The sequence below is a fragment of the Microvirga sp. HS2 genome (assembly GCF_055792805.1).
This window is the reverse complement of the sequence record NZ_JBVVAJ010000013.1, coordinates 1-57,671: the sequence shown is the minus strand read 5'-3', so window position 1 is coordinate 57,671 and position 57,671 is coordinate 1. Positions and strand designations below refer to the sequence as shown.

At 60.8% G+C, this 57,671-nt stretch carries 44 protein-coding genes (1 of these 44 running past the window's edge); 33 read left to right on the top strand and 11 right to left on the bottom strand.

The genetic code is table 11. The features are described from left to right. The 8 genes from ACS5Q0_RS13440 to ACS5Q0_RS13405 form a co-directional block, all read left to right on the top strand. Positions 1 to 1,480, top strand: partial view of an ATP-binding protein gene (locus ACS5Q0_RS13440; protein ID WP_473127147.1) — the 3' portion only. The gene continues 527 nt to the left of window position 1, outside the view; the window shows 1,480 of its 2,007 coding nt (coding positions 528-2,007); its start codon lies off the left edge, out of view; it ends in the stop codon at positions 1,478 to 1,480. Between the two features lie 99 nt (positions 1,481 to 1,579). Further along, positions 1,580 to 2,461 (top strand): hypothetical protein, encoded by an 882-nt coding sequence (locus ACS5Q0_RS13435; protein ID WP_473127146.1) that lies wholly within the window; start codon positions 1,580 to 1,582, stop codon positions 2,459 to 2,461. After that, on the top strand, positions 2,451 to 3,482 hold the full coding sequence (locus ACS5Q0_RS13430; protein WP_473127145.1) for an AbiJ-related protein: 1,032 nt from the start codon (positions 2,451 to 2,453) through the stop codon (positions 3,480 to 3,482). Before ACS5Q0_RS13435 ends, ACS5Q0_RS13430 begins: the two co-directional genes overlap by 11 nt. Continuing rightward, positions 3,479 to 3,772, top strand: coding sequence for a hypothetical protein (locus ACS5Q0_RS13425; protein ID WP_473127144.1), 294 nt, complete (start codon positions 3,479 to 3,481; stop codon positions 3,770 to 3,772). The genes ACS5Q0_RS13430 and ACS5Q0_RS13425 overlap by 4 nt, the downstream gene beginning before the upstream one ends. 50 nt (positions 3,773 to 3,822) lie before the next feature. Further along, entirely contained in the window at positions 3,823 to 5,133 is a 1,311-nt protein-coding gene (locus tag ACS5Q0_RS13420) for a hypothetical protein (RefSeq protein ID WP_473127143.1), read from the top strand. 56 nt (positions 5,134 to 5,189) lie between these two features. After that, the gene (locus ACS5Q0_RS13415) at positions 5,190 to 8,003 is read left to right on the top strand and encodes an SEC-C metal-binding domain-containing protein (RefSeq protein WP_473127217.1); all 2,814 of its coding nucleotides are present in this window, start codon (positions 5,190 to 5,192) and stop codon (positions 8,001 to 8,003) included. Positions 8,004 to 8,149: 146 nt separating this feature from the next. After that, complete coding sequence (locus ACS5Q0_RS13410; protein WP_473127142.1) at positions 8,150 to 8,341, top strand: hypothetical protein; 192 nt, start codon at positions 8,150 to 8,152, stop codon at positions 8,339 to 8,341. Further along, positions 8,329 to 8,643 (top strand): hypothetical protein, encoded by a 315-nt coding sequence (locus tag ACS5Q0_RS13405; RefSeq protein WP_473127141.1) that lies wholly within the window; start codon positions 8,329 to 8,331, stop codon positions 8,641 to 8,643. The genes ACS5Q0_RS13410 and ACS5Q0_RS13405 overlap by 13 nt, the downstream gene beginning before the upstream one ends. Positions 8,644 to 8,976: 333 nt before the next feature. Here the strand turns inward: ACS5Q0_RS13405 and ACS5Q0_RS13400 are convergent, their stop codons facing one another. Together ACS5Q0_RS13400 and ACS5Q0_RS13395 are read right to left on the bottom strand one after the other, a co-directional pair. Further along, complete coding sequence (locus ACS5Q0_RS13400) at positions 8,977 to 10,080, bottom strand: DUF3800 domain-containing protein (protein ID WP_473127216.1); 1,104 nt, start codon at positions 10,078 to 10,080, stop codon at positions 8,977 to 8,979. 106 nt (positions 10,081 to 10,186) lie between these two features. Further along, positions 10,187 to 11,746 (bottom strand): amidohydrolase family protein, encoded by a 1,560-nt coding sequence (locus tag ACS5Q0_RS13395; protein WP_473127140.1) that lies wholly within the window; start codon positions 11,744 to 11,746, stop codon positions 10,187 to 10,189. Between the two features lie 187 nt (positions 11,747 to 11,933). Between ACS5Q0_RS13395 and ACS5Q0_RS13390 the strand changes: the two genes are divergently transcribed. Further along, positions 11,934 to 12,404 carry a hypothetical protein gene (locus ACS5Q0_RS13390; protein WP_473127139.1) on the top strand — a complete coding sequence of 157 codons (471 nt, stop codon included), beginning with the start codon at positions 11,934 to 11,936 and terminating at the stop codon, positions 12,402 to 12,404. 433 nt (positions 12,405 to 12,837) lie between these two features. On the opposite strand, the gene ACS5Q0_RS13385 is transcribed toward ACS5Q0_RS13390, so the two are convergent. The 3 genes from ACS5Q0_RS13385 to ACS5Q0_RS13375 form a co-directional block, all read right to left on the bottom strand. Further along, positions 12,838 to 13,218: a plasmid fertility inhibition factor family protein gene (locus tag ACS5Q0_RS13385; RefSeq protein ID WP_473127138.1), complete on the bottom strand. Its 381-nt coding sequence runs from the start codon at positions 13,216 to 13,218 to the stop codon at positions 12,838 to 12,840. Between the two features lie 292 nt (positions 13,219 to 13,510). Then, a complete protein-coding gene (locus tag ACS5Q0_RS13380; protein WP_473127137.1) occupies positions 13,511 to 13,762 on the bottom strand; it encodes a hypothetical protein in 252 nt (83 codons plus the stop codon). Positions 13,763 to 13,813: 51 nt separating this feature from the next. After that, a complete protein-coding gene (locus ACS5Q0_RS13375; RefSeq protein WP_473127215.1) occupies positions 13,814 to 14,065 on the bottom strand; it encodes a TatD family hydrolase in 252 nt (83 codons plus the stop codon). 193 nt (positions 14,066 to 14,258) lie between these two features. Here ACS5Q0_RS13375 and ACS5Q0_RS13370 point away from each other — a divergent pair, with 193 nt between their 5' ends. The 15 genes from ACS5Q0_RS13370 (at position 14,259) to ACS5Q0_RS13300 (ending at position 41,091) form a co-directional block, all read left to right on the top strand. Beyond that, positions 14,259 to 14,852 (top strand): DUF6088 family protein, encoded by a 594-nt coding sequence (locus ACS5Q0_RS13370; protein ID WP_473127136.1) that lies wholly within the window; start codon positions 14,259 to 14,261, stop codon positions 14,850 to 14,852. Positions 14,853 to 14,947: 95 nt separating this feature from the next. Further along, entirely contained in the window at positions 14,948 to 16,177 is a 1,230-nt protein-coding gene (locus ACS5Q0_RS13365; RefSeq protein ID WP_473127135.1) for a DUF6361 family protein, read from the top strand. Beyond that, complete coding sequence (locus tag ACS5Q0_RS13360; protein WP_473127134.1) at positions 16,174 to 18,018, top strand: phospholipase D family protein; 1,845 nt, start codon at positions 16,174 to 16,176, stop codon at positions 18,016 to 18,018. The genes ACS5Q0_RS13365 and ACS5Q0_RS13360 overlap by 4 nt, the downstream gene beginning before the upstream one ends. Continuing rightward, on the top strand, positions 18,015 to 21,101 hold the full coding sequence (locus ACS5Q0_RS13355) for a C-terminal helicase domain-containing protein (RefSeq protein ID WP_473127133.1): 3,087 nt from the start codon (positions 18,015 to 18,017) through the stop codon (positions 21,099 to 21,101). Before ACS5Q0_RS13360 ends, ACS5Q0_RS13355 begins: the two co-directional genes overlap by 4 nt. 45 nt (positions 21,102 to 21,146) lie before the next feature. Beyond that, entirely contained in the window at positions 21,147 to 21,764 is a 618-nt protein-coding gene (locus ACS5Q0_RS13350) for a type IV toxin-antitoxin system AbiEi family antitoxin domain-containing protein (RefSeq protein ID WP_473127132.1), read from the top strand. Beyond that, on the top strand, positions 21,757 to 22,641 hold the full coding sequence (locus ACS5Q0_RS13345) for a nucleotidyl transferase AbiEii/AbiGii toxin family protein (protein ID WP_473127131.1): 885 nt from the start codon (positions 21,757 to 21,759) through the stop codon (positions 22,639 to 22,641). Before ACS5Q0_RS13350 ends, ACS5Q0_RS13345 begins: the two co-directional genes overlap by 8 nt. A gap of 39 nt (positions 22,642 to 22,680) precedes the next feature. Beyond that, positions 22,681 to 27,831, top strand: a complete 5,151-nt coding sequence (locus tag ACS5Q0_RS13340; protein WP_473127130.1) for a DEAD/DEAH box helicase — start codon at positions 22,681 to 22,683, stop codon at positions 27,829 to 27,831. A 293-nt stretch (positions 27,832 to 28,124) separates the two neighbouring features. Next, positions 28,125 to 30,617: a helicase-related protein gene (locus ACS5Q0_RS13335; RefSeq protein ID WP_473127129.1), complete on the top strand. Its 2,493-nt coding sequence runs from the start codon at positions 28,125 to 28,127 to the stop codon at positions 30,615 to 30,617. Further along, complete coding sequence (locus tag ACS5Q0_RS13330) at positions 30,617 to 35,434, top strand: Eco57I restriction-modification methylase domain-containing protein (RefSeq protein WP_473127128.1); 4,818 nt, start codon at positions 30,617 to 30,619, stop codon at positions 35,432 to 35,434. Before ACS5Q0_RS13335 ends, ACS5Q0_RS13330 begins: the two co-directional genes overlap by 1 nt. Then, entirely contained in the window at positions 35,418 to 37,400 is a 1,983-nt protein-coding gene (locus ACS5Q0_RS13325; protein ID WP_473127127.1) for a chromosome segregation protein SMC, read from the top strand. Before ACS5Q0_RS13330 ends, ACS5Q0_RS13325 begins: the two co-directional genes overlap by 17 nt. Further along, positions 37,397 to 38,173: an HNH endonuclease gene (locus ACS5Q0_RS13320; RefSeq protein WP_473127126.1), complete on the top strand. Its 777-nt coding sequence runs from the start codon at positions 37,397 to 37,399 to the stop codon at positions 38,171 to 38,173. The genes ACS5Q0_RS13325 and ACS5Q0_RS13320 overlap by 4 nt, the downstream gene beginning before the upstream one ends. Before the next feature lie 38 nt (positions 38,174 to 38,211). Continuing rightward, entirely contained in the window at positions 38,212 to 38,424 is a 213-nt protein-coding gene (locus ACS5Q0_RS13315) for a hypothetical protein (RefSeq protein ID WP_473127125.1), read from the top strand. Beyond that, positions 38,421 to 39,746 (top strand): hypothetical protein, encoded by a 1,326-nt coding sequence (locus tag ACS5Q0_RS13310; protein WP_473127124.1) that lies wholly within the window; start codon positions 38,421 to 38,423, stop codon positions 39,744 to 39,746. Before ACS5Q0_RS13315 ends, ACS5Q0_RS13310 begins: the two co-directional genes overlap by 4 nt. Continuing rightward, positions 39,733 to 40,089 carry a hypothetical protein gene (locus ACS5Q0_RS13305; protein ID WP_473127123.1) on the top strand — a complete coding sequence of 119 codons (357 nt, stop codon included), beginning with the start codon at positions 39,733 to 39,735 and terminating at the stop codon, positions 40,087 to 40,089. The genes ACS5Q0_RS13310 and ACS5Q0_RS13305 overlap by 14 nt, the downstream gene beginning before the upstream one ends. Before the next feature lie 456 nt (positions 40,090 to 40,545). Then, positions 40,546 to 41,091, top strand: a complete 546-nt coding sequence (locus tag ACS5Q0_RS13300; protein ID WP_473127122.1) for a hypothetical protein — start codon at positions 40,546 to 40,548, stop codon at positions 41,089 to 41,091. A 111-nt stretch (positions 41,092 to 41,202) separates the two neighbouring features. Here ACS5Q0_RS13300 and ACS5Q0_RS13295 read toward each other — a convergent pair whose 3' ends face one another. Continuing rightward, on the bottom strand, positions 41,203 to 42,624 hold the full coding sequence (locus ACS5Q0_RS13295; protein WP_473127121.1) for a hypothetical protein: 1,422 nt from the start codon (positions 42,622 to 42,624) through the stop codon (positions 41,203 to 41,205). Between the two features lie 220 nt (positions 42,625 to 42,844). On the opposite strand from ACS5Q0_RS13295, the gene ACS5Q0_RS13290 reads away from it, so the two are divergent. Together ACS5Q0_RS13290 and ACS5Q0_RS13285 are read left to right on the top strand one after the other, a co-directional pair. After that, entirely contained in the window at positions 42,845 to 44,389 is a 1,545-nt protein-coding gene (locus ACS5Q0_RS13290) for a hypothetical protein (protein ID WP_473127120.1), read from the top strand. Next, on the top strand, positions 44,386 to 45,087 hold the full coding sequence (locus ACS5Q0_RS13285; protein WP_473127119.1) for a hypothetical protein: 702 nt from the start codon (positions 44,386 to 44,388) through the stop codon (positions 45,085 to 45,087). Before ACS5Q0_RS13290 ends, ACS5Q0_RS13285 begins: the two co-directional genes overlap by 4 nt. Here the strand turns inward: ACS5Q0_RS13285 and ACS5Q0_RS13280 are convergent. Beyond that, positions 45,068 to 46,228 (bottom strand): hypothetical protein, encoded by a 1,161-nt coding sequence (locus ACS5Q0_RS13280; RefSeq protein WP_473127118.1) that lies wholly within the window; start codon positions 46,226 to 46,228, stop codon positions 45,068 to 45,070. The genes ACS5Q0_RS13285 and ACS5Q0_RS13280 overlap by 20 nt on opposite strands. A 73-nt stretch (positions 46,229 to 46,301) precedes the next feature. On the opposite strand from ACS5Q0_RS13280, the gene ACS5Q0_RS13275 reads away from it, so the two are divergent. The 3 genes from ACS5Q0_RS13275 (at position 46,302) to ACS5Q0_RS13265 (ending at position 48,855) form a co-directional block, all read left to right on the top strand. After that, positions 46,302 to 47,042, top strand: a complete 741-nt coding sequence (locus ACS5Q0_RS13275) for an AbiV family abortive infection protein (protein WP_473127117.1) — start codon at positions 46,302 to 46,304, stop codon at positions 47,040 to 47,042. A gap of 2 nt (positions 47,043 to 47,044) precedes the next feature. Continuing rightward, positions 47,045 to 47,788, top strand: coding sequence for a hypothetical protein (locus ACS5Q0_RS13270; protein WP_473127116.1), 744 nt, complete (start codon positions 47,045 to 47,047; stop codon positions 47,786 to 47,788). A gap of 707 nt (positions 47,789 to 48,495) precedes the next feature. Further along, on the top strand, positions 48,496 to 48,855 hold the full coding sequence (locus ACS5Q0_RS13265; RefSeq protein WP_473127115.1) for an ArsC family reductase: 360 nt from the start codon (positions 48,496 to 48,498) through the stop codon (positions 48,853 to 48,855). A 216-nt stretch (positions 48,856 to 49,071) separates the two neighbouring features. Here the strand turns inward: ACS5Q0_RS13265 and ACS5Q0_RS13260 are convergent, their stop codons facing one another. Both ACS5Q0_RS13260 and ACS5Q0_RS13255 read right to left on the bottom strand, forming a co-directional pair. Beyond that, positions 49,072 to 50,958, bottom strand: a complete 1,887-nt coding sequence (locus ACS5Q0_RS13260) for a TRAP transporter large permease (RefSeq protein WP_473127114.1) — start codon at positions 50,956 to 50,958, stop codon at positions 49,072 to 49,074. Between the two features lie 34 nt (positions 50,959 to 50,992). Further along, on the bottom strand, positions 50,993 to 51,607 hold the full coding sequence (locus ACS5Q0_RS13255) for a TRAP transporter small permease subunit (protein WP_473127113.1): 615 nt from the start codon (positions 51,605 to 51,607) through the stop codon (positions 50,993 to 50,995). 307 nt (positions 51,608 to 51,914) lie between these two features. Between ACS5Q0_RS13255 and ACS5Q0_RS13250 the strand changes: the two genes are divergently transcribed. The 4 genes from ACS5Q0_RS13250 (at position 51,915) to ACS5Q0_RS13235 (ending at position 55,943) form a co-directional block, all read left to right on the top strand. After that, complete coding sequence (locus ACS5Q0_RS13250) at positions 51,915 to 52,505, top strand: NnrU family protein (RefSeq protein WP_473127112.1); 591 nt, start codon at positions 51,915 to 51,917, stop codon at positions 52,503 to 52,505. An 80-nt stretch (positions 52,506 to 52,585) separates the two neighbouring features. After that, on the top strand, positions 52,586 to 53,263 hold the full coding sequence (locus tag ACS5Q0_RS13245; protein ID WP_473127214.1) for a tetratricopeptide repeat protein: 678 nt from the start codon (positions 52,586 to 52,588) through the stop codon (positions 53,261 to 53,263). Between the two features lie 18 nt (positions 53,264 to 53,281). Further along, entirely contained in the window at positions 53,282 to 54,625 is a 1,344-nt protein-coding gene (der, locus tag ACS5Q0_RS13240; protein ID WP_473127111.1) for a ribosome biogenesis GTPase Der, read from the top strand. 133 nt (positions 54,626 to 54,758) lie between these two features. Further along, on the top strand, positions 54,759 to 55,943 hold the full coding sequence (locus ACS5Q0_RS13235) for a helix-turn-helix transcriptional regulator (RefSeq protein WP_473127110.1): 1,185 nt from the start codon (positions 54,759 to 54,761) through the stop codon (positions 55,941 to 55,943). On the opposite strand, the gene ACS5Q0_RS13230 is transcribed toward ACS5Q0_RS13235, so the two are convergent. Both ACS5Q0_RS13230 and ACS5Q0_RS13225 read right to left on the bottom strand, forming a co-directional pair. Next, a complete protein-coding gene (locus ACS5Q0_RS13230; RefSeq protein ID WP_473127109.1) occupies positions 55,940 to 56,560 on the bottom strand; it encodes a LysE family translocator in 621 nt (206 codons plus the stop codon). The genes ACS5Q0_RS13235 and ACS5Q0_RS13230 overlap by 4 nt on opposite strands. A 150-nt stretch (positions 56,561 to 56,710) precedes the next feature. Beyond that, positions 56,711 to 57,481, bottom strand: coding sequence for an ATP-binding cassette domain-containing protein (locus ACS5Q0_RS13225; RefSeq protein WP_473127213.1), 771 nt, complete (start codon positions 57,479 to 57,481; stop codon positions 56,711 to 56,713). Between the last annotated feature and the right edge of the window lie 190 nt (positions 57,482 to 57,671).

The following is a 57,671-nucleotide window of genomic DNA, read 5'->3' as shown; positions in this document are numbered from 1 at the left end:
CGTCGAACGGCTGTTACCATATTTCGTAGACAAGGATCGGGCGTGTCCGCGTATCGTGATCAGGGAAGCGAAGGAGCCTTCCGGTGGCGTCTCTCTCAACGATTATCTGGGCAAGGAGAATAGCCAGATTGTCGAGATGCGGGTTGAACAGGGCACGTTCACACTCACAGCGAACGAAGAGGCCAAGGACTTTCAGGTTCGTGTCTTCAAATTCTATGCGCCGAGGTCGGCCAAGAGCAAAGTCAGTCTCGTCGCGCATCGGCGCGAGGTGACCGACAACCCACTTCAGGTCTACATACCTGAATTCGCCGAGGAGTTTTATGAGGCTGGTCCCGACCAGGATCTGTCCAAGGGGCGCAATTTCGTCGTCAAAGCCTATGTTTTCGGTGACTACCTCAATGACAACGTGTCGCTCGAAAGAGGCGAATTCCGCTTCCAGACCGACAACGACCTGCTTAACGGCATCTCCCAAAGCGAGATCGAGCAGAAAGCCGCCGAAATCGCGCAGTCGGCGGTGGGCTCGGAAATTACCGAGCGGAAGAGACGCAAGCAGGCGCGCATTGCCGACTATGTGTCGGCCGATGCGCCCTGGCACCGGACGCTCGCAAATGAGGTCGATTTCGACGCCCTGCCCATGCGACCGTCCAACCAGGATATCGAGCTTCATCTTCAAAAGAAGAAGTATGAAAAGGAAATCCAGACGCGATCACAGGTGGCCGCGCTGCTGAAATCAGAAAACCCCGATGAGTTGGGTGAGAAAATCACTCAGCTCATGGACAGCATTTCCGACACCAGTAAGAATGATCTCATCCACTACGTTTCCATGAGAAAGTGCGTTCTCGACCTATTTTCCAAATCTCTAGAAATCGATTCCGATGGAAAGCATAAATCGGAAGGTGATGTGCATGATATCATCATGCGACGTAAGAAGGATTCAGAAGGCCTTGATTACGAATCGCACAATCTCTGGATGCTCGACGAGCGGCTGAACTTTTCCTCCTACGTTTCATCCGATAAGCCGCTGAATAAGCCAAACGGAGACCGGACGGATATTACGATCTACAACCGGTGCGTTGCCTTTCGCGGTGAGAACGAGGCGAGCAATCCCATCACTATCTTCGAGTTCAAAAAGCCACAACGAGACAATTTCGCCGATCCTTCATCGAAGGAAGACCCGGTTCAGCAGATCGTCCGCTACGTCAATCAGATCAGAGAAGGCAAGTTCAAAACGCCCACTGGTCGCGACATTATCGTCAACGGCACGACGCCATTTTACGGGTATGTGGTTTGCGACTTGACGGCAAAGGTAAGAAAGTGGCTCGAATTTGAGAAGGAATTCACACCCATGCCCGATGGGCTTGGGTGGTTCCGATGGTTTGGCAACAACAGTCTCTACATGGAAGTCTTGAGTTGGACCAAACTGCTTCGGGACGCCGAAATGCGAAACAAGATATTCTTCAATAAACTCGGAATCGATTGACATCCATTGCGGCGCGGAACCCTTCGAGGCGCTGATCGAGCGATGCGCAGAAATCTCCTGGAGGGCAACCGTGTTGCGAAGTGATGATGGGGGGAAAGGGTGTCGACCTATTTTACGGATCGCGAATACGGGGCCCGTCCCGCAATAATCGATGTCATTAATGAGCGCCTGTGGGCCGGCCTTTTCAGCTTGATCCAGACGAGGATTGGCGATGGCTCGTTTGGCCTTCGCTTTCCGGAACAGTGTCCCGACGGGAACGGTCCGTGCGGTTGTGACGTACAGGCCTTCAGCCGGGTGCTGGGCGCCGAGGTGCCGTGGATCGAATGGCCGCTCTCGGCGAACGAAGTGCCCGATACGCCGGTGATCCTCGATCTGCTGGAATTCTGCGCTGGCGCAGTGGGCGAGCCGATTCAGGGCTCATATCATTCCTACTATCGTCACCACCACTTGAGTTGGGATCGAGACGCCGGTCTTGCGCGATTTGTGGCGGACGTGAACCTCCTGTTTCGCCGCAACGCGGTTGCTTATGAACTCACATCGACCGGGCAGGCCCGTCGGCTTCTTCCACAGCCGATCGCCGATGCTCTCGGTTGGGCGATGTTTCAGACTGGTGACGCGGAGACGGATCGGCTGCTCGAAGCCGCGCGCCAACGGTTTCTCTCGCCAAAGCCTGAAGATCGGCAGGACGCGCTGGAGAAGCTGTGGGACGCTTTTGAACGGCTGAAGACGCTGGAGCCCGGCGCCAATAAGCGCGCGCAGGCCGATGCGCTGCTGGACCGCGTTGCCGCGCCGGGCTCTGGATTTCGGGAAGCGCTTGGGCGGGAGGCCGCTGAGCTGACCTCCATAGGGAACAGCTTTCGAATTCGTCATTCCGAGACGACGCAGGAAGCGCTGACCTCTCTGGATCAGATCGACTATCTGTTTACGCGGATGTTTGCATTCGTGCGCGTGATCCTGAAAGGGACCGGGCGTGGCGGATGACCTTTACGCGCTTATCTCCGGAATTCTGCACGGGATGAGCCACGCCCAAATGAGCCAGGAGCCAGAGCAGGTCGCTGGGCTGGTCGTGCCTGCACCAGAGGGCTCCTCGAAACGGCAGCGTATCGAACTTGCGCTCAAAAACCTCACGCAGGAGGACTTGGCTCGACTGGCGCTCAAATTCGCTGCTGCTCGCATCGACATCCCGCTTGATGAGGCAGGCCGCAAGGTGCTTGAGGCTGATGATCCGCCGCTGACGCAGATCACACGACGAGACGTCGCGCGGATCCTCGGCGACAATCTCGCCGGTGGGCGCAGCACCCTGGAAGTAGTCGAAGGCTACTTTCCACTTTCCTCGCCATTCGAAGACTTTTTCGGCAGCAGGGGCCAGAGCTTGCGCGATCAGGTCGCCCGGCACATGGATCACAATCGGGGCGATTGGTCGGTCGAACAACTGTTCGGAGAAATCGGGGCCTTCGAATGTTCCAGGGCCAGGTTCGGCGCCTTGCTCGAACAAGCTGTTCACCCCCTTTCCCGATCCGGCGATGAGCAGACGAAGACGGTCGCAGCGCTGAACAGGGTACTCGCGCGGGATGGATATGAGCTTGCGCAGGACGGCGAGATTTCCGGCCACCCGCTCTTCAGTTTCCGCTCCCTGGTGCGGGGGGCTAGAGGCCGGCCGAAAAACCTGATCTTTGCGTCGCGAGGGCCAAAGCCGGAGATCGGCTTCGCCGATGCGATCAACAACGATATCGTCATTCTGTCTGGCGAAGAGAGTTGCCTGGTCTACGACCAGCCGATCGGCGCGAGCGGCCTTCTGTGGTCGGAACTCGTTTCCTGGTGGGGCGAGGTTACGCCGGGGGCTGATGCCGCAAAACTCGGAGCTCGCCTCCAGGAATCCCTGGCCTCGAACGCAGAACGCAAGTTTTTCGCGACCTATTTCAAGGCCATCGGTCCGCCCTCGGCGAAGCGCTGCCAGCGCTCCTACCGCAGGTCTACCTTCACTATGATCCTGCGGTCGTGAAAACCCTGCGCCACAGGCTTCCGCTACCGCGTCAGCGTATGGACTTCCTGATGCTGCTTCCCAGCCGTCAGCGCATCGTGATCGAGGTCGACGGCAAGCACCACTTCTCGGAAAACGACCTTCCATCATTGAAGGTCTATGCCGACATGGTGTCGGCTGACCGCGAACTGCGCCTTGCTGGATATGAGGTCTATCGGTTCGGTTCGAATGAATTGGTCGGTGTCGGCGCCGAGGCGATGATCACGGATTTCTTCGACAAGCTTTTTCGACTGCATCGCATTCGGCCATAAAAGTGTTCACCGATGCACCACAACGCGTGGCGATCTGTAGGGGGTAACAATTGACGACGACGATATTCTGGTCTTGGCAAAGTGATCGCGACCCGAAGCTGCACCACTATTTTGTGCGCGACGCGCTGAAGGATGCCTGCAAGCTCATTGCCATCGACCCTGACTATGAGGAGGCGGTGCGACCCGAGGTCGATCACGATACCAAGAATGTCGCAGGAACCCCTGACATCACGAAGACGATCCTGGACAAGATAGGCAGGGCCAATGTGTTCGTCGCCGACATGACCCCGGTCGGGGTAACCGATCCTGCAGCGCTTCAGCCGAACACAGCCGCAGACAAGCGTTCAGAGCCGAAGCATCTGCAAAACCCGAACGTAATGTCCGAGCTTGGCTATGCGGAACATGCGCTCTCGCAGGGCCGCATCATTCTGGTGGCGAACGGCGCGCACTATCCCGGTCCTGTGGCGCTCCCCTTTGACTGGCGTCACCGTAGCGGTGCGAAAGTCTATCACCTGAAGGACGGCGCCACGAAGGAAGAGATCAAGGCGGAGAGGAAGCGTTTCGCCGAGGTTCTGAAGAGCTGCATTGTGCCCATCCTGGCCGAGCAAGCGCCGGCAAAGACGCCCCCGCCGCCCATCTCATGGCAGGCACCGAGCGATAGCGATCCGGCCATCTGGCCGGCGGCGGCGAAGAAGCTTGAGTTTCGCAACAATGCGATGGAGGAGTCGCAGCGCAGTGTTGAGCTGCGGGACGGGACTCGGATCTTTGCACGCATCGCTCCGCGCGAATGGTCGGTGCCTGCTAGGGTCGAGCTTGAACAGCGGATTTCAGACATAGGGTTGAACATTCGCGGACGAGATGGCGACTGGGGTCTCAATGGCGATGGCGCATTGTCGGTCTCGGGCCTCATCTCAGGCGCGCGCAACGACATGATCGTCACCAACGCGACGCAGTGGTTTCAGTCAAACGGTGAGCTTTGGGCGGTCAACAACAACTGCTTCGCCGAGAACAGCGGCGGCAAGGTTTTCGCATCGGCGCTGCCGTTCACACCGCTCGATGCGTTTCTCGGCAAGAGCGTCGCCGCCATCAGGGCAATGGGTGGCAAGGGCCCGATCGGAATCAAACTGGGCGCCGGTGATCTGGCCGACACTGTCTTGCCTGGAGAATATCGATCGCAACGCTTCCCGGCTGTCAGTGCATGGGTGGACGTGGACGAAGAGCGGGATACCTGGACGCCGGAGGAGCGTCGCGCGCTGCTGTTCCGATTCTGGAACGCTCTGATGGACGCCTACGGTCGGCCGCCTGCGCGCTCCATTACAGAGTTCGAGCAAGCAGCTGCGGTAGCGCCGCTCTCGAAATAGGCGGGGGGATGATGGGCGGGGAGGCAAGGCCAAACGTACTCGATCCACGCCAGTTGGTGCGCATCGAGGCCGTGCATCGTGGCTTCCTGTATCAGCACCTCTATCTGGCGAATTGTCTGCTGCGCGCAGGTTCGGCCGGCGTCGACAAAATCGTCATCGAAGGAGACGAAGACGTAGAACTGCACCGGGCGGCCGACTGCTTCTATGTGCAGGTGAAAACGCGCCAGGGACTCTTGGAAGCTGGCGACATCAAGGGCGCCTTTGAGCGATTTGCTTTGATCCGGGCGGAGCACGCCGCCAGCGCACGAACTGGGACGGCGCGCTTCGTCATTGCATCGAATGCAGCCCCGGCGCCGAAGCTTGCCGAGATGCTCGCATCGGCGGATTGGCCGAAGGATGTGGAGGTTCATTGGCCAGGCGGCCCTGTGATCGCCGACCCCACGCTCCCCCAACCACCTATCGACGTGAATGCCGCTGCGTCGGCATGCAGCGCGTTGGCGGCGAAACTGCCATTTGCAATGTTGCGGCCCGATACGCTGACCTGGAAGCTCGCGGGCGCCGCGATGCTCGCAGCATCGGGCACGCCCCCGCGCCGCGATCATGCGTTCCATCCCGATGAACTGCCGGCTCTATTTGAGCAGTTGATCGTCCAGATGCAGGACTTTCCTGCTCCGCCGGCCGTCTACAGGGCGCAGATCAACGAGCCACCGCTGTCGACCGGAGGACGGGTCAGAGTGCTTTCGGGGCTGTCGGGCGCGGGAAAGACTGCGTGGGTCGCAGAAGCCGCGACGCATCTGGGGACACCGGCCGTCTACCTCAATGTAGGCGAGATGCCCGGGCCGGCGCTGGCATCCGCAGTTGCGCGGGAAGTAGGCGCAAAACTCTTCGGCCGGAGTCACGGTGTCTTGGGCGAAATTCTCCTGCCGGGTGCGTCGGGCATGGAGACGCTCGGCGCGCTGAACATCAAGCTCGGTCAGGACGGGCAGCGTGTCGATGTCGTGATCGACAATGCCCATCGCCTGACGCCGGCGGACCTGAAGCCGATTGTCGATCAGGCGCAGAACATCCGCTTTCTTCTGTTGTGCCAGCCGGGCACCGTGACACAGGAGATCGCCGCACTCCTGGGCGTCGAGCACGAAACGCTGGGTGGTTGGGACGAGGACACCATTGCGGCGGTGGTCGCAGAGGCTGGCTGCGTGGCCGACTATGCGGATTGCGAGCGTCTGTCGCGTCTCACTGGCGGGCTGCCGTACTATGTATTGAATGGGGCGACGGTCGCGAAGCGCGAATACGAAGGACAGATCTCAGCCATCTGCGTGGATGTTGAGGCACAGACGAATCTGGTCGCGACGGCGCAGGAGGTGATCCTCAAGCGAGCCTTCGACACGATGCCTGACCAGATGAAAGAGGTCGTGGCGGCGCTCAGTCTGGCCGACGTTCCCCTCTCGCGGGACGAAGCCAGCGCGTACCTTCAAAAAGCCTGCAAGCTCACGCGCCAGAGTGCTATCAGCTTGCTGCGCCAGCTTCCGGATAGCGGAGCGGTCGAACTTTTCAGCAATGCTGGTATCAAGGTCCACGACGCGATGCGGCTACTCGGCCGCGCATACATCGCCGGCCGCGGCGCGGACCACGAACGCGATAGCCGGAAGCTCCTCTCAGCCACCATCATCGAGTCGATCCAGAAGGACTGGAGCATCGCGAAAGTTGCTCTGCTGGTCAGGCTGTTCGGCCAACTCGGTCAGGCGAAAATCCTGGTCGAGTTCGCGACCGACGAGCTGTTCCACGAAATGGGCGTCTGGCGCGAGATCGAACCCTTTCTGATCGCGATCGCCGAGGATGCGGAGGAGGACGCGGAGACGCGCCTTTGGGCTCTCGACGGGCTGGTGTTCAACGATCTGCGCGAAGGCAATGTCGAACGCGGACTGGAGCGCATCGATGGGATGCGCGCGCTGCTGGACAGCAACAAGCTCGGGTCAGATGAGTGGTTGGCCTGGGCCATGAAGCGCATGCTGGCCGTGTCGAGCAACGACGATGTCCAGGGCGTTATGGACATGCTTGCCGAAGTCGAAGAGCGCCTTCCAAAAAGCGACCAGCACCATCGCATCTTTCGCTACAACCGAGCCTTGGCGATGTTCAAGCTCGGGGCCTACGACCTCACGCTCCAGGAAACGGAGCGGCTCGGGCAAGAGTATTATGACCTCCTTGGCCTATCGCCGGAGCAGGTCATTGGCAGAAATCCACCGGCCATCAGGCCGCTGCTGCCCAAGGGTCGGGACAATAGGGACGACCTGAAGCATCTTGCCGATACGCTGGACCTCCACGCACAGGCGCTACAGCGATCTGGGCGATCATCGCCGTTTGCCCGCATACACGCGATGAAGTTCTACGAGCTTGCCCACGCCCCGCAGTCGGTTATCCGCGTGGGCCAGGATCTGGTGGATGACTTTTGCGTCCACAACGACTTTGAGGGCGCGCGGGATGTCATCGAGAAGACGCTTCTTCCGACCGTCCAGGCGTTGAACCTTGTTTCCTGGGTGGTGCCCGTCCGCAGCCAATACGCGGTCGTCCTTGCCTATTCGGGGCAGTTTGACGCCGCCGACAATGAAATGCGCCGGCTTGGGCCCTATGAGGCCGGCCTTAGTCCCGCCGGCAGGGGCGAGTTGCAGGATCAGCGCCGCCTCATTGCGAGCCTGCGTCGGTCCGGCCCACCCCCGCAGAGAAAGGTCGTCATTCCTTCGGCAGTGAAGGAGCTTCTCGCGGCCCGCAACGGGCAAGCAGCGCCACCCCAGCAGCGTCGGACCAAAATCGGTCGAAATGAGCGGTGCCCGTGTCAGTCAGGCCGGAAATACAAGCATTGTCATGGTCGATGAATTGTTGCCGAAACCAATCATCCAAAAGGTTGCTGGTCGAGCAAAGCCGGGCACCAGGCGTCGCCCTCGCAGGGAAAGCCGCGGCCGCGCTGGAGGCGCAACCTGAGCAATATAGAGGTAACGGCGGCGATCGGCGGACTGCGAAGATGAAATCCGGCAACGCCTTCATCCAGTCTTTACAGTCCGCCAAAGCCACGACGGAGGGCAAGCGTCTGGCCGACATGCGCGGGGCATATGGGATTGTTTTCCGCAAGGAGTTCATTGTCGCACGCGACGGTGGACCGATCCTTTTTATGCCTATCAGGATACGCCGCACGCCAAAGCTATGCGGACGCTGATTGACGATGCAGTGGGGCATCCTGACCATCCGATCTGGCGGGTCGCGCCCTTTGTCGACCAGCCCGGACAATATGGAAGCTCGTCATACTTCTTCGAGTGGGAACGGGAATGGCGGCACGTCGGCAATCTCCACTTCGATGAAACTGACCCTGCTTTTTTGATTATCCCCGAAGTTCTACACGAGGCGGCCAGAGACTTTTTCGACAACGCCGAGCGAGAACAGCTCGGGCCAAATTACAAATGCCCCTTCATCGACCCCTCTTGGGGGCTGGAAAAGATCAAAGGCATTCTGAAGCCGTAAGCTCGGGACGGTGGCGACCATGAGCAAAGAGAAGCCCCGCACTTGGCGGGGCTTCCACGGGGCCTGCCTCAGCCACCGTTGCGACGAGACCAGATGAAGTTGTGACTGCTGCCGTCCTCGGCTTCGACCAAGGTGGCGTGGATCGGGACCGGGAAGCTCGGATCGGGGCGACGAAAACGCAAAAGGAGATCGCGGCCTCGTAATAGGGTTGGAGCACGGTAATGTTGAATACCTCCCGCCCGTGGTTTTTCCGTGCTAGCTCGCTCGTCTGTCGCCGCTTCGCATGATCGAAAGGTCCGAAGGATAATCAACAGTCCGCGGGAGCCGGAGGCGTCACATCGGTGCGTCGAGGAAAAATGCGGCCTTCTCTTGATCTTCAAGTCTGAGAATGAAATGCGCGAAGGCCCTGTTCTCCGCGATGGATCGATCGAGAAGCCTCCTCAGCATGCCGAGCGAGCGCTTCTGCTGCGCGCTGAGGCCCCGCCTTGTGGCGGCGAGCTCCGTGGTGCCGGTCGCGCAGACGAACGAAAAGAATTTGCCAAGCAGCCCCGTGACGACATCCGCGACCTGGATACCTGTTTCGGCGTGAGAAAGTGCAAATCGGAAGTGCTTCAGCTCGCGATCACCGTCGACGAAGCGGGTGCCAGCGAGATGCTGCTTCACGACATCCTCGACATCGAGGATGAGCTCGGAATTCTTGAAGAGACAAATCCTCTGCATGTAGAACGGCGCAAAGCTGTCTATGAGCACATTGGGCACCTCGTCCTCCAGATAGGGAAGGGAGTCGACTCGCTCCGCTATCTCCAGCACGCCTTTCAGCATCATGTAGTTGAAATGGGCGAGCAGGTTGCGACGGTGCTCAAGCAATTCGAGGAGCTCGGCTACAAAGGCTGCCCGTCGCTTTCGCCCGACGTCGGGATACGTGAAGCGCTGGAAGAGGGCGACGCTCCCGTCATAGTCATGCCGAAGAACGGTGTAGAGGTCGTTCTTCAGATGCATGTTCAGCGCGAACAGCCTCGGTTCATCGTACTCCGTGAGGATCGAATCCACGACATCGACGATCGACCAATAGAGCGGGTCGAGCACCGAATAATGGACGAACAGGCCCTGACCGCCGAGCCAGTTGAGGAAGGTCTCGAGCCGTGGCGCGTTGAGCAGGTCGAGGAGCTCCCCAGTCGCGACATGCTTGAGTTTGATTTCCGGCGCGTTCTTCTGAATTCGAAGAGCAAGGCGCAGGTCATCGAGCGGCAGAGCGCGAGGCGCTCCACGATGCGCGACGCCGCCAAGGACGAAGCACTGCGGTTCCCGGACATTGAGGCCATCCGATCGCACATGGAGCCGACGGATGTTGTTGGTCTCGTCGTGGTAGATCGTATAGGCGGCGTCCGCACTGGAGAGGGCGTGGAGCGCGATCTCGCGATCTCGGACATCGTTCACATCGATCAAGGCGTACGCTCGCTCTAATGGGCCTTCGGAGGCTGGATCTGGGCTGCCGGGGGAGGGGCATAGGTAGCCGCAGCTCCTCGGGTCCAAGCCAAGTACATCACAGCGTCTGCTTCAGGTAGACCGGCAGATTGACGTTGGCCTTCAGCGCCGGGATGAAATCCGGATCGTCGATCGCCGTGATCGGCGCCATCGGCATCGGCTTCAGGACAGGCGCATTGGTGCGCATCATGTCCTGCAGCGTCGTGAAGTCGTCCTCCTCTTCCATCTCGAAGTCGATGGTGATCGCGTCGCGCTCGATCGCCTTGAAGCCCATGATGGCGGGCGCCGGTGCGCTAGCGGCCAGCTCCTGCAGATGAGCGAGGCCAAACGTGAGTTTCGCGATGGCCGTGCCGAGCGAAAGCCCGCCCAGCGGGTCATCGCCGGGCTCCGTGAGATCGAGCGAATAGTCCTTGCCGCCGACGACGATGCGTTCCTGACGCTTGGCGTCGAAATCCAGAAAGCCCAGGCGTCCATAACGTGGGCGACCGTCGATCATCACCGCCAGGATGTCGCTCTCGCGCGCGTCGATGAGTTGGACATAGGGATCAGCGGCGTTCCCTTCGAGGATGAGCAGGTCCGCCTTTAGCCCGCGCTCGATCGTACCGAGCTGGCCATGCCAGCCGAGCATCCGGGCGGGCGCGGACGTTACCATCCGCGCCAGCTCCTCCGGCGCAAACATGCTGCCGTGGTGATCGCTGACGATGCGCGCGATCTTGAGCTCACCGAGCAGGTTCTTGCTTCCGCTCGGCGACCAGTCCGACCCGAGAGCGATCGGTATGCCGGCTGCTTTGGCCGCGGCGACATCAGCGGTCTGGCCATAGAGCAGCAGGTTGGATAGCGGCGACCAGACCATGCCTGCGGCCGCCTTCAGGCGCGGGTAGTCGCCCACCTGCAAGCCGGTGCAATGGATCGGGATGAGATCGGGATCGATTGCCCAGGTGTTGGGGACGTATTCGAGATCGAGGAAGCGCTGCCGGGCATCCTGGTCGGTGCCTTCGCTCAGATGGTAGAAGAAGGGCCGATCCTTCTTCAACGCCGGCACGAGCTTGGTTGCGATCTCTGATGGCGCGTAGTCGAGCGTCTGTCCGCTCGCGGCCGGAAAGGCGGGATCACCCGGCGCCTCCACATTGCGGGTCAGTCCCTGATACCATTTCTTGCCGCCGTTGCTGCTTGCGCTCAGTCCTTGCGTCGTCGTCGTTCCCCCGAGTAGCGAACGGCACTCGACGAAGCGCGCGATGCTGCGTGGGTAGTCGATATCGGCATTGGCGCCGATGACCTTCGCTGGCAGCGAGACCGAGATCGGGTAGTCGGGCTCCTTCTCGCGCCATTGGTTCCGGTTCGTGTAAAGCTTCGGCACGCTCCAGAGCGGCAGGAAATTGTAGCTCAGATGGTTGTGCAGCTCGATCAAACCGGGAAAGATCGTCCCGCGCGTTTCAACCGCTGCAATCCCGGTGAAGGCGTCAGGAACATGCGCCGGATTGGCGACAACCGCGGCGATGCGATCGGCTTCGATGCAAATGGCGCCACGCGTGTGGACCGTTCCCTTTGCGTCCATCGTTACAATGCGCCCGATGAGAACATACTTGTCTGCATGAACGGCCGCGACGAAGTTTGCCATGATACTCCCCCCACAACAAACGACTTTAAGAATGCATCGATCATTATACGCATTGCGGTTGCAAGCTTACCAGTGATTGCGCGTCGTATTCTTGGCGGCCAGGCTTGGCAGGATGGCGCGATTGCGTAACGTAGTAACAGTCAGTTTTGGAATTCGGAGCCTGCATGAACGACGAAGGACGAACGCAATGCGAAGTACAAAAGGCAGGAAGCCCGCGCTAAAGCTACCGGAGATCAGGCCGGGCAACTGGCGCGGCGAAATTCTTGGCAGCTGCACGGTCAATTTTGGGCAAGTCGTTCAGCCCGGCCCGCCGCGGCAGTCTGTTGAATTCACCTACATGATTGTACCCGCGGCCTTTACCATGCCGGAGGTCCGATTCACCTGGCCGGGCGTCATCATGATCATGACGCCAGCTCCGATGAAAACCGAATTTCCGGAGGCAGGGTGTTTGTTTAAAGCCGCGCATCTTCCCTCGCTGCACCTATCAATCGAGGTCACGCGCGGGCAGTTTTCGGACATGCTGCCTATGCTGGAGGCAAAGCGTCTCAAGGACTTTCACTTCACCTTGGAGAATGAAGCTGACGGCGCCTGGCCAATCTACAGTTGGGGTATGTCGGCGACCCTTGTCGAAGCACAACCGAGGCCGCCGGCGATATGATGTGGAGCTCGCCCGGGCGCGGCAAGAGCGCTTTGCACAGGGTCTGCAGGGCGGGAAGGTCCAGGATGCGAGCCTTCGGACACATCTATTCCGTATTGAGCTGACGCCCTTCGTGTCGCTATTCAGGTTTTGCGGGATGTTTCTCGAAATCGAAGGTTCTTCCCAGCGAGCGGTGCAATGAACTTGTTAGGGCGAAGCCTCCGTGCCCAGCGATAGGTCACTCATCGAAACCTGTTGTGGTTCCAAACCCTCGGTAATTGTCGTTGAGCTCCGAGGCTTTTTACACGCTGCTGGTGGTGCCGATGTTTAGCGGCGCCAAGTTCCTTGATCTCGGTCGCCCCCGAGTTGGCGGTCGATACGAGCGGCGGCCGCGACCAAGCGAACGACCACTGTCTCTCGATATCGAGAGCCCAAGCGTTTGTCGCCGATCACTTCAGATGGCCTCCATGAATGTCTCTGGTACAAAGGAGGCGGGCGGCGGCATGTGCTCAGACAGCAGCCTAGCCTCTTCTTCGGTTATCTGCACTGGCATAGCTTCAGCACCGAGACTTTCTAATGCGCGTGTCCGGTGCCTCCCGTTTACAAATCCGAGAGAAAAAACATTGGCATGGTGTTCCCATCCATATGAGATTCGTGGCATTGGCAATCGACCTATGTGTGTCCCGTAGATCATCACATTCTGGACAGTGTAAGGGATTCGCGTGTTTTCCATTCCCTTCCGATAGATATCGTATTTGCGCTTATCCAAGGTGTTGGCCGGAGGAAGAACCAATGCGCGCGGACTTTTCTCTAAAGCGCTGATAAGACGAGCCAAATCGACCCATACACTTCCCAGTCACAAAGCCTGTCCTTTTTGAAATAGACGGACGCCAGATTTAATTGAGAGCAGGGAATTCTATAAATCTCTTCCGTATTCGCCATATTGATCAATCTCCCTCGTGTAATAGTTGTCATGTACGGGTTTATCGCTGCAGTTAAACAACTAAGGGCCAAGTAGGCGAAGTTTTTTCCTTGCAATCGTTGCCTCGACAGAAATTATTGATGCTCGCTGAATCGATTGCTCGGGTCGCCGTCGAGGTTTAGGCGGATGGCCTGTCGCCGGTGGATCATGTCCCGCCGATGATGTGCCGCTCTTCCCCGAGCGGCACGATCCAGCAGCCTGCGCGTCCGGGGCGTGCGAAGTCGTCGGGGCGCACCGATTGGGTTAGCCGCGTCCGCACCGCCTGCGGCTCCGCATCGTAGGTCGGACTTGGTGCCGCCATTCCCCAGCGTGTGGCGATGGCGATGCGCTTCACTGTGACGTTGCGGCCTCGGGCGGTGATATCGATCCGTCCGGCTTGCGCCCAGGCGCGACCCAAGGCCCTTCGTCGGGTCGCCGCAATCGGGGCAGCCCTTTGCTTCGGCCACGGTCAAGAATGAAAGGTCTGAGGCGCAGGCGATCCAATCCGGTAGGTCGCCCCGCGAGGGGCGGGTGACTTTGATCCGGCGATCGCGGCTACCGTCGATTTCACGTCAGCGGCCTCGCTGGGACGACCGTCAACCTGAGTGAAGGGGCCGTTAGTCTCCGTGAGTATCTGGTCGATAGGCAAGTCGGAGACGAGGGAGCGGCCGCGATCCGAGCGAGTCATCTCGGCATTCACGGAGAAATAGCAGCCGAGCATCGCCTGTCGGATGTTGTCCAAACTGCTGCTGGATCTGCGATGGAGTGAAGCGTCGATCGCATCCAGGTGGGAGCTTGGATCGCGGTGGATGCGAGCACTTTCTCGATAAAGGCACACCGCTCATCAAGCCGGGAGACGCCCCAAGGTTGAAAAATGTCAGAAAACTGCGCATATTTCTGACGGGGGAATAGACATGCAACGCTTGACCGAACAGGTTCTTGCGCACGCGAAGGGGCTGCCAAAAGGCACGCCGGTCGCGGCCAAGAGCTTGCTGCATCTGGGAAACCGGGCCGCAGTGGATCAGGCTCTGTCGCGCCTGGCCGAGCGGGGCCAACTGCTTCGGGCTGGACGCGGTGTGTACCTGCTGCCCATCACGAGTCGGTTCGGCGTGAGCGCTCCGTCAGTAGAACTAGCAGTGGAGGCGATCGCCGCCCAGCGCGGTGAGGTCATCGTCTCGAGCGGTGTGGCCGCCGCTAACCATCTTGGGCTTACGACGCAGGTGCCGGCCCGGTCGGTCTATCTGACGTCGGGGCGCTCGAGGAAGATGAGACTTGGCAAGCAGATCGTCGAGCTTCGCCACGCGCCACGATGGCAACTCGTGCTGGCTCAGCAGCCGGTGGGTGAGGCGATACGAGCCTTGGCGTGGCTGGGCCCCGACAGAGCCGAGGGCGCCCTGCGGACCTTGAAGCGGAGGCTTCCGCCTTCTGCCTTCAACGAGTTGGTCGCAGCAGCGCCGCAGCTTCCGACATGGCTGGCGCGCAGCGTCGGGAAGGTCGCGTATGGCTGATGGTTTCCAACTCGCAAGGATCGAGCCCGCGGATGTCGCACCTTTCGGCGACAAGTTGACCACGACGTCACTGTCCCTGCTCCGGAGCTGAGGCGTTGCGACAGGCCACGAAACGATCCCGAACAAGACGCGCATCGCCGATCGAGCCCGCCCTTGGCTGGACCTATCTCTCCCGCGAGGCGCTTGCCCGCGCGAAGGCGCAAATGGACGAAGAGTCCATGGGCGTGCGCGACGAGATCGGTTTCCTGACGATCCACCAGCGTTACGCCGACCGCTTCTTTCCCGGCACATCGGTCCTGCATACCCGAGCCCGCTACGCGCTCTTCGTGCCTTGGCTGTTCGAGGATCTTGCGGGCATGGTCGGACCGGCCGCGCAGCGCGCCTTGCGTGAACGCGAGAGACTGCTCGCCGGACGGCTCAGAGACGTGGGCGAAGCCCAGGTGATCGGCGGCCGTGTCTTTCCAAAGCCCTCGAGCCAACCGCCGTCCACCGTCTATTGGAACGCGCTCGCGGTTTGGGGGATCTTGCGCCCGCGACCGGACGGTCGGACGATTTCCCGAGGACAGGCGCATCGTCTGCTGAAGACCGTCGGCTCGCCCACAGACGATGATGGTCAGCCTCTCCTGAGCTTCGAGCCGCCTTTCGTGCGGCTTCCCGATCGTCCGAGCAATTGGCAGAGCGGAGACATTACCCTTCGCCTGAAGAGGACGGAGGCCGGGTTCCTGCGCGAGCGCCTGGCGCAGCTACGCGGCAATGGCGGCCGTGAACTCTCGCTGCTGGCAAGGCTGGTCAGAACCGAGGCGCCGGCTCCGGCCGAGATGTGGGCCGACGAAACATATGCCATCGCCGGCGCCGAAGAGGGCGCGCTTATCCGTGCGCAGCAGGCCGCCAGTCTCGCGAGCATCGGCCGCGCCGTCTACGATGCGCTGCTGGAACGGATCGTCGAGATCGACGACAAGCGAGAAATCTCGGCCCGTCACCGCGAGCATCTCAAGGTTATTCTCGCGGAGCATGGTTCGATCGCGGCCGGGCTCGACATAGCGGCGCTCGAAGCGGACATTGGGAATCTCCCGGCGAAATTGCTTGCCGTGGTGTCGGCAACGCGAGATTGGATCGCGGCGGGAGCGGGCAATCCTGTCGCGCTCGCCCACGTCTATACCGCTGCTGAGGCGCGCAAGGGCCCGCGAGCGCGGCTTGCGCCGACCCCCAATGGTCGGGCTCGGCGACTCGAGTGGTCTAGCGACGAGCATGGCTTGGCCGGGCCCCTGCATTACCGGTGGCAGCAGGTCAGCACGCTTCTCGACGATTTGGCGGATGCCGAATGAGCGGCGCGGTCGATAGTTGGCCAGCTCTTTCGTTTCTGGAAGGCCTGCGTCCCGGTCCCGACGAGAATGTCGAATTGGCATTGCTGGCGTCTTATTCGGCGGACCTTGGATCGATCGGTGCGGCCTTGCTCGCCCTCGCCGGCAAGGACAATGAGGCGGGGCGAGGCAGCCCGTCTGATTTCGCAGACGCCGTTGAGCGCCTGCGCGGCAAGGCGCGGATCATCATTCAGCGGGGCCGGCTTGCGAAGATGTGGCGAACGCCGCGCATCGCTGCGGTGCTAGACCAATTCGTGCGGGAAGTCGACTTCGACGAGGCCAGCCATAGCTGGCATCCCAAGGCGGCATTGGTGCGGACACGGAGCGAAGGCGGCGAGACCGGCTGGCGGCTCTGGATCGGAAGCCGAAATCTCACCGAGTGCGTCAACCGCGACATCGGTCTCCTGCTTGTTTCGGGAGAGAATGGCGGCGGCCCGATCTTAGGGGCGGGCGATCTGGCGCGCGCGCTGGCTGAGCGTGCCGAGCTGAAGGGAGTCCGCCCAGCTTCCCTCGAGGCGGCGGTTGCGAAGATCCCGTGGCGCGCGCCCGCGGGCGTGAGCGTCGAGCGGATTCGCTGGTCCACAGGGTCAGGAGACTTGCAAGCTCCAGTCCCAACGGCGGGGGCCGATGAAATCGTCGTCGTGAGCCCGTTCATCGACAAGAGCTTCCTGGCCGGACAGGTGTCGAACGGGCCGACGCCGGCACGGCGCGTGTTGTTGACGACCATGCGCGAGATCGAGCGGGGCGGCCCGTCGCTCTCCTCGTTCGACGATCTCCTGGCGCTGGATGCGCCGGATTACCCCATTGGCGACCCGGAGCCGGAGCACCCCGTATCGACATCCGAGACCGAAGCCGCGGTTGACGAGGAGGAAGAGATCGGCCGAGGCCTTCATGCCAAATTGCTGTTCGTGCGCGCAGGGCGAAAGCGGACTTTATGGCTCGGAAGCGCCAACGCCACCATGCGGGCGTGGACGGGCCGCAACGTCGAGGTCACCGCCGAACTGCACGTCGCTGAAGCGCTGGAGAAAGGTCTGAAGGCGTTGCTCGGCTTGGCGCGGATCGTCGAGGCGCCGGACACCGAATATCAACCGGACGCGGCTGCGCTGGAAGAAGAAGCGCTCGAGCGAGCCCGGGCGCAGGTCGCGGCGCGATGGGCAGGGATGCTCAGCATCGACGGGGATGAGATCCGTCTTGTGCATGGTTCCGATCTCTATCCCGATGGACCACATCCCGAGGAAACCGACATCCTGCTCGAAGTCGGCGCCCTGTACGGCGAGCTCAAAGTATGGCCACGGCGACAAACGACGGTGTCGCTTGGGCCCACCCTTCCTGCCGAACGAAGCGAGTTCGTGCGCTTGCGTGTCAGCCGTGGTGAGAAGGGACTTTCCTGGCTGCAGCGCGCGCCGGCCGACCCACCTTTCGGAGAAGACCGCGATCGTGCGGCCTTCGTGCGATTTCTGGGGGCGAGGGGTTTTCTTCTCTGGCTGGCGGGACTGCTGGCTGATGACGGCCGCGACGGGGACGATGATTGGACGATTGAGAAGCAACAGGATCGTGTAGCCCCCAGTGCGAATCCAGCGTTTGATCCCGCATTGCCGACGCTGGAGGAGATGCTCGCGGCCTGGTCGCGCAATCCAAGCAAGTTTCGCGAAATCGAACGCCGCGTTTCCGAATACCTGCCGGCCGTGCTGGAGCAGGCCGCCCAGGAAGACCTGCAAACCGCTGCGATGCTGCGGCGCTTCGAGGAGCTGTGGGTCAAGCTCCGGATTGGCCTCGGCGAAGAGCGCAAGGGGAAGCGTCGGTGAGCGCCCCCAAGCCGTTCCAGGAGGCAGCCGTCGATGCCGCGCTCTCGGCCTTTGCCAATCAGGGCGGTCGCCGACGCTTTCTGGTGGCCGATGAAGTCGGCCTGGGAAAGACTGTCGTCGCGAAGGAAGTTGCGCGTCGTATGTCGGAGAACGGCCAACGGCCTCTCGTTATCTATTACATCGCCAATGGCCATGCGGTCTCCCACCAGAACAAGGGGCGCGTCGTCAGCTTCCTAGACGAGCCGGAACGTAAGGCCGCTGTTGCGACGCCGGATCGCCTGTCCCTGATCGCGGTCTCGAAGCGGCCCGACAAGCCGGTTCTGATCTATGCACTGACGCCGGCGACGTCCTTCCCCGGTGCGCGTGCTCGCCTGACCGGCGGAAGAAAAGAAGAGCGGGCATTTCTGAAGGTGCTGCTGGACCGGGCTTACCCAGCGTTCGCCCGCGATCTCCATCCCGCCATATTGCGCCTGAACGTCGGCGATTCCTGGGATTGGCTGGTCGAGGATGCCGAGAGGAAGCTCACCGCGGCGTCACCGCATTTGCTTCGGAGGTTTCGCGAGGCGCTGGGAACCGAATTCGGAGAGCCCGTGCGCGAAAGGCTCGAGCAAGCGCTGCGCGGTGACGAGGCGCAGAAGATAAAGCCGCTCAAGCCGACCACCTTCGTCGGTCATCTTCGTCGCGCCCTGGCGCTGGCGACACTGCGCCATCAGCCGCCCGATTTGATCATTCTGGATGAGTTTCAACGCTACAGGCAGATCTTGGACGAAAAGGATGCGGATCCGCTCCTCAAGGTGCTGTTGGAGCCGCATGGGTCAGTGGCTCGGCCAGCCATCCTGCTGCTCAGCGCGACACCCTACCGGCTGCTCAGTACGCGATGGGAGGAAGCCCAAGGCACTCTGGCGCACGCCGAGTTGCTTGAGTTGATCGAGTTCCTCGCCGGTCGCGATGTCCGTGACCGCGCAAAGACGCTGTTTGCTGATTTCGGGGACAAGTTGCGGGACATCGCGGTGCATGCGGAGACGACCGATCCCAGCCTGGAGATCGCGGAGGCTGCCGGACTCAGAGATGCTCTTCGCGCACTGCTGACACCGGTGATGTCCAGGACAGAGCGGGACAGCGTCGCCTCGGGCGATCCTCTGGCCGGAACGCAGTTCCTCGCGGCGGAGCCGATAACCGAAGACTTTCAAATCTATCGGCATCTCGCGGACAGCTTCCCCGAGGATGTGCGATACGAAGCGCTGCCCTATTGGTCGTCGGTCCCGCTGCCGGCCCAATCCTTGGGGCCTCGTTATGCGGCATGGAAACGCGCGACGATCAAGGCCGCGCCGAAGCTCACGAAGATGACACGGGATCGCCGCAACAGGCTGGATGCGCCAGCGAGGTGGCCTGACGCGAAACTCAGGGCGCTCAGCGCCGTAGCGCCGGCGAAACTTCTATCCCTGCCTTGGGTCGCGCCATCCCTGCCGTGGTGGCCGCTTGCTGGCGGCTGGAAGAGCGTGGCCGCCGACCCGAAGCTGCTGATGTTTAGCCGCTTTCGGGCGACTCCGCCAAGCGTGGCGGCGCTCCTGAGTTTCGGCGTTGAAGCGTCATGCGTTCCCCGACAGCGCGGTGGCTACGAGAGAGCCTATCGGCGGCGGCGCTTCAAACTGGCGGCCGTTCCCGGACCGGTCATGGCCGCCTTTCATCCGTCGCCATGGCTCATCCGGCATACGGATCCGCTGGCGAAGGCGCGAGAGGCGGTCGGTGCTATCCGCAAGCAGGTGAGGCGGCAGATTCTCGCGGCACTTCCCAAGGGGATCATCGAGAAGGACACGTTGAAGGCCCGTCGACGGCACCGATCCATCGGCCGGACCTTAGCCGCGATCGAACGGGCGGCCGGGCTGTCGGAACAGTCTGCCGCCGCCTGGAGCAGCGCCGTCGGTGAGGATCGCGCCGCCCGGTCCGCTGTCCTTAAATGGCGACAGATGCAGGCGATCGAGCGCCTCTCGCCAGCTGAACTCGACGATCTCGTTGACTATGCCATTGGCGCGCCAGGCGTGGCGCTCGGCCGGGCGCTATTGCGGCATGACCCGACGATCCTCGATCCGGCGCGCTACGGTGAACTCGTTCAATTGAGCTGGCAGGGCTTGCGCGCGTATCTCGACAATCCGGTGATCCTGTCGTCCCTCCCAGGCAAGAACGCGGTCGATAAGGTGATGGGCGCCGTCGTCGATGGCGGTTTCGAAAGTGTCCTCGACGAGCATTTCTGGCTTCGCGCGCAGAATCTGCCAGAGGGTGCGGCAGGCCTCGCCAAGGATTTGCAATCTTCGCTCGGCCTGCGGGCGGGCAGCTTCAGCTTTCACAGTGTTGGCGGGCCGGCGCACAAGATACCGGTACGTTGCCATGTCGCTGTTCCGTTCGGCGACGCCGAGGCGGAGCCGGCGGGCAAGGTGGATGGAGCACTCGCGCCATCCGCGCCGGCGCGGCCGGACGAAGTCCGCCGGAGTTTCAACACGCCGTTCTGGCCGCACGTCCTGGCTACGACGTCGGTCGGACAGGAGGGGCTGGATTTCCATCCCTGGTGTTCGCACGTCGTGCATTGGGATTTGTCCTCCAACCCGCTCGACCTTGAGCAGCGCGAAGGTCGCGTTCAGCGCTATGCCGGGCTGGCGGTGAGGCGGCGACTGTCGACAATGTTGCACGAAGAAGCTCTTGGACACGCGGTTGTGTCAGGCGGCTCGCCTTGGCGTCACCTGCAGCGCCAGGCGGAGATGCTGGTCGATGCGAGCGGCCTTCGACCGTGGTGGGTGCTTGAGAATGCCGAGATCAGCCGCCACGTGTTCGAACGCCCATTTGGCCGAGACATGAGCCGCTTCGCCCAGCTTCGCGAGCAGCGAATGATCTACCGATTGGCGTTGGGCCAGCCCAACCAGGAGGACTTCATCGAGATTCTTGCGCGCGGCGGCGAGGCGACTCGCGTATTGCTGAGTCCGCTTGTGCTGGATCTCTCCGCTATGGGGCTACGTCAGGTACCCGAACTGGCCGCCCCAGATTGTCGCGCCGCCTCAAGGTTCCCCCTTGCCTTGGAGCAAATGGGATGATACAAATCCTCGGATAATAGATGCCATACTCCGAGCCTACGTATCGTGCCCGAAACCGCGTCCCAGCGCCATATTGCTCACTCCGTGCTGAGAGCGCGCGGTATCGCGCGTCTTGCCGAACTGCGGGCCGCGGGAGTTACCGCGGCAACTATGAGCCGCATGGAGCGGGATGGCGAGGTGCTCCGACTTGCGCGGGGGCTCTATCAACTCCCTGATGCCCCGCTCGACGCTCACCACAGTCTCGCCGAGGCAGCGAAACGGGTGCCCAAGGGTGTGGTCTGCCTCGTCTCGGCCCTCGCGTTCCATCAACTTACCGATCAACTCCCAAGACAGGTGTGGATCGCCATCGGACAAAAGGATTGGGCTCCCAAGGGTGATGGGGCGCCAGTTCGGCTCGTACGCTTCACAGAACGCCTCCTTACGGAAGGCGTCGAAGCCCACACCGTCGAGGGGGTGCCCGTAAAGGTTTTTGGGGTCGCCAAGACGATCGCCGACTGCTTCCGGTATCGCAACAAGATCGGCCTGTCGGTGGCGATTGAGGGCCTCCAGGAGGCGCTGCGTCAACGCAAGACAACCCCGGGCGAAATCGTCAGGCAAGCCGAGCGAGGAGCCGTCGCAACGGTCATTCGACCCTATCTCGAGGCGCTGACCGCCAATGGCTAAGGAGGTCAAGAATATCGGCGCTTCGGTGCGCGCCCGCCTCCTGCAGCTCGCCAAGGCAAGCGGCCAGAGCTTTGATCTTGTCCTCACGCGCTTTGCGCTCGAACGACTCCTATTCCGGCTCAGCCAATCAGCACATGCGGACCGCTTCGTTCTGAAAGGTGCGATGCTGATGATGAGTTGGTTTGAGGATCCACATCGCGGCACGCGTGACCTCGATCTGTTGGGGTTTGGCGACCCTGAACCCGAGGCGATGCTCGCGACATTTCGGGACATCCTGGCGCTCAACGATGATGATGGTGTGGAATTTGACGTCGACGCTCTTCGCGTCGATCGCATTCGCGAAGAACTCGCATATGGCGGGCTGAGACTACGGACAACCGCCTCGATCAGCGGCGCCAGGATCAATCTGACGATCGATATCGGCTTCGGCGATGCGATGGAACCCGGCGCGGAGATGCTCGACTATCCCTCCATGTTGGCGTTTCCCGCGCCGCGTCTGCGTGCCTACGCGCGCGAAACAGTTATTGCCGAGAAGTTTCAAGCGATGGTCGCGCTCGGACGAGCGAACAGTCGCATGAAGGATTTCTACGACATCTGGATTCTCAGCAAGTCGTTCGATTTCGCCGGCGATAGGCTCGCTCGCGCGATCGCTGCAACGTTCGCCCGGCGTGAGACAGCGATTCCTGTCGATTTGCCCGATGCACTAACGCCGGCTTTCGCCAACGATGAACAAAAACAGCGACAGTGGAACGCCTTTGTCAGGGATGTTTCCGCCAATCCGGGAGGTTTGGAAGATGTCGTAGCCAACTTGGCCGACTTTCTAATGCCGCACGCTATACAAGCGCGCGCTCCAATTAATAATAGTCCAAAGGTGTAAGCCAGATATCTCGTTGGAGATAACTGAAGAGGGGGCGTCGTGGACATATTCGATCTCGATCAAGCGTTGATAGAGCGATACGAATCGTTCGCGCGCTCCTTCTCGGAGATCCGCGCACCGGAAATCCGTGCTCAGGTTGATGCTGCATATAACGAGCAGCGCTTTTGGCCCGAGCCTCTCATTACCATCAACCCACGCTATGAAGAGGCTGATCATTCTATCGATCAACTTATTGCGCAAGATGTACTCGATCCGGCGATTAGTAAGATATTCGCAACCGGCCCGGACCGCACTCCGATCAAACTTCACCGTCACCAAGAACGTGCTGTCGCGAAAGCCCGCAATGGTGAGAGCTTCATCGTAACAACCGGTACAGGGTCCGGAAAATCGCTCTGCTTCTTTGTGCCGATCGTCGATGCAGTCGTGCGCGCGCGTCGCGCAGGCGAGGCGCAGCGGACGCGCGCGATCGTCATCTATCCAATGAACGCGTTGGCCAACAGCCAGCTTGAGGAGCTCGAAAAGTTCATTGGTGGCTCAGGGGTCGAAGAGGAGTTGCGCCCGACCTTCGGTCGCTACACCGGTCAGGAAAGCGATGCGGAGCGACAGGCCATCGCCAAGGCCAAGCCCGACATCTTGCTCACGAACTTCATGATGCTCGAACTGCTCATGACCCGTCAGGACGAGCTCGATCGTGCCGTCATCGCCAATGCAAGCGGCTTGGATTTCCTGGTGCTGGATGAATTGCACACTTATCGCGGCCGCCAGGGAGCGGACGTCGCGATGCTGGTGCGGCGCGTCAAGGACCGCCTCGTCAAGGAGCGCAAGCTACTCTGCATCGGCACCTCGGCGACGATGTCGAGCGCCCTGGATGAGATCGAGCGAGCAAGTGCCGTTGCTCGGGTCGGCAAGCTCATTTTCGGGGAAGAACTGAGTTCGGCCTCGATCATTGACGAAAATCTCGCCCGGGCGACAGATCCGCGCATCAACAGCACAAGCCTCGGACCATCACTCGCGGATGCGGTCCGGACGCCAATCCCAACCGGGCTCAGGGACAAGGAGCTGTACGGCAATCCGCTCGCCTGCTGGATCGAGACTGAGATTGGACTCGCTGAAGGCGAGAAACTTCGGCGTCGCCCGCCCATGACGTTGAGCGATGCGGCTACTAAACTAGCGGCTCAGACGAAGATTCCCTCTGAGGAATGCAGGAGCGCTCTTGCCGGAATGCTGTCTTTGATGGGGCGCCGCGAAGACCTTCGCGGCGGCGTCAGCGACCGGGCATTTCTCGCTTTTAAGCTCCATCGTTTTATTTCCGGCGCTGGGCATGCCTACGCAACGCTAGAGCCTGCCACGGGTCGGCGTGTCGTTCTGGAGGGGCAGGTCTTTCATCCCTCTGATCCGAATGCGCGCTTATATCCGGTCTTCTTTTGCCGTGAATGTGGCCAGGAGCACCATAGCGTACGTATTGAAAATGCGCTCGATGGTATACGCGTTCTCGCGCGGGCCATCGATGAGCCGGCAAGTGAAGACCCAGAACCAGACGGTTCGCGAACCGGCTTCCTAATTCCCGCGGTCAACGCCGATTTCCAGTTCGGGGGCGCCGTCGCTGACTATCCAGACGATTGGCAGGAAACCACGCCGGCCGGACAGGAGCGCCTTAAGGGAGGACATCGCGGCAAGCACGAGGGACAGCTCCTTTTTGTAAAGCCTGATGGGTCGCTCGGCGACGATGGGGTGCCAGCCTGGTTCTTCAGCGGCAAATATCGCTTCTGCCCCCATTGCCGTCATCAGCCGCCTCAACAGGCACGCGACATCAACAAGCTGGCGGGCCTCTCGGCTGAAGGCCGCAGTTCGGCAACGACGCTCATCGTCTCGACCATCCTGGCGTGGATGGAGGCCGACGGCACGCTCGAGGAAAGCACACGCAAGCTTCTGGGCTTCACAGACAATCGACAGGATGCGGCCCTGCAGGCGGGGCATTTCAATGACTTCATTTTCGTCAGCTTGCTCCGTGGCGGCATCTTACGTGCCGTGCGTGACGCAGGCGAGAAGGGCCTCGCGGACGTTCGGTTCGGTGAAGCTGTTCGCAAGGCGCTTGGTTTCGATCTGGAGGAATCTGACCGGCTCTCCGATTGGATGGCCGATCCGCGTGTAAAGGGATTCCACAACCGGCAGGCGGCCGAGGAAGTGTTGACGTCGATCCTCGCACATCGGGTATGGGCGGATCTTCGGAAGGGGTGGCGTTTTACAAACCCGAATCTCGAAGAAGCCGGTCTCGTGGAGGTGCGATTTCCCGGGCTGGGTGAACTGGCGGGCGACGACGAAGAGTTCGCTGGCAATCCGCGGTTGGCGGGCAGCACCCCCCAATTGCGAGCCAGGCTCTTCACGCTGCTATTCGATTATATGCGTCGCGGCCTTGCGATAGCCACCGAAGCGCTGGATCGCCAGCGGGTATTGCAGGTCGCCGAGACGTCCAGAAATCACCTGCGCGAACCCTGGCTGATTGATCAAAACGAAGAACAGGAACTGCGGCAGGCTGGATTCCTGATGATTGATCCGCCGAGCAAGGCCGAGATCAGCGCTGCGGAAGATGTACTAATTGTACGAGCCGGCTGGCGGACGGCTTTGGGTAAGGCCCTCCGCAGTAAGGATCTGTGGGGTGAGCCGCTTCCCGTCAAAGAGTATGACGACGTTATCGCCACACTTCTGCGTGCGGCCGAAAATCACCAGGTCGTCCGGCGGGTGGTTACCGGCGGAGAAGCTCCTGCGTGGCGTCTGTCATCGACTGCCTTACGCCTCTTTCCGGCGACCAAGAGGGCCGACGGCAAACGCGAAAATCCGTTCTTCCGTGCGCTCTATGAAGAGGTTGCGGAGATGCTGGGGCAGGAGGGCAATTTGCCTTTCGCCTTCGAGGCTCGAGAGCATACCGCCCAGGTCGACCAGAAAGTTCGTGCTTGGCGGGAAGATCGGTTCCGGTTCGGGAAGTTGGATATCGAAAGGATCGCCCAGAACCGCGAGGAAATGCGCCAGGAAGGCGAACCCGCGAGTTTCCTTCCGGCGCTGTTCTGCTCTCCGACGATGGAGCTCGGTGTCGATATCAGCGCTCTGAACGCCGTTTTTCTCCGGAATGCACCGCCCACACCGGCAAATTACGTGCAGCGAGCCGGCCGTGCTGGGCGTAGCGGTCAAGCTGCGCTTGTCGTCACCTATTGTGCTGCCCAGTCCCCCCACGACCAATATTACTTCAACAACCGGCAAGGGCTTGTCGCGGGCGTCGTCAAGCCGCCGGCCCTCGATCTTGCCAACCGTGATCTGCTGCGAAGCCATCTTCACGCCGAGTGGCTGGCCGCGGCTGTCGTACCGCTGAAGCCGTCAATTCCTGAAAATCTGAACATGACGACCCCGGAGATGCCCATCTCCGATGAAATCCAGGGCGCGTTTGCCAAGCTCGTCGCAAGCGGGTCCGCAAAGCCCACGATGCGACGCCTTCTTGAGCAAACTGCCAACGCGGTCGAGTTGGCCGATGCCCCTTGGCTGGCTGATATCGATGCCTTTGTCGATGAGACCAACCGGGAAGCAGCGCAGAATTTCGCGGGGAGCTTCAGCCGATGGCGGGAACTCTACAGAAGCGCTCGCCGCGAGCAGGACGAGGCGCATCAAATTCAGCAGAAGACGTCCTTCAAACCAGGCGAACGCAAAGAGGCCGCGCGCCGTCATTTCCGCGCGACCGAAGAGCTCGATATGCTTGAACGAGGCCAAGCCTCGAACGGTTCGGACTTTTACACATATCGCTATTTGGCCACGGAGGGATTTCTACCGGGCTATAATTTCCCACGCCTTCCGCTTTATGCCTTCATTCCTGCCACAAAGCGGGCGGCCGTCCTGCAAAGGCCGCGCTTCCTCGCGATTTCCGAGTTCGGTCCCAACAGTCTGATCTATCATGAGGGGCGGGCCTACCGGGTTGTGCGTGCGAAGCTGCCGGCGCACGGTCGCCTCGACGATGGCAAGCTGGCAACCACCAGCCTTATCCTGTGCACCGAGTGTGGAGCGGCCCACGCCGATGACAAGCTTGAGCGATGCCACGCGTGTGGCGCCTCGCTGGCCGGTGTGGATCGGCTCGACAATGTCTATCGCATCGACAATGTCGAGACCGCACCTTCGTCTCGGATCACGGCGAATGATGAAGACCGGCAAAGGCGCGGCTTTGAGATCCAGACCGTTTTCCAATGGCAATTCGAAAAAGGCGTTCCCGATATCCGCACGCTGACCTTGCGTTCGGGAGGAGAGCCGCTTCTGCTGCTCGATTATGGCGCGCGTGCAAAGCTGTCGCGGATCAATAAGGGACTCCGCCGACGGAAGTCGAAATCCATAAACGGCTTCTGCATCGATCCAACTTCCGGGCGGTGGGTCAAAGATACGCTCAACGGCGGGGACGACGATGACATGGATGTCACGATCCCGAAGTCGCAGCGGATCGTGCCGATCGTGGAGGATCACAAGAATGCGCTCTTGGTGCGCCCGCTGGCACGTTTTGACGAACGGCAGATGGCGACCCTCCAGCACGCCCTTTTGCGGGGCATCCAGATTGTTGCCGAGCTTGAAGAAGGCGAACTCTTGGGAGAGCCATTGCCTGCGCGCGAGGACCGCAAGGCGATCCTGCTTTATGAGGCGACCGAAGGGGGAGCTGGGGTTCTAAACCGCCTCGTCTCGGACCCTCGCCGGACGGCAGAGATCGCGCGTCAGGCGCTTGATCTCATGCACTATGATTTCCCGCCGGCAGGAGGCGAACTTAAGGAGCGATCGGACGCCTGCGTTGCGGGATGCTATCGCTGCTTGCTCTCATACTTCAACCAGCCCGACCATAATCTGATCGACCGTCGCGATGCGGAGGTCACAGCCTTTCTCTGCCAGCTTGCAGAGCCTGAGGACGTGCAGACAGAGCCGGTGGAGGCTTCAAGCAATTGGCTTAGTGCAATAGGCCGGTGGGGATTGCCAGCACCAACCCCGCGCAAGGTCGACGGCACTTTATACGAGCTTTACTGGCCAAGCTTTCAGGTGCTCGCGGTGTCAGGTCGCGTGCCGGATGGGCTTGCCGCGGCATGTGCCGACTTGGGGGTGGATGTCGTTGAGCTTCCCGAGGTGCCTGGCGAATCCGCTCCGAGGGAATTGGTTGAGTTGTTGGGGGCGTCATAGTGGAAGCGGTCAAATTCTCACCCGGTGATCTTGTAGAGGCGCGGGGACGCGAGTGGGTCGTCCTTCCGTCTCCAGACGAAGACATCCTCAATGTGCGGCCCTTGTCAGGCTCAGAAGCTGATGCACAGCGGATTGCTCTTGCGCTTGAAGTCAATCCTGTCAGGCCTGCGCGATTTGCACCACCCACACTCGATCGGCGGGACACCCAGGACGGTGCGCGGTTGCTAGCGGATGCGCTCCGTCTGTCTCTTCGCCGAGGCGCCGGCCCGTTCCGAAGCGCTGCGCATCTCGGCGTGGAGCCGCGCGCCTATCAACTCGTGCCGCTGATGATGGCCTTGAAGCTGCCGGTAGTGCGGTTGCTGATCGCCGACGATGTGGGGATCGGCAAGACGATCGAGGCGGGATTGATCGTCCGCGAGATGCTCGACCGCGGTCTAATCGACCGCTTCTCGGTGCTGTGTCCGCCCCATCTCGTTGAGCAATGGGTGAGTGAGCTTGCAGAGAAGTTCGATATCGACGCCGTGGCGGTGACGTCGGCCAAGGCGCGCAGCCTGGAGCGTGGTCTCCCTGCGGCTCAAAGCCTGTTTGAGGCCTTTCCGCACACCGTCGTGAGCCTTGACTATATCAAGGCCGACAGTCGCCGCGATGAATTTGCCCGGGCCTGCCCATCCCTTGTGATCGTTGATGAAGCACACGCCTGCATCGGCGGAGACCGCGGCAGACATCAGCGTTTCGAGCTTCTCGAACGTCTGGCGTCCGATGAAGAACGTCACATGCTGCTGCTGACGGCAACGCCGCACAGTGGTGATGAAGCGGCGTTTGATCGTCTTCTAGGCCTTATTAGCCCGGACTTCGCGGGAGGTCCCCAAGGCGATGAGAATGCACGCACACGATATGCACGCCGTCTGGCTCAACATTATGTCCAGCGGCGCCGACCCGACATCACGGAATCTGGTTGGCACGAGAAACGGACCTTCCCCGTTCACCAGGTGAAGGATGAGCCCTTCAGTCTCAGCGGCGAATTTGGCGCTTTTCATGATCGCGTCCTGGACTATTGCCTTGCTGTTACGCAACGTGCCGGTGCTGATCAGCGCAGTCGAAGACTTGCTTTTTGGGGAACGCTCGCACTCATGCGATGCGTCGGCTCCTCCCCTGCGGCCGCGATAAATGCGCTGCGCAATCGCTTGTCCGGTGTGGCGGACGAAGAGGCGATGCAGCCCGTTGTTTTCGACGAAGACGAAGGCCTGCTCGACCAAGGCGACGTGGAGCCCGGCACGGCCAGCGCCAGCGCCGAAGAGCGCGGTGAACTCGCCAAGCTGATCGCGATTGCAGAGTCCCTTGATCGCCGTCGTGGCGAGGATCCTAAGGTCGCGCGGCTGCTCAAGGTTCTAAAAGGGCTACTTCAGGAAGGAGCCAAGCCGGTCATCTTCTGCCGGTTTATCGCAACGGCGGAAGCGCTGGGCGAAGAGATCAAGCGTGCTTGGCCAAAGGCTGACGTCGCAGTCGTGACAGGACGGCTCCCGCCTGAAGAACGGCGAACTCGCATCGATCAGCTTGAAGACTCCGAGAGCCGAATTCTCGTCGCGACGGACTGCCTGTCCGAGGGCATCAATTTGCAAGCGCTGTTCGATGCTGTCGTCCATTACGATCTAAGCTGGAATCCGACCCGTCACCAACAACGCGAAGGGCGCGTCGACCGATTTGGTCAGCGTTCGCCTGTCGTCCGCTCAGTGACGATCTTTGGCGACAACAGCGCGATTGATGGCGCGGTCTTGCAGGTCATCCTGCGAAAAGCGGACGCCATTCGGAAGGCGACAGGCATTTCGGTGCCGATGCCCGAAGATAGTGAGGGCGTGACGTCGGCATTGATGCAAGCGCTTATGCTTCGCGCCGGTGGGCATCGGGAGCAGTTGGCCTTCGATTTCGGTCTCTCAAGCGAACGGCTCGACAGCAAATGGCGGGACGCCGAGGAGAATGCGAAAGCAAGCCGTGCGCGCTATGCGCAAGGTGCGTTGAAACCCGATGAAGTGCTGCCGGAGTGGCGGCAGATGCGCGCGCTAAACGGTGGTCCGACCGAAGTTGCGCGCTTCACGGAACGTGCTTTGAAGCGCGCCGGTGCGCCATTGGAGAAGGCTGGGCAACATCATTTAGTGCATCTGGATGCAATGCCCGACGCCATCAAGGAACGCCTGGAGGCGCGTGGTCTGCGAGGGACACGAAGGGTTGGCTTCGAGGATGATCCGGCGCCGGGCGTGACGCATCTCGGGCGCGTCCACCCCCTCGTTGCGAGCTTGGCGGAAATTTTGGCCGAGGGGGCGCTGGATCCGGAAGGGGCAGCATTCCGTCCCCTTGGCCGGTGCGGTGCCTGGCGCACGCGAGCCGTCGCTCAGATGACAACGCTGATGCTGTTGCGCCTTCGTTTCAAGCTCATCACCAGCGGCCGCACGAACCGCCTGCTGCTTGCCGAGGAAGCGACAGGCATCGCGTTCGGCGGAATAGCTCCAGCCCCGATTCTCGAAGGACATTCTGCCCTTGAGCTTCTCGAGGCCGAGGCAGCAGGAAATCTCGATGAACTCGCTGCTACGCGTCAGCTCCAGAGAGCTCATGAACGTTTGGTGAGCTACCAGCCTGCGATAGAGGCCTTCGCAGCGGACCGCGGAGCTGCGCTTTCCGCCGACCATCTTCGGCTGACGGAAGCCGCGCGCGGCGGGGCGACGGTCGAGGTCGTTCCTGTTTTGCCAGCGGACATCATAGGTCTCTATGTCCTCCTTCCGGAGGGCGAGTGATGGCCCGGCATCTCAAGCGTGCGGCCAATATTGGGCTCACCGCCGTCTCGATCGAGGGAGGATTGATCTCTCCCGATCAGGTTGCGGTGATCGCCGCCACTGCACCAGACCAGAAAGCAGCTGCGGAATATGGCTGCCCCAAAGGGACGAACCTGCGCGACGAGATCACCCGCTATTTCAGGATCGGCCAAGCGCATTGGCAGGCTTATGCCAAATTGGCGGCACCCACCGAGAATCAAACGACCGCTTTTGTTAAGAGCCTGCTGGAGGAGGCGTTCGGGTTCGAGGGCCTGCGCGGTCCAAATCTTCACCAGCAGGATGGGCATACCTACCGTATTTCCCTTGAGGCAAAGGGCGGTAGGGTGCCCATCGTCGTCGCCGCGCCTCTATCTGAGGCGGATGCGTTCACCAAAGCGCTTCCGCATCTTGGCGACGAACATGGCGGTACAATTCCGCGACGTTCGCCGAGCGTGTTGCTCCAGGACTGGCTTAACGCGAACGGCGAATTTTTATGGGGTCTGGTCTTTGCCGGCGACCGCCTCCGCCTCATGCGGGACAACGCCAGCTTCACCCGCCCAACCTACATCGAAGCGGATTTGGGGGCGATCTTCCGCGACGAGATGTTCGCGGACTTCACTGCCACGTGGCTGCTGATTCACGCGACACGTTTCGGCGGGGAAAATGCTGCGGCGGCCGATTGCGCCCTGGAGCGCTGGCGTGAGGCTGGATTACGAGCCGGAACGGCGGCACGTGATCGACTTGGAAAGAGCGTCAAGGAAGCACTACTGGCGCTTGGCCAGGGGTTTCTGGATGCGAACCCCGACCTGCGGGTGAAGCTCGATGAAAATCATACCAGCATGCAAGCCTGGTTTGAGCAGCTCCTACGCGTTGTCTATCGGTTGATCTTCTTGGCGGTCGCGGAGGATCGCGAACTTCTACATGGGCCGGATGCATCGGAATCGGCTCGTGATCTCTATGCTTCCGCTTACGGCTTCTGCCATATGCGAGATCGGTCCGCTCGACGTTCCTCACACGATCACCATCACGACGCTTGGGAGGCGGCGAAGATCGTCTTCCGAGGGCTGGAGCACGGCGAGAAGTTACTCGGATTGCCAGCGTTAGGAGGGCTTTTCACGCGCGGCGCGACGCCCGACCTCGATGATGCGAGGCTGCCGAATCGGGCGTTCTTGCACGCCATCTTTCATCTGAGCTGGCTTCTCGAGGATGGACGCCGTGTCCGGGTAAACTGGCGGGACATGGCGACGGAGGAGCTCGGTTCGGTGTACGAGCGATTGCTTGAGCTCGTTCCCGTCCGAGATGAGCATGGGCGCCGCTTCGGCTTTGCCGATGCAGACGAAGCGAGAGGTAATGCGCGAAAGACCTCCGGCAGTTATTATACGCCGGACAGTCTCGTCCAGACGCTCCTCGATTCGACGCTCGATCCGATTCTTATGCGCGCCGAAGCCGAGGGAGGTGCCGAGGCGATCCTCAAGTTGTCGGTAATTGATCCAGCCTGTGGTTCGGGGCATTTCCTACTCGGCGCGGCACGCCGGATGGCTACACGCGTGGCGCAGTTGCGCGAAAGCGAGGCTCCCGACTATCCGGCAGCAATGCGCGATGTCGTGAGTCTCTCGATTCACGGGGTTGATCGCAATCCGATGGCCGTTGAGTTGGCCAAGGTGGCTCTATGGATCGAAGCAGTTGAACCGGGAAAACCGCTTAGTTTTCTCGACTGTAACATCCGATGTGGTGACAGTCTGATCGGCGTGTTCGATATCGAGATGTTGAAGAAGGGAATTCCCGACGAAGCTTATAAGCCACTTACTGGGGACGATAAAGAAGTCGCCAGAGCCTATGGCCGCTATAATAAGCAACAACGTGATGGCAAAGGCGCCACTGGGCTTTTGTCCGAATTAAGGCCTCCTGAAACTCTTTCTCAGGCGGACCGCCGTCTTCACGAGCTTCCTGAAGAAGATTTGGAGCAGGTAGAGGCCAAAGGACGGGATTTTAGCGCGTTGCGGGCCTCCAATGATTGGCAGCGCCTTAAATCGGCGAGTGATCTCTATGTGTCTGCCTATCTTTATACGGCAGCTTACTTCGCGGCTAAACCATCAGTGGTCGGCACCTTTGACGACCTGCCGCTCACCGAACATGTATGGTGGGCAGCCGGGGGGCGTGAAGTCGCGCCGCATTTGATTGCCGGCGCTAGAAAGACATCGGAAGCCGTTCGCGCTTTCCATTGGCATATCGAGTTTCCGCGGATCTTCGGCTTGCCGTCTCCGGATGAGCGCGGATTCGATGTGGTGATCGGCAATCCGCCTTGGGAACGCATCAAGCTACAGGAACAGGAGTTCTTCGCGGCGCGTTCGCCTGAGATTGCAACTGCTAGGAATAAGGCTGAACGCCAGAAGTTGATCCAGGAGTTGGAGAAGGCAGATCCGGCGAGTGCCGATGGTCAACTTTGGGCCGATTTCCAATTTGCCAAACGCACAGCAGAAGCCACCAGCGAGTTTGTTCGGTCATCGGGAAGATATTTCTTAACTGGCAAAGGCGATATCAACACATATGCCTTGTTTGCTGAACTGTTCTTGAAACTAGTCCGGCCTACCGGACGTGCAGGTATGTTGGTTCCAACGGGCATCGCAACTGACAGCACTAATTCGGAGTTTTTCGGCGAACTCGTAAAGAAACAACGACTTTCGTCATTGTATAGCTTTTATGAGATCCGCGGTTGGTTCAAAGGCACCGATGATAGAAAGTCGTTCTGTATTTTGACTATCGGACCCGCCAGCGGAGAGGCGGAGTTTTGTTTCGATATCCGGCAGCTCGAGGAGCTTGAGAATAAGGAGCGGCGCTTCACGCTGAGCGCCGAGCAAATCGCTCATATCAATCCGAATACACGGACGTCGCCGGTCTTTCGATCGCGAGCAGACGCCCGATTGACGGCTCAGCTCTACGCCCGAACTCCGGTGTTGATAGAGGATCAGCCATCGGATGAGCTGAAGGAGCGGAATCCTTGGGGTTTCACATATCAAACTAAAATGTTCGATATGGCGGACGCCAGCCATTTGTTTCTGACGAAGAGGAAGGCGGAACTACAGAACTTGTCCTTTGATGATGGGTCATGGGTACGCAGAGACGAAGGCGGACTCAGCCGCTATTTGCCTCTTTATGAAGCAAAGATGATTCATCATTTCGATCATCGCTGGGCGACTTTTGCTGGGGCGAATGTTGAAGATGAGGACGGTGCGCGCGACTCCCAAACCGTTGAGAAGGAAGATCCTAGCTTCGAGGTGGAGCCCCGCTACTGGGTGCCGGAGTCCGAGGTGAGTTTACGCGCTGCACGCGTTCCGAACAGCTTGAAGCGCGGTGTTCGGGACAGTGATCCTAACCGGATCCTGAAGAGCCTTGTGGAATGGCTTAGTGGCTATCGCGCCCTGGATGGAGGGCGTCTCCGTGAATCCGATCTCGTGCGCACTCTGGGCAATGGCCATGCCTGGCGCGCAGTACTTGGTGAGTCTCCGGATCGGTTCGTGCTCAATCCGAAGGTGCTGGCTACCGGCCGCAACATGCAGCGCGAAACGCCGCTGAGCGCGAGCGACATCGAATTCCTAACGGATGGGCCGCACGATGCAATTGCGCTCGGCTCTGCGTTAATCGACCGCAAGCAACCTCGTTGGCTCATGGGTTGGCGTGATATCGCCCTACGAAGCGTCGAACGAACGGTGATCGCAGGTGTTTTTCCGAGAGTAGGCGTAGGTCATACGATCCGTGTTATGTATCTCGACGTGGGGCCCGGATTGGCTGCAACATTTATTGCTTGTTTGACATCTCTAGTGATGGACTACGTTGGTAGGCAGGTGGTTGGTGGGACGCATTTGACGGTCGAGGCGCTAAAACAGTTTCCGGTAATGCCTCCGTCTGCTTTCCAGGAAGACAAAGATTTCGTTGCGCCCCGCGTCCTTGAACTGACTTACACAAGCAGATCGATGCGAACGTGGGCTGAAGATCTCGGTTACAGCGGCCCGCCGTTCCCTTGGGATGAAGGTCGCCGTGCTCTCCTGCGCGCAGAATTGGATGCCTTTTTTGCGCTGAAATACGGTCTCTCGCGCGACGAACTGCGGTACGTACTCGATCCGGCGGATGCAGGTGGCTCTAATTATCCGTCTGAAACGTTCCGAGTGCTCAAGGCCAACGAGGAACGGCGATTCGGGGAGTACCAGACACGTCGCCTTGTGCTCGAAGCTTACGATCGGCTCCTTGGATCGCGGGTTGCAGCGCGTCCAATCGAGCTTCGTTCCGTTCAGGCAAGACCGGGTGCGGCTGCTCTGCCTGACGATATATGGGCGCGGGCTGGCCAATCGCACCCCGGTGATACTGGCGCCATTCTGGCTGCGATTCTCAAAGCGATGGATGGGCCGAGGCCGATCCACGTTGTTCGTCTTGCCGCCGCCTTCGTCCTTGAACCACGTCTGCTTGCTCCGCTCCTGCCAAGCGCCAAGGCTGTAGAGTGGCGTCGCTTGGTGGGAGTGGAGGCCGATCCTCTTGCCGGCAATGTCGCGACATTCGTCGCGAGGAACAACACAGCGTGGGGTGGCGCTCTGCGAAACCACCGTGGCAACGGGCGATTGGTGGAGGATCTCGATCGTGGGACATGGGCACCTGGTTTCGGCTTGGACACCATAGACACTTCTGGATGGCCAGACGGTCGCGCAGGCTTCGTGTTCGGTGCGCTGGAGGACATCAACCTAGATGCGGCGGTGGATTCGCTGCCCGCTGATATACAGCAGTGGGTGATCAATGCCGCAGCAGCCTGACCTTCTCGACCCGCAGCTTCTGACGGTCACACCCGCCGAAGGGTTGGAGGGGCCGCGGCTTTGGGTTCGACGACTTGTCATATGGAAGGAGCCCGGTGGAGAGAAGGTGCGGGACATCGAGCTTCGTCCGGGTCTGAACATCGTCTGGTCACCCGACGGAGCGGATGATGCCGCTTCTGTAGGTCAAACAAATGCTGTTGGGCATGGTAGCGGCAAAACGCTTTTTTGCCGGCTTATCCGCTATTGCCTTGGTGAGGATCGCTTCGCCACGGAGCCTCAGCGTGATCGGATCGGCACAGCATTCCTGAACGGCATCGTGGGTGCCGAGATCATACTAGATGGAATCTGTTGGGCGATCGTTCGCCCACTTGGCGTGCGTCGGCGACACATGGCTGTACCGGGCGGAAATCTCGATGAGATCGCCGCTGGTGAGGGTGCTTCAACGGGTATGGAGCCGTTCATCCAAGCGGTCGATCAGCAAATCATTACCACGGCGCTTGCCCAATTGGTTCGCCCGCAAGCGAACGGGCCAATTTGGCCGGTCGCGCTCGCCTGGCTCACGCGGGACCAAGAGTGTCGATTTGACGATGTCCTTGACTGGCGGTCGCCGACCTCGGACTCCGATTCACCGATGCCCGCGAGCGGACAGGAGAAGGGACCAAGGCTTGAGGCGCTGCGTTCGTTTCTGATGGCGATCACGCCTGAGGAACAAGCCACGCGTGGTGAAGTGAATAGCCTCAGCGAGGAGCGCCGAGTCCGGGATCAAGAGATTGGCCATCGCCGGTGGGAAATCGAACGCACGCAAACTCGGCTCGTTACGGGTCTCGACCTCGACGGTCCGTCGCTTCCAGAGATGCCATTGCTGATCGACCTCATGCGCAGGTCCGCCAGCGCGCGCTTGGCGTCAGCAAGCAAGGTTCCGACTGGCGGCGACGCTGAACTCGCCGCAGCACGCGAGCAACGAGAGGCCGCGAGAAATGAATGGGCGCGCCTTGAAGGCGAGCGTATCCGGATCGGAGCGCTAATTCCCGCTGAAGAACGCACATTGGCGATGATACGCGGGGAATTGCCTGGACTTTCCTATTCGAAAGTCGAGGCTGAAAGCCCGATCTGCCCGATATGCGAAGTCCCCATCGACCGAGCCTTGGCAGAGGGCTGCAAGCTCTCGCACAGAATTCCTGATGTCGACGCCTGCCGGCAGCGTTGGAATCAACGACAAGCTGATCACGACGCCCAAGCGAAGCGAGTTGAACATCTGCGGCAAGAGCAGACGCAGCTCTTGCCCCAGATTGCTCTGGCCAAGCAGCACTTCGACCGATCCGTCGATCACGTCACGAACATCGAGAAGGCCCGCGATGCCCGAGAGTCCTCTTGGTACGCTGCCCGCAGGCTCCAAGACGATGTTGAGCGCCTTGCCGAACTCTTCGAAATGCAGGAGGCGGATATCAAGCGTCTGCGCGAATTGGGTACAAAACTTGAGACTGAGAGAGAGCGGCTAGGCGCCTTTCGTGACAAACAGGCTCGCGTTTTCGGACGCATGAGCGAGAAGTTCGACCCTATCGTCCGACGGCTGGTCGGCCACGATGCAAAGGGTCGGATCACCCTTAGCGGGAATGGGCTTGACCTGTCGGTAGACATGGGGGGCGACCGCAGGACAGCCGCGATCGACTCTCTCAAGGTTCTGGCCTTCGACCTTGCTGCGATGTGCGTGAGTATCGAAGGCGCGACGCGTGTACCGTCATTTCTGCTTCACGACAGCCCACGTGAGGCCGACCTTGGCTTGTCAATTTACGGGCGGCTCTTTGATATCGTTCAGGACTTGGAGCGTGTCGGCGGAAAGCCGCTGTTTCAGTACATCGTAACGACAACCACGGCGCCTCCAAGCGAGTTCAGGGAACGTCCCTACCTGCAGCTAAAACTGCATGGCGATCCGCCCGCGCAGCGCTTGCTCGGGGTTGACCTATGATCAGCACCGAAGGGCGTCTCGCAGCTTATCCCTTCGTCCTGCTCTCTGAGCTGCGCGACGCCGCGAACGAGCATGGCTACCGCATTGGTCCTGAAGAGGCTGGCGGATGGATCTTTTTCCGGTCGGCTAGTGCGCCAGGGGAGATTGCACTGGCCGCCGCAAGCGGCTCCGGTCCATTCTTTCTATCTCTGATGCTGCCGGGAGTGGCGCGAGCGCTGGACGCTCAACCTGCGGCACCTTGGGCCAAAGGTCACGCAGGGGCCTTCATGTTTGCCACGCGTGATGAGCTGCATGCCGGGGTCCAAGCGGCGTACCGCCTGTCAGTTAGCTTGCCCAACTTTCCCCTTGAGAGATACGAAAGAGCCGTCGCTGGGATCGGCGAGACTGAAGGCGAACGCGCACAAAAATTCAGGATCGGACAGAACATCTTTCGCGATGCCATGATGGAATACTGGAACGGAACCTGCCCGTTGAGTGGAATTTCGAGTCCTGCGCTGCTGAGGGCCTCGCACATGATGCCATGGTCCGATTGCACGACCGACGCGCAGCGACTCGACGTGTATAACGGACTTCTGCTGTCCGCTCTGTGGGACGCTGCATTCGATGCCGGGCTGGTGACATTCGACGACGATGGAATGGTTTTGACTTCTGCTCGTTTGGAAAATGCTGCGCTTGAAGCCCTGTCCTTAGACAAAGCGCCGAGGCTGGCGTTGCGCGATGAGCATCGGCCTTACTTGGTCCATCACCGCAACCACGTTTGGATCCGGAATTGACGGCGGTGGGCGCTGCGAAGCCTGCATTGGGGAGGGGGGTGGACTTCGAAGGTCTCGTGACGGCGCTGGAGCCGCCGTCGGACTGTGTCGACACCGCCGCGACAAACGTGTTCGTGGGCGTGACCAGGCCGCGCGAGTTGCCAGGCATGCAGCTGCGCAAATCCGAAGCAATGGCCCTGTTGGGGCGCGCCACGAACCGAGGATGGAAACTCGTCAACTTGGTTGCGCAGGCTGCGGAGCTGAAGGAATGAGCGGGACCGTGTCGACAGTCGGGCTGGGGGCATCGACCAAGCTGATTGGTTTGACCAAGCATACGAAGCACGGTCACGTGCCAAGCCCGGTCTCTCCGCATTTCGCCGCGCCGCCAGCTCAGCCAGTCTTGTCGTTCAATCCGACTGCCTTGGCGGCCGCGATCGCGAGGACTGCGACGACCTGGGATGATGCACCCATCGCCCTGCTCGACGGATTGCAGCAAAGTGCCCTGATCGAACTTCAGACTTTGCTCCAGGATGGGTCGGCATTTGCGCTCGAACCTCATTTCAAATTCCTCGCGGATACTGCCGGGTCGCACTTTGCGGCCAAGGTCGGTGCTGGCATTGCCCACCTCTACATGGACGCTCTCGGCTACGCATGGCGAGCCAACGCGGCGTGCCTCTCGTCATCGCTCGACCCCCATGCGGATTTCATTTACGAAGGTGGCAACGCATCCGGCCACGGTGTCGTGCTCGCCGAGGCGCACGGTTCGTTCGCCAAAGATGCGAGCGCTGCCAAGATAACGAATGCGGCGAAGAGAAAATACATCAAGCAGGTAAAGCCCTTTGTCGCGAAGCCGTCGCCGTATGGAGAGATCATCCACGGCTATTCAATTGCGTTCGGCTCGAAGCCGATGGCAGCCGGGAGCTTCCTAGCCGTGTCGGAAACACGGATCTCAAAGCCGCGAAAACGAACTCTACCGCCAAGCGTCCCGCAGAGAGGTGCGGTTGCAGAAGGCACGCCGGCGCCAATGGCTCTAGCGACCCATCGCTCGAACTTTCTCTTGATGGGCGCGCCGGAAGTAACAAATTGGATCGACTGGATCCGCTCGCCAGAGTCCCCAGCTCCCGAGCGAAATAACGTCCCGCTCCTTCGATTTGGCTATGCTGGGCGAACCTATTTGGCAGCGCCTCCGTGGCTTGTGCGACCAGGCGGCCCTCCGTGGTGGATCAAAGATTTTTTTGATCATCCAGAGTGGTGGCGGCTTGCTCGGCGCGCACGATTGTTGCCAGCTCGTCACCCTGGTTCTGACTTCGGCTGGTTCGCGATCGAGGAGAAAGCGGGAAACGAATTCTTGAACGCGCTGAGCAATGCGATCCGCGACCGAGGGGTGGGGCTGTCAGCAACGATGAGGCTTCCAATCGTAGAACCGATAGGGTTTGCGCTCTCCGCGGGAGATCGCATTGCTAGGGCCGATGGAGATGAGCCGTACCAGTATGCGCTTTTCCGCGACGGCTTGGCCCTTCTGGGAGAGCCTTTCCGATGGCGGCCACGCGATCTGGTTGTCTGGTCGCCAGATGGAGGGATTGCGCCCGGATGATGAAGTAACAGCGCTGATGGAAGCGCGGCTCAATGCACTGATTGAGGAAGATCCCTTTTGGGGGCAGTTGGTGCTTTGTGTCGCGCGAGGGAAGGAAAGCCTGAGCTTCAACGGCGCATATCTGGAGAAACACCCGGACCTGTCGATCTATCTATCAAATCGGAGCCGCGGATTTCCGCTGATCACCGAAGCAAAAATTATCGACGCCGCCAGCTTGAAGACTGAGGTACTCTATTGTGACAATGGTATTCGTCGATTCGTAGATCGGGAATATGCCTGGGGAAACCGCGAAGCGTTTATGATTGCCTACGTCCGAGATGGGTCGTCAATAGCACGAAACTGACTCCCTTCTTGTCTGGGGCTATATCAGAGAAGCCCCAGGGTATCTCATGGAGAGTTTGCCGACTGCTGTTAGCGTTGCGGCGAATGACTTGGCTCATTCCCGGCACGGCCGCAATTTGATCTATGAAGGCGGTGCGAGTGCGGGCATTGAACTAGGCCCTATCTCGGTGTGGCATCTATGGTTGTCGTAATCTGAGGTAAAGCGATGACGCGTCATGAATTTGCTCCGGCGGTAAAGCGGGAACTCGCAATGAGAGCCGCACACTTCTGCTCCAACCCTCAATGTCTTCGGCTCACCGCGGGGCCGAGATCCGGCAATGAGCGAGGCTTAGGAACAGGACATGCTGCGCATATCTGCGCGGCGGCCCAAGGAGGTCCGCGCTACGATCCCAATCAAAGCGAAGCTCAGCGTCGGTCTGCCGCGAACGGTCTTTGGCTGTGCCGCGAGTGCGGTGATATGGTGGACAAAGACCATGCGGGCTTCACAGCGCAACAACTCCGCGACTGGAAACGCGACCATGAAGCCCTGATCGCCGAGGTGCGTCAGCGGGGGTGGTCAAGCAGCATCGAGCTGCTTCGCTCGGGGCAAATGGCCCCCGGACTAGCCCGTTATATCGTTGCGCTCGTTGAAGACCGTAGAGCATTCTGGGCAAGGTTTGACGCAGAGTTTCCTGATCGCGTGCGAATATCGCTCGATGGCCTGCGCCACGATCTGAGCCGACTGCGACGCGATTGCGCTCCTGGTAGTCCACTCGATACCGTCATCGTTGCCTTGGCAAAGACGATCCGCCACTTCTTTGATCTGGTCGAGCCGTTCGATCTTGCTACGCTGCGGTGCGACGGTGGTGATCCCGACTGGCTGGCTTTCGAGGCCGCGCTGAGGGCATTGCGCAAGTCGATCGGTTATCAGATAGCTGAGTTGGCTACATCGTACTCGATTCCACTCCAAGGAGAGTTCGCCGACCATATGCCCGCCTTGATTGCGGCGGACGGTCAGAATTGAGGTGGTTGCGAGCGGTGTTGGTCCAGGGTTGTAGAGATAACTTCTGCGCTTCTGCCGATAGATGGTAAACTACGGTTCCTACGGAGCGCCCCAAACGGATAAAACCGAATCTTAGCTTTCGCTAGACGAGTCATCCTTAGCACCGCGACTTTCCGCGTCCAGAAGATCTTGCAGCGTGGGTGCCGGCTTGTCTGCGTCTGTAATCGTCGTCTGCGACCACAGAATCGACGCCTCATAAATGGAGCTGCATTGCCACTCGCCATTCTCCTCGAACCAATGCTGCGCCTCGGGCAGCAATTCGAAAGGGACTGGATGACGAGCAAAGGGATTGTGAAAAACCTCCATTTCGGCCGTCCATGGTTCGTAGCCATGTGGCCAAAGGCGGCGATACTCATCGCTTGTGATGTCGAGGCAGAAGGATATGCCTTCCAGCGCGCCGGGCGTCCTGTCGAAAAATTTTCCCATCCTCGTATAGCGGTAGCCCTTGGGTGCTCCGCCACCGGAGATCGCAACGCGGTTGAGTTTGGCGATCGAGCAGGCGTTCGAGAAAATAACAGCCGAAAGCTCGGCATGGCGATCGTTCGCAAAAAGGCCGGCCGGAAATCGAGTGGGGCCAAGCAATGTCTCCGCGAGCATCGGCACGGCTTGAAGCCGGCCATCGACCTCTGCCACGGTTGCGCCCGACCCCTGCAGATAACCGATCAACCCTTCACGGCTCCACATCATTGATCCCGACGCGTGGAAATCGGCAACGGCTAGCATGAACGGTTTTCCGGTGACATGCGGAAGCTGGTCGTATTGCTTCTCTAGCTTATTGCCGATCGTCTTGGCGAAGCGCACGGCGGCCCCGCCGAAGAAAATCTCTTCTCTGTCGGTCGGTATATCCGCAAAGGGCGCATTGACGTGATTATAGGGTGCCGGCGGATTTGCCGTGACCGCCTCAACCCAGGCTACGTGGCCGAGGCGGTTTTCGATGCGGAAATCCGGCGACTCAAATGGCTGCTCTACGAGTAGACCTTGCTCACGGAAAGAGGCGAGAAGTTGTGCCTCCCATAGCCGAGTGTGAAAATTAGTCGTCTGGCAGTCGCTAACCCAGTTTCGGTCAGGTCTCGGCATAGCAAGGTAGAGCTGGTTTAGCGCCCACGCGGCGGGCCGACGCGCTGGTGTTGCAAGCATTCGAAATACGTCGCTTGGCTCTCGACTTCCCAAGTCGAAGAGCGAGGGACGCATAACGATGCCCGATGGCAAAGGTTCGGGTGGAAGGTCGTCCGCTAGATATGGCTTCAGAGCTTCAGCCGCAGCCTTGATCGACGGGAAACCCAATTCCTGCCGTGTCATGGTCCAGACCGAATCCAATCGCCGCCGCAGTACGATGACGCCAAATGTCTCGTCGAGGGAACTGTGGGTGACGATCCCGCACCCTTGGTTGTCCGATCCTGCCCATGCAGCAACCGGCGGCTGTTCGCCGAAGTCGTGACCTCGTGGAAGCGACAAGGCGTAGAAATCAAATTCCCACTGCGGAATTTTGCGCATTCCGTCTCCTCCTCGGGGTCCGCATGGCTGGAAGCGTCAAAGTTACAGTAGACGAAGAGCAGAGAGCTACGACAGTTAGGCCGCCTACGTTAGGTGAAAACGGGCTTTGAAAGGTGGAAAGATGGTTTACTTGAACTGCAGCACATAGTCTTCTCCGTGGTTCTAAGGAGCAAGATCATCGGGTCAAACCGGCTTGTGCGTAACTATCACGGAGGCACTATTGGACGCGAGGAGGGTAATTGCGGGGGATAAGGCTAAGGCTCTGATTGAGAGCGAACTGTCCGCACACGGCAACAGCGTGCTCTCCGTTCTCGCCCAATATCGACGCGATGACGCCGTGGCCGCATGGCATGAGACGATCCGAGCGGTGGAGGAGTTCATCAATCTCCCAAAATTCGGGGTCGCCGACGATCGGCTCCGGGCCTGGTTGTGTGCGATCCGACTTGACGATGCGTTTGTTTCAAACCCGGGGCCGACATGGCTGGCAGTGCGCCAGGCGCTCGCGCCCCATCTCGAGCCGTCCGTCATCTCTCGCTTCACGCGGGTCATGCTCTACGCCGGCGCTATGGGGGCGGCCTTTGCTCAGCACGGCCTCGACGCTTGTAGCGCAAGTATCACGCTCGACACGATCGGCGGCGCCGTCGACTATTTTCAGTCGCGGCGGCGGCACTTCGTTTCGCTGCTCTACACCATGCCCTACGCGTGCTCCGGCTCGCTCGTTCTCCAGCCCTATGACGCGCTGACCGTTCTCATGCCGCAGGTCGAGCATAGCTGCATTGCCATCACCGGCTTCCATCAAAAGCTTGCGCTGCTCGAGGCCCTGCCGGATTTCAGTCTGGAGGTTGACCAAATCGGCACAATGGCTAGCCACAGCTTCGAGACCTTGGATGACTATTTTCTTGAGCCGGAGCGCGCGTCGATCCATGTGATGGCTGAGCTGCGCGGCGATCAGTTCACGATGCCTGCCATGGAGGCGCTGGATCGGCGGAAGATTTTTTCGGCCGCCGAACTGCGCAACGGCGTGAAGCTGATCGGGGCGGCCTACGAGGTCTTCGGCCTGAAGGACTCCGATTTTTCAGCCATGGGCCTGCTCGTGGTCGCCTTTGCTCGCCATTGCCGCGACGACTATTACGTCGAGATCGAGAAGGAAAAGTTCCGTTCAATGCTGCACGCGCAGTCCGAGCTGGACCCGGCCGAGCTTGAGACGCTCCTCGTCAACAAGCCCTCGGACTATGCGACGAACACCAATGCCTATCAGCCGTTCCTGGACCTCGGCGACAGGGTCGTCTCGAACGTCAATCTCCTGTCGCGCTTCCTCTACGCGTTCAAGAATGTTCACCTGGGTAGCCGCCGGCGCTTCCAGATCCATGCAGGCTTCATCTTCGAGGACATGGTGAAGCGCGACCTCGACCGCATGGGCTTCACCGTGACGGACATCAAACGGATCAATCGGAAGGAATTCGATGTCGTAGCCACGCGCGGCGGCGTCATCTTTAATATCCAGTGCAAGAATAACTGGATTGATCTCTCAAAGATTGAGGCTGAGCGCGCGCTGTTCGTCCGATATAACCGGTTACTGACGAATTGCTACGCGCGCGCCCTGAAGAAGGAGCGTGGCCGCGAACATCTGCTAAAACAGGAACTGGGAATGGACAAGGTCGTGCATTACGTGGTCAGCCGATTTCCGGTGATCGGCGCCGACCCGGCGGTGATCAACTACAATCAGATCGATCGGCTCCGTGTCGCCGGCCAAGCGGACTCATGACGAATCCCGCGGATATTCGCGAACTGCTCTTGCGGTTCACAGGCTGCGACCTGACGCAGACGCTTGCGCGGATCGAGAGCGCGGTGCGCGGCATGGAGGCAAAGGATTGCGCAGGCTTTCTCGAAGGCGCTGGCGTGGGCCGGGAGGCGTTGGCCGCGGCCGCCGAGATGAAGCGCCTGGCCGGGCAGATCAATGTGACCATCCATGCGCTCGGCATCCTGCTCTGCCTTCCGCATATCCTCGAACCGGACGAGCGGGTCGAATATGTGTCACTCGGCGCCGGGAACACCGGGCGCGACTTCGACTTGGAGACCAACCTGCGGATCGCCGAGTTCAAATTCATTCGGTGGCGAGGCGGCGCGGAGTCGATCCGCCAGAATTCCGTGTTCAAGGATTATCTGTTGCTCGCTGAGCATCCGACGGCGAAACGAAAATATCTCTACCTTCTCGGCACCGAGCATGCGCTCAAATTCCTGCGGGGCGGTCGCGCCCTGTCGAGTGTGCTTAGCCGGAACTACAAGCTGCAAAACACGTTCGCGGATCGCTTTGGCGAGGCGTTCCGGACGGTCGGGGACTATTATGCGGTCCACGCCGGAGCGGTGCAGATCGAGGATGTCTCGCCGTGGCTTTCGGAGCTGGCGGAAGAGTTAATCGCGGAGCCGGACGCTGGCGCCGATGCTAGGGAGCAGGGCGAGTAACGCGGGGGCGGCGTTCGGTGCGGCCTGAGGGCGGGCGCATCGCAGTCAGGAGCGCTTCCTCCGTGGAATTCTGCGGCCCCATAAAGTCCATGTGACCGGCAATGTAGGCGCCGAACGCGCGCTCGTCTTCGGCCGATGGCATTGGAATCCCGTATGTGAGCGGGAGAAACGCAGTCAACGCGATGCGGTAGAGCGGTGCGGCATATTCGAAGATCGTCCGCTGCGGTGTGGGGAGAAAGAGATTGCTGCGGTTAACGGGATTGCCGTGAAGGAAGTCGTTCCGGCACTCGTAGAGCACCTGGTAGAGCCAGGACGCCAATGTTCGCTTCACCTTGGTCTTGCCGCCTGTGTCGTGGACAAGCTGGCTGCTCTCCGAAACCGCCCAGGGCGTCCGCTCGATCATTTCGAACACCTTATCCCGGTTGGCCTGGCCGCTTCCGCCAGGATGCACGAGAATCTCGAAAGCGCTGACCCAGAGGGAGACTACCCGCCCGACGTCGTAGAACGTGGTGTCTGTCCCGGCTGGCAAAAGGGAGGCGTGATACGCCATGTTGAGCGAGCGCATCAGCGCGACGTCCTCCCAGGGGGGCTCTGCCGCTTCGTAGCGTCGACGCCAGCGCGCCATGAGCGCGGCAAGGAGCGGCTGGTCAATATCGCTTTCGCCAAGCGACGTGCGAAACAGGGCCGGCGACGATTGGCCCTTGAAGCGAGAAAGCTCATGCGTACCGAGGATGGCCGGCGTGCTGCCGATCACATCCTGATAGTGTCGGTCGAGCATCCAAGGGTAGATGGCGAAGGCCTCTCCGAAGAGCACGCGGTGCCCACGCGGATGTCGGAGCTCCAGCGCGCGACCGTGTGTCACTGCCGAGAGCGCGATAAGGTCGCGGAAGCTCGCCAGCGCCGTCACGTCCCGAAAGATCGGCGGCGCTGTCGTATTCAGGATCAGGACCGAGGGCTCAAACTTCTCTCCGAAGTTATCGGCGAAGCGGTTTAGGAAGCGTCTGAACGAGGGATGCGCCCGTTTGAGGGTTGCAACGCGAGGGTCATTTGCGGGGGCGAGCGCCGCGATCGCGCAGCCGATGGCAGCTTCCAGCGGAATATTCGGCAGGACGAATACCGGCGTCCACTCGGCAGCAGTCATGTGCTATTCCTGTCTCGACGGCAAACGCGTGGAGTAGCTAAAGTAATTCTGCTTACAATACGCAGGAACGAGAATGAACTGTATCGAAGAGGAAGGCAGGGGAGAGAAGGCTGCGAAGCGCGAACAGGCACCTTTGGGGGTTCTCGTCCGTGGCGCCGAGAAGACATTTGATAATGCGGAGCGCCTTTTTTGCGAGGCGGAGCTTCTGGCGAAAGCTGGCGCGGTAGCACGTGCCCTTTGCCTCCGCCAGATCTCCCTCGAGGAATGCTCGAAGGTCAACAACCTCGGCGCCTGGGCGGCCAGTCTGGTTCTTGGGTTCGAAGTCGATGAGAAGAAGGTGCTCGCCGCCTTCGGGCGTCATGCTGCCAAGAACAGATCCAATGCGTCCATGCTGAAGAGCTCAGCCGCAGAAACAGATGCGAAAGCCCGTGGTGACTGGGAGGCTGTCATGGAGGCGTTCAGGCAAACCCAGAGCGAATTTCACGATACGTCGAACCGGGCCAAGAACGCCTCGCTTTATGTGGACTGGGTCGACGGGGAATTTCTCGCGCCAAGCGAACGCATCAACAACGAGATGCTGGCTGAGATCGTGGAACGAAACGCCGAGTTTCTCGGCTATGCGCAAAGCGGGCTGGAGATGCTTAGGCGACTAGAGAGCTTCCCGGATGAGATAAAGGGCCTGCTGTCAGGTTTCCTCGAACATACGGAACGGCTCCGCAAAGAGAAGCCGGAGGAGTTCATAGAAGAAATGGAGAAATTTCTGCCGGGGTTTCTGGAAGAGGGTAAGAAGATTCTGAAGGATGGACGTGCCTAACGATGATGATTGATACCCAGATTCTGTCGTATGCGTATAAGGGTCGGGGAATTGCAGTGAGTAGCGCACGCATTTCGTCCGTTGCCGCCCACGAATTTCTGGAAGTTTATGACCCAAATTCGACAACCCGGTTCCGTTACTACATCAAATACCAGGCTGGCCGGCATTTTGGCGCCCCGTCAATCTCGCCTGCGAACTGGAAAGGTGGCGCGGTCCAAAGGCTGGTTCTCGACTTCGGAGCTGATTACCCACAACTCATTGAATTCAATAGCCGAGCCACGGCCGCGATTATCAATGACCGCAATGTACCTGCGTTTGGGCACATTCTGTCGTCTCTGGAAAAGCCGCTGCAGAAGAAGCTGCGGCCGCGTTTCGCATATCTGTGTGAACATATCCGAGAATGCGTCCCGCTGGTCCCGCAAACGGCGGAGATCGGGATTCAGCTTCTGTGGGATTTCGTCCAGCACAACAACGTGAAAGCCAATTTCCGCAATTCCGTAAACGATATGATGATCCTGGCGGCGGCTATCTCCGGACGTGAAAACCTGTTGACTGATGATAGCTTGCTCGCGCGCTTCGCGGCCGCCCGACAGCATGCCCCTCTACGGGAGGTCGGTGACGGGCTGATAGAGATCGACTTTGAGCGCAAAGAAGGGCTGCGGAAACGCCTCTCCAGTGAGAGCAAAGGCTATATAAATCGGGGCTGGCGCATCGCCGTGGATACTCAGCGCCGCGCAATTCCATAGCGACGCTCTGCTGATGGTATTTGTGGGGAAAAGCGGTACGGTTTAATTTTGACACCAAAACCCGAGAGTCGTCCAATTGCTCCCGATAGACGGCGAAATCTCAGAAAAGATTTATTCCGTGGTTTTCCCTTTAGAATCAAAAGGATAGATTTTTGACGGTATCTGCGACGGGATTGTTTGATCTAACGAGAAAATTACATCTATATTTCAATAGCTTATGCGATGAATAGACAATAGAGTGGGAGTAAGAGTCGAGAAAGCCGCGCTCTGCGCGGCTTTTTAGTTCTTGACGGGCGGGAACCCTGCCTTGCGTCCACAGCTCTCCATGAGCCTATCTAAAGAGGCCTTAACCTCGGGGGTGAAATTCGGCGTACTTCCCTGAAAAGCTGCGAGCATCTCAGGCGTCACTCCGTCCGCCGTGCAATTGCAGTATTGCCGGACCGCCTCTGGTGGTTGGTCGCCTGCTGATTTCAGGCACGCTTGGAGGAAGAGCGTGCGGTTCAGCATCTGAGCCTTAACCTCTGTTCCAGCCTGAAGGCCCAGATAGGCCGTTGATGCAAGGACAAGTGCGCAGATGTTCCGACGCTTCCTAAGGTACAGCGACATGCGAGCTCTCTACTTAACGATATATCGTAAATAGCATTCTGTTCCTTTCGCAGCAAGTCGTCGTGCTAGGAAAGCGGCGCAACGTTCGGGGGAGAATCAGGATGGCCTCAAAGCAGACCGTCACGCTCTACGGCATCAAGAACTGCGACACGATGAAGAAGGCGCGCGCCTGGCTCGATGCCAAGGGCGTCGCCTATGAGTTCCACGACTACAAGGTTCAGGGCATCGACCGCGAGCGTCTCGAGGGGTGGGTCCGCCATGCCGGCTGGGAGACGCTTCTCAATCGCGCCGGCACGACCTTCCGCAAACTCCCTGACGCCGACAAGGCGGATCTGGACGAGCGCAAGGCCCTTGCGCTCATGCTCGACCAGCCCTCGATGATCAAGCGCCCCGTGCTCGAACAGGGCGGCCGTCTTCTCATCGGCTTCAAGCCGGAGCAATACGAGGCGGCAGTCCGCTAGGGGCAGGCTTTCAACGCATCGGCTCTCTCATGCATGTCCTTCTCTCGTCATGGCCGGACTTGATCCGGCCATCCACGTCTTGAGAAACGCCGGGCCTCGACGATGTGGATCCCCGGGACAAGCCCGGGGATGACGGTAAGAGCATTCGGCGGCAATGCCGCGTAACAAAAAGGCGGGCCGTTTGGCCCGCCTTTCACGTTTCCGAAGCATGCCGCCCTACTGGATCTTCGGCGGCTCGTCGAAGTTCAGGCCGGGCAGTCCGCCGCCAGGGGCGCCGAGACCCGGCACCAGAAGCTCGTCGAGCTTCTTCTGCACCGCGGCCGGATCGACGGCGGGGCCAGCGGATTTGTAGTGGGTGACCATCTGCGGGAAGGTCACCACCAACCCCACCATGATCAGCTGAATGATCACGAAGGGGATCGCACCCTGGTAGATCTGGCCCGTGGTCACCGGCTCCATGCGCTTGCCCGTCAGGCGGTCGATATAGGGCACCTTCGGGGCCACCGAGCGCAGGAAGAACAGGGCGAAGCCGAAGGGCGGGTGCATGAACGAGGTCTGCATGTTCACCGCGAGGATTACGCCGAACCAGATCAGGTCGATCCCCATCTTGTCCGCGGCGGGGCCGAGGAGCGGGATGATGATGAAGGCCAGTTCGAAGTAATCGAGGAAGAACGCCAGGAAGAAGACCAGGACGTTGACCACGATCAGGAAGCCGATCTGCCCGCCCGGGAGCGAGGTCAGCAGGTGCTCCACCCACAGATGGCCGTTCACGCCGTAGAAGGTGAGCGAGAACACGCGCGCGCCAATCAGGATGAACAGCACGAAGGCGGAGAGTTTTGCCGTCGCTTCCGTCGCCTGGCGGAGGATCGTGAAGTTGAAGCGGTTCGGGTTGTTGTCGAGCTTGCGCTTGACCAGGGCGAGGATCACCGAGCCGAGAGCGCCCATGGCACCGCCTTCTGTCGGCGTGGCGAGGCCGATGAAGATGGTGCCGAGCACGAGGAAGATGAGCAGCAGCGGAGGCACCATGACGAAGGTGACCTGCTGCGCCATGTTCGACATGAGGCGAAGGCCCGAGAAACGCTCCACGAGGCCGACGATGAGAGCGTAGATCGCACCCGCGAGAACCATCTCCATGGTGAGCGCGAAGTTCTCATGGCCCTGCGTGTGCAGCACGTAGTAGACGCCCACGAGTATGGCGACGAGAGCCGCCGAGATCGTGATGCGCTTTGCGCCGAGCATCTTGTTCATGAGGGCGCAAATGAGCGCGACCACGGTCGCCACGCAGATCGTGAGGATCACGAAATCCGCGCCCGCCTTGGTGTTGGTCTGCGACAGCACGTAATAGCCGACGAGCCCCGAGAAGACGACGAGGATGCCGAGCTGCCAGACGCCGCGCGCGCCGTTGGGCTCCCGATAGCCGATCGCCTCCGGCGGAAGGCCGGGAGCCGATTTCGGGAAGATGATCGACATGAGCATGATGTAACCGGCATAGAGCGCGGTCAGAATCAGGCCCGGGAGGAACGCGCCCTCGTACATATCGCCCACCGAGCGGCCGAGCTGGTCGGCCATGACGATGAGAACGAGGGAGGGCGGGATGATCTGGGCGAGCGTGCCCGAGGCCGCGATCACGCCCGACGCCAGACGGCGGTCGTAGCCGTAGCGCAGCATGATCGGAAGGGAGATCAGGCCCATCGAGATCACGGAAGCCGCCACGACGCCTGTCGTGGCGGCAAGCAACGCGCCCACGAAGATGACCGCGTAGGCGAGGCCGCCGCGCACCGGGCCGAAAAGCTGGCCGATGGTGTCGAGCAGGTCTTCCGCCATGCCCGACCGTTCAAGGATGTAGCCCATGAACGTGAAGAACGGCACCGCGAGCAGCACCTCGTTGGACATGGTGCCGAAGACGCGGTCGGGCAGGGCCTGGAGCAGGGGCCAGGAGAGGTTGATGGTCTCGGGCGCGAGAGGCGCGAGTTCCACCGCGATGAAGAAGAAGAGAAGGCCGTTCGCCGCGAGCGCGAAGGCGACCGGGTAGCCGAGGAGAAGGAACACGACCAGCGCCGCGAACATGATCGGCGCGAGGTTCTGGGCAATCAATGCAGCCATGGGCGAAAACTCCGAAAATCAGGTCAGGGCGGGGTCAGCGGCTGCTGTTTCCCGGAGGTTCGTTCTCGGCCGCGATGCCGGAGATCAGACGCGCCGCCTCGGCCTCGGCCGCCCCGGCGTGACCGCTGTGGTCGTGCACGTCTTCGATCCGGCCCTGCATGATGGCGACCCGCTTGATGAGCTCGCTCATCCACTGGAAGAACATGGAGATGAAGCCGAGCAGGATGAGCCCCTTGGCCGGCCAGATCAGCAGGCCACCCGCATTGGAGGAGACCTCGCCCGAGGCGTAGGACTTCTCGAAATAGGGGATCGAGAGCCACAGCATCAGCGCCACGAAAGGCAGCAGGAAGAAGATATGGCCGATGATGTCGATCCAGTCCCGGCCGCGCTTGGACAGGCGGCTGGACACGATATCGATGCGGATATGCTCGTTGGCGATGAGCGTCCAGGCGGCGCAGAGCATGAACACAGCGCCGAACAGGTACCATTGCAGCTCGAGCCAGGCATTGGAGGAGACGCCGAAGACCCGGCGGATGATGGCGTTGACGGCTGAAACCAGGATCGCCACGACGATCGCCCAGGCCGCGATTTTGCCGACGCGTTCGTTGATCGCATCGATGACGCGAGAAAGCTTGATGAGCGCGGTCACCTTCTGCCTCCCCCTTCATGAAACAGTTATGGTTGGATCTTACGGCGTAGCTAGCCGTTTTCGGGCCGCTACACTATTCCGCCTTAGTCTATGCTGAAGTTTATGGGGGTCAGTACCCGGGAAATTTTCGTGCTGCAAGATGCGCGTTATTAAAAGTTTAGCGAGTGCAGGCGCTTATCGGCGGTTCGAAACTTGCCTTATAGGAATGTGAACATCATCCTGTGACTATCTTCGGCCGGGAGCCCGTCTGCCGAGAGGTCGAGGCAGACCGGAGCGGCTTTCATGTCCTACCCTTGGGAGAGCTAATGTGACGCTGCTTGTTCTGGGCCTGATCCTGTTCCTCGGCACCCACTCGTTCAGCATGGCGCGCCAGACCCGCGCTGCCGCCATCGGGCGGATCGGGGAGGGGCCCTTCAAGGGACTCTACTCGCTCCTGTCCCTCGCCGGGATCGTCCTGATCGTGATCGGCTTCGGGCAGTACCGGGCCAATGGCTACATCCCGGTCTGGGACCCGCCGGTCTGGACGCGGCACCTGGCCCTTCCGCTCGTCCTGATCGCCTTCATCTGCATCGCCGCCGCTTATCTTCCAGGGCACATCAAGCACCGCCTCAAGCACCCCATGCTGGCGGGCGTGAAGATCTGGGCCTTCGCGCATCTGATCGCCAACGGCGATCTGGGCTCCATTCTCCTCTTCGGCTCCTTCCTCGTCTGGGCGGTGATGGCCCGCATCAGCGCCAAGCGTCGGGACGTGGCGGCGCAGCACGGCGGAACCGCCGCGCCCGCCGGCTGGCGCAACGACCTTCTGGCGGTCGTGATCGGCGCGGCCGTCTATGTGGCGTTCGTCCTCTGGCTTCATCCGCTTCTGATCGGCGTGCCCGTCCTGCCCACGAGAGCGTGAAACCTCTCGCCTTGGGCGGGGGTGTATGCTAGGCGACCCACTTCGATTGAAGGAGGCGGCCCTTGCGGCCGCGTGAGGTGATGGCCACGAATCGGAACGACGAGTTCATTCGCGAAGTCGACGAGGAATACCGCCGCGACCAATTGGCGAAGATCTGGCAGCGCTACAGCGGTCTCATCATCGCGATCGTCGTCCTCATCGTGGGCGGCGTCGGCGGCTGGCGCTACTGGGAGCATGTGCAGGAGACCCGTGCCCAGGCCGCTTCCGCGCGCTACGAGGACGCCCTGAAGCTCTCCAACGAGAACAAGCCGCAGGAAGCCGAGGCGGCGCTCGCGGCGCTCGCGAAGGAAGGCGACGCCGGCTACGGCCTGCTCGCCCGCTGCCGTCTGGCGGCCGAGCGCGGCCAGCAGAACGCGGAGCAGGGCGCGGCGGCCTATGACGCCCTTGCGAACGATTCCGGCGTTCCGGCGCTCTGGAAGGATCTGGCCCGTCTGCGCGCCGCATGGCTGCGCCTCGACACCGCCGATCCGGCCCAGCTGCGCAAGACTGTCGAGCCCATGGCCGCGCCCGCCAATACGTGGCGCCATTCGGCCAGGGAACTCCTGGGGCTTTCCGGCCTTAAGGCAGGCGACATGGATTATGCCGGGCGCTGGTTCGACCAGATCGCGGCTGACCGTGAGACGCCTCCGGCCCTGCGGCAGCGGCTTGCGATCTACACCGCTCTCGTGGCGGGCGGCCCCGTTCAAGTCACTCAGTAAAGGCGGAGCACCAGGGACATGACGCCTACCGTCGCCATTGTCGGGCGGCCGAATGTCGGCAAGTCGACTCTCTTCAACCGTCTCGTGGGCAAGAAGCTGGCCCTTGTCGACGACCGTCCGGGGGTGACCCGCGACCGGCGCGAGGGCGAGGCGCGGCTCGGCGACCTGGAGTTCCGGGTCATCGATACCGCAGGCCTGGAGGAGGCGACCGAGGAGTCGCTGCTCGGCCGCATGCGCGCCCAGACGGAGGCCGCCATCGAGGATGCGGACGTCATCCTCTTCGTGGTCGATGCCCGCGCCGGCATCCTGCCCGCAGACAGGCCCTTCGCCGAGATGGTGCGCCGCTCCGGCAAGCCCGTGATCCTCATCGCCAACAAGGCGGAAGGCGGTTCGGGAATGGCGGGCGCCTACGACGCATTCTCCCTGGGTCTCGGCGAACCGGTTCCGCTCTCCGCCGAGCACGGCGAGGGCATGGCCGATCTCTTCGAGGCGCTGATGCCTCACTTCCCCGTGCCCGGCGAGGAGGAAGAGGAGGAAGACCCCAACAAGCCGCTGCAGGTGGCCATTGTCGGACGTCCCAATGCGGGCAAGTCGACGCTCATCAACCGCATGGTGGGCGAGGACCGCCTGCTCACCGGGCCCGAAGCCGGCATCACCCGTGATTCCATCTCCCTCGATTGGGAATGGCGCGGAAAGGCTGTGAAGCTGTTCGACACGGCGGGCCTGCGCAAGCGCGCCCGCGTCGAGGACAAGCTCGAAAAGCTCTCCGTCGCCGACGCCCTGCGGGCGGTGCGCTTCGCCGAGGTCGTCGTGGTGCTGCTCGACGCCACGATTCCCTTCGAGAAGCAGGACCTCTCCATCGTCGATCTGGTCGAGCAGGAGGGCCGCGCCCTCGTGATCGGCCTCAACAAATGGGACCTCGTGGCCGACAAGCCGGGCCTCCTGGCCGAGCTGAAGGAGAAGGCCGCGCGCCTGCTGCCGCAGGTGAAGGGCGCGCCCGTCGTGCCGCTCTCGGGGCTCGCGGGCAGCGGCATCGACCCGCTCATGAAGGCGGTGTTCCAGGTCTACGAAACCTGGAACCGGCGCATCTCGACCGCGAAGCTCAACCAGTGGCTTCAGGAAGCCATCGACGCCAATCCGCCGCCTGCCGTGTCGGGCCGCCGCATCAAGATCCGCTACATGACGCAGGTGAAGTCGCGTCCGCCACACTTCGCCATCTTCGGCAACCAGCTCGACGCCCTGCCGAAGAGCTACACGCGCTACCTCGTCAACAACATCCGCGAGGCCTTTGAGCTGCCGGGCGTCCCGATCCGCGTGTCGCTGCGCATGGGCCAGAACCCATACGACAAGGAACGGAAGTAAGCGGCTGCCTCTCGAAGGAGGTGCCGCGCCTTAGCGGCTTGTCGGGTCCACGACGCATCGGAATACTGCCTGTCCTTCGTCATGAGCGTGAGTCGCGCACTCGGCCTGACAGGGCAGCCAGGAGCGATGACCAGTGGATGAGATCCTCTCGCCTCGCAGGTTGTCGGATTTGATCGGGGCGATCTATGACTGCGCTCTCGATCCCGGCGCCTGGGAGACAACCCTCGCCGATGTCGCCGACACTTTCGACTGCGCCGTCGTCTCGTTGACCCTGAACGACCTTCACCGGAACCGTTTCCTCCTCAACAAGGCCGTCGGATGGGAGCCCGAGCTGCTGCGGCTCAAATCGGAACGGCACGTGGCTGAGATCAACGCCCGGCTCACGGAGTGGCTGGCGCTCCAATCGTCCATCGACGAGCTGTTCGTGACCTCGGCTCACCTGAGCCCGGAATACATTCAGAGATCGCTCTACGTGGAGGAGTGCCTCAAGCCGCAGGGCATCGTGGACATCATGCACATGTTCCTGATGTACACGCACAGCCAGTTCTCCGAGATCGGCCTGGGCCGGAACGCGCGGCAAGGCATCATCACGGAACGTGAAGTCGAGATGGGACGATTGCTGTTGCCGCACTTGCGCAAGGCGGTGACGATCAGCGGCATTCTGGACGTGCAGGTCATCGAACGCGATCGCATGGCCGAGGCGCTCGACGCTCTCCTGTGCGGCGTCATTCTGACCGACGAGCGCGGGAGCATTCTGCACGCGAACCACTCCGCCGAGCGGATGATGAGTAGAGGCAGCCCGATCAGAAGTTCACGGAACGTCCTGGCGGCGGGCACGCCGGCGGCCAGTCGCGAGTTGCGCGATGCGATCTCACGCGCGGCGCGGGACAAAACGCACCTTGGGCAGAGGAGCGCTGTGCGTCTTCCCGACGTCGGAGCATGTCCGCTCTACGCTCATGTGCTGCCTCTGACGGGGGGAAGCCGCCGCACGCGGCTGCACCCCGAAGCCATTGCCGCCGTGTTCATCGGCGGATCGAACGATCGCGGCAGAGTCGATCTTCTGGCCCAGGCCTTCGATCTCACGGCGGCGGAGATGCGTGTCCTCGAAAGCCTCCTGGGCGGGTATACGCTCGCCGAGACGGCGCGCCACCTCGGCATCGCGTCATCGACGGCAAAGACTCATCTGGACCATATTTTCGCGAAGACCGGCGTGTCTCGGCAAACGGAGCTGATCCGACTGGCGATGCAGATGGCTTTGCCGGTGCGTGCGAACGTGCCTGATGCAGTGCCTGAGCAAGGCGCTGAGCGCCTGGATTAGAAGCTCAGGTCGAAAGCGTTCGCGGCCATCAGAAGCCCCAGTGCACCGAGGATCAAGCCGGATACCTTGTTGATCAGGTTCAGGATCGTGACGTTCAATCGCGAGCGCAGGGCGGCAACACTGCCGCTGACGATGATCCACCAGATCACCGACGCGGCAAACACGCCCGCGATCGTGCTCACCGCCCCACCAGATTCCGGCGCGGCCAGCGTCGGGAGCACAGCGATCAGAAGGGCGGGCATCAGCGGGTTGAACAATGCGCAGGCGACGGCGCTGCAATAGGAGGACATGGCTCCGCATCGTTCGGCGATGGATCCCGCCAGCGATATGGTCCGCCCGAGGACACGTGCGCTGAGCCACAGGAGAAGGCAGGCCGAAATCGCCGAGAGGACGGCATGGCTATTGTCGAACACCGTCGTGATGATCGGTCCGAAGCCCATCACCACGCAAGTCGTGTAGACGACCAGAACAGTGGCCGCTCCAAGACCGGTCGTGAATCCGGCAAGGGCGCCGAATTTCAGCGCCCGCTGAATGCACAGCAGACTCATCGGGCCGACCGGTATGGTGATCGCGAATCCGACGATCGCTCCGGACAGGAAAGCCGACATGCCGCTCATGAGCGTGCCTCGTGCCGCCGTTGAATTGGACAGTTCCGGCCTCAGCGGCCTCGCGACCGTCTCGGCAGAGAGGCGACCGTAACGCAGCGGTGTCTGAGGCGCGTCCCCTGTTTGGTGGAGACGCGCCCACGATTGCGCACGACGAAACTCTCAAGCAGCCGTTTTCATCTCGAAGGTGCTGTCGTGGAACTGCGCGAGCGTCGAACGGTGTCCGATGCTGAGGATGGTGGGTTTCCACGGGGCTTCCCGCAGCAGCGTGTAGACCTGCCGCTCGGTGTCCTCGTCGAGGGCGGATGTCGCCTCGTCGAGGAAGATCGTGCGGGGCTTCGCCAACAGCACGCGGGCAAAGCCGAGGCGCTGCTGCTCGCCGCCGGAGAGGCGCTGGCTCCATTGGTCGATCGTGTCGAGATGCGCCACGAGGTGACCGAGGCGCACGGCTTCGAGAACCCGCGCGATCTCCGCGTCGTCGGCCGAGGGCGCTGCCGGATAGAAGGCTGCTTGCCGCAGGGTTCCGAGCGGGATGTAGGGTTTTTGGGGCACGAAGAACACGTCGCCCTCGGGGAAGGAGACTTGTCCGCTGGCGTGGGGCCAGATGCCAGCCACCGCGCGCAGCAGCGTGCTTTTGCCTGCGCCCGATGGTCCTTTGATCAGCACGGCCTCACCGGCGGCGGCCTCCATGGTCACGCCCGAGGTGATGACGCGCCGGTCGGGCAGGGCGAGCTCGAGGTCGCGCACGGCGAAGGTCTCGCCCTTGCGCTCCGCTGCGACGGCGGAGGAGGCCGTGGCCTTCAGGGCGTCGAGTTCCGCGCGGAAGCGCTTGAGACGCTCCGTCGTCGCGCGCCATTGGGCGATCTGGCCGTAGCTCGTGATGAAGAAGTTGAGGCAGGCCTGCACCGCGCCGCAGGCGGCCGCGATCTGCATCACCTGGGCGAAGCCGATCTGCCCGTAGAAATAGCGCGGCGCGGCGAGCAGGAAGGGCAGGATGGTGCGGGACTATCAGGAATTTCGTGTGGGGCCTTACGATGATCATGAGGGAGACATCGCATGGCACGCCGCAAGGACCCCCGGATACCCGACCATCTGCTCGATCAGTTGCTGGCCGGGGCTGACG

What these genes read in the sequence shown, in the direction of transcription:
- ACS5Q0_RS13410 (WP_473127142.1), top strand. Translation starts at nt 8,150, where the DNA reads ATGAAATCCGGCAACGCCTTCATCCAGTCTTTACAGTCCGCCAAAGCC.
- ACS5Q0_RS13405 (WP_473127141.1), top strand. Translation starts at nt 8,329, where the DNA reads ATGCGGACGCTGATTGACGATGCAGTGGGGCATCCTGACCATCCGATC.
- ACS5Q0_RS13395 (WP_473127140.1), bottom strand. Translation starts at nt 11,746, where the DNA reads ATGGCAAACTTCGTCGCGGCCGTTCATGCAGACAAGTATGTTCTCATC.
- ACS5Q0_RS13390 (WP_473127139.1), top strand. Translation starts at nt 11,934, where the DNA reads ATGCGAAGTACAAAAGGCAGGAAGCCCGCGCTAAAGCTACCGGAGATC.
- ACS5Q0_RS13375 (WP_473127215.1), bottom strand. Translation starts at nt 14,065, where the DNA reads ATGCTCGGCTGCTATTTCTCCGTGAATGCCGAGATGACTCGCTCGGAT.
- ACS5Q0_RS13370 (WP_473127136.1), top strand. Translation starts at nt 14,259, where the DNA reads ATGCAACGCTTGACCGAACAGGTTCTTGCGCACGCGAAGGGGCTGCCA.
- ACS5Q0_RS13360 (WP_473127134.1), top strand. Translation starts at nt 16,174, where the DNA reads ATGAGCGGCGCGGTCGATAGTTGGCCAGCTCTTTCGTTTCTGGAAGGC.
- ACS5Q0_RS13345 (WP_473127131.1), top strand. Translation starts at nt 21,757, where the DNA reads ATGGCTAAGGAGGTCAAGAATATCGGCGCTTCGGTGCGCGCCCGCCTC.
- ACS5Q0_RS13330 (WP_473127128.1), top strand. Translation starts at nt 30,617, where the DNA reads ATGGCCCGGCATCTCAAGCGTGCGGCCAATATTGGGCTCACCGCCGTC.
- ACS5Q0_RS13325 (WP_473127127.1), top strand. Translation starts at nt 35,418, where the DNA reads ATGCCGCAGCAGCCTGACCTTCTCGACCCGCAGCTTCTGACGGTCACA.
- ACS5Q0_RS13320 (WP_473127126.1), top strand. Translation starts at nt 37,397, where the DNA reads ATGATCAGCACCGAAGGGCGTCTCGCAGCTTATCCCTTCGTCCTGCTC.
- ACS5Q0_RS13310 (WP_473127124.1), top strand. Translation starts at nt 38,421, where the DNA reads ATGAGCGGGACCGTGTCGACAGTCGGGCTGGGGGCATCGACCAAGCTG.
- ACS5Q0_RS13300 (WP_473127122.1), top strand. Translation starts at nt 40,546, where the DNA reads ATGGTGGACAAAGACCATGCGGGCTTCACAGCGCAACAACTCCGCGAC.
- ACS5Q0_RS13295 (WP_473127121.1), bottom strand. Translation starts at nt 42,624, where the DNA reads ATGCGCAAAATTCCGCAGTGGGAATTTGATTTCTACGCCTTGTCGCTT.
- ACS5Q0_RS13285 (WP_473127119.1), top strand. Translation starts at nt 44,386, where the DNA reads ATGACGAATCCCGCGGATATTCGCGAACTGCTCTTGCGGTTCACAGGC.
- ACS5Q0_RS13280 (WP_473127118.1), bottom strand. Translation starts at nt 46,228, where the DNA reads ATGACTGCTGCCGAGTGGACGCCGGTATTCGTCCTGCCGAATATTCCG.
- ACS5Q0_RS13275 (WP_473127117.1), top strand. Translation starts at nt 46,302, where the DNA reads ATGAACTGTATCGAAGAGGAAGGCAGGGGAGAGAAGGCTGCGAAGCGC.
- ACS5Q0_RS13270 (WP_473127116.1), top strand. Translation starts at nt 47,045, where the DNA reads ATGATGATTGATACCCAGATTCTGTCGTATGCGTATAAGGGTCGGGGA.
- ACS5Q0_RS13265 (WP_473127115.1), top strand. Translation starts at nt 48,496, where the DNA reads ATGGCCTCAAAGCAGACCGTCACGCTCTACGGCATCAAGAACTGCGAC.
- ACS5Q0_RS13260 (WP_473127114.1), bottom strand. Translation starts at nt 50,958, where the DNA reads ATGGCTGCATTGATTGCCCAGAACCTCGCGCCGATCATGTTCGCGGCG.
- ACS5Q0_RS13245 (WP_473127214.1), top strand. Translation starts at nt 52,586, where the DNA reads ATGGCCACGAATCGGAACGACGAGTTCATTCGCGAAGTCGACGAGGAA.
- der (WP_473127111.1), top strand. Translation starts at nt 53,282, where the DNA reads ATGACGCCTACCGTCGCCATTGTCGGGCGGCCGAATGTCGGCAAGTCG.
- ACS5Q0_RS13230 (WP_473127109.1), bottom strand. Translation starts at nt 56,560, where the DNA reads ATGAGCGGCATGTCGGCTTTCCTGTCCGGAGCGATCGTCGGATTCGCG.
- ACS5Q0_RS13225 (WP_473127213.1), bottom strand. Translation starts at nt 57,481, where the DNA reads ATGCAGATCGCGGCCGCCTGCGGCGCGGTGCAGGCCTGCCTCAACTTC.